Source organism: Cohnella phaseoli (genome assembly GCF_003386235.1).
In the GTDB taxonomy this organism is placed as follows: Bacteria; Bacillota; Bacilli; order Paenibacillales; family Paenibacillaceae; genus Cohnella; species Cohnella phaseoli.
This window is the reverse complement of the sequence record NZ_QRDZ01000034.1, coordinates 57,672-111,217: the sequence shown is the minus strand read 5'-3', so window position 1 is coordinate 111,217 and position 53,546 is coordinate 57,672. Positions and strand designations below refer to the sequence as shown.

36 protein-coding genes (1 of these 36 only partly in view) are annotated in these 53,546 nt (G+C 52.5%); 7 read left to right on the top strand and 29 right to left on the bottom strand.

Annotated elements, in window-relative coordinates:
- The 12 genes from DFP98_RS31395 to DFP98_RS31340 all read right to left on the bottom strand — a co-directional run.
- A partial coding sequence (locus DFP98_RS31395; protein WP_181918057.1) for an aminopeptidase P family N-terminal domain-containing protein occupies positions 1-299 on the bottom strand: 299 nt, incomplete at its 3' end.
- A gap of 40 nt (positions 300-339) precedes the next feature.
- On the bottom strand, positions 340-1,248 hold the full coding sequence (locus DFP98_RS31390; protein ID WP_116064593.1) for a polysaccharide deacetylase family protein: 909 nt from the start codon (positions 1,246-1,248) through the stop codon (positions 340-342).
- Positions 1,249-1,267: 19 nt separating this feature from the next.
- On the bottom strand, positions 1,268-1,651 hold the full coding sequence (locus tag DFP98_RS31385; RefSeq protein WP_116064592.1) for a sensory rhodopsin transducer: 384 nt from the start codon (positions 1,649-1,651) through the stop codon (positions 1,268-1,270).
- Positions 1,652-1,665: 14 nt separating this feature from the next.
- Positions 1,666-2,730 (bottom strand): LacI family DNA-binding transcriptional regulator, encoded by a 1,065-nt coding sequence (locus tag DFP98_RS31380; protein WP_116064591.1) that lies wholly within the window; start codon positions 2,728-2,730, stop codon positions 1,666-1,668.
- 33 nt (positions 2,731-2,763) lie between these two features.
- Positions 2,764-4,908, bottom strand: a complete 2,145-nt coding sequence (locus tag DFP98_RS31375; protein WP_116064590.1) for a hypothetical protein — start codon at positions 4,906-4,908, stop codon at positions 2,764-2,766.
- A 185-nt stretch (positions 4,909-5,093) separates the two neighbouring features.
- Positions 5,094-7,043, bottom strand: a complete 1,950-nt coding sequence (locus tag DFP98_RS31370) for an alpha-amylase family protein (RefSeq protein WP_116064589.1) — start codon at positions 7,041-7,043, stop codon at positions 5,094-5,096.
- Positions 7,044-7,661: 618 nt separating this feature from the next.
- Entirely contained in the window at positions 7,662-12,143 is a 4,482-nt protein-coding gene (locus DFP98_RS31365) for a DUF4838 domain-containing protein (protein ID WP_181918056.1), read from the bottom strand.
- 118 nt (positions 12,144-12,261) lie between these two features.
- On the bottom strand, positions 12,262-14,013 hold the full coding sequence (locus tag DFP98_RS31360) for an extracellular solute-binding protein (protein WP_181918055.1): 1,752 nt from the start codon (positions 14,011-14,013) through the stop codon (positions 12,262-12,264).
- 81 nt (positions 14,014-14,094) lie between these two features.
- Positions 14,095-14,985: a carbohydrate ABC transporter permease gene (locus DFP98_RS31355; protein WP_246016908.1), complete on the bottom strand. Its 891-nt coding sequence runs from the start codon at positions 14,983-14,985 to the stop codon at positions 14,095-14,097.
- An 18-nt stretch (positions 14,986-15,003) separates the two neighbouring features.
- Positions 15,004-15,942 (bottom strand): ABC transporter permease, encoded by a 939-nt coding sequence (locus DFP98_RS31350; protein WP_116064586.1) that lies wholly within the window; start codon positions 15,940-15,942, stop codon positions 15,004-15,006.
- Between the two features lie 151 nt (positions 15,943-16,093).
- On the bottom strand, positions 16,094-17,917 hold the full coding sequence (locus DFP98_RS31345) for a cache domain-containing sensor histidine kinase (protein WP_181918054.1): 1,824 nt from the start codon (positions 17,915-17,917) through the stop codon (positions 16,094-16,096).
- Positions 17,904-19,529: a response regulator transcription factor gene (locus DFP98_RS31340; protein WP_116064584.1), complete on the bottom strand. Its 1,626-nt coding sequence runs from the start codon at positions 19,527-19,529 to the stop codon at positions 17,904-17,906. Before DFP98_RS31340 ends, DFP98_RS31345 begins: the two co-directional genes overlap by 14 nt.
- Positions 19,530-19,705: 176 nt before the next feature.
- On the opposite strand from DFP98_RS31340, the gene DFP98_RS31335 reads away from it, so the two are divergent.
- Positions 19,706-20,569, top strand: a complete 864-nt coding sequence (locus DFP98_RS31335) for a sugar phosphate isomerase/epimerase family protein (RefSeq protein WP_116064583.1) — start codon at positions 19,706-19,708, stop codon at positions 20,567-20,569.
- Positions 20,570-20,742: 173 nt separating this feature from the next.
- Positions 20,743-21,345, top strand: coding sequence for a Uma2 family endonuclease (locus tag DFP98_RS31330; RefSeq protein WP_116064582.1), 603 nt, complete (start codon positions 20,743-20,745; stop codon positions 21,343-21,345).
- A gap of 10 nt (positions 21,346-21,355) precedes the next feature.
- On the opposite strand, the gene DFP98_RS31325 is transcribed toward DFP98_RS31330, so the two are convergent.
- From DFP98_RS31325 to DFP98_RS31305, 5 genes are all read right to left on the bottom strand, one after another.
- Positions 21,356-22,564 carry a Gfo/Idh/MocA family protein gene (locus DFP98_RS31325; RefSeq protein ID WP_116064581.1) on the bottom strand — a complete coding sequence of 403 codons (1,209 nt, stop codon included), beginning with the start codon at positions 22,562-22,564 and terminating at the stop codon, positions 21,356-21,358.
- Positions 22,565-22,683: 119 nt separating this feature from the next.
- Positions 22,684-23,505, bottom strand: coding sequence for an AraC family transcriptional regulator (locus DFP98_RS31320; RefSeq protein WP_116064580.1), 822 nt, complete (start codon positions 23,503-23,505; stop codon positions 22,684-22,686).
- Between the two features lie 6 nt (positions 23,506-23,511).
- On the bottom strand, positions 23,512-24,765 hold the full coding sequence (locus DFP98_RS31315; protein ID WP_181918053.1) for an alpha/beta hydrolase family protein: 1,254 nt from the start codon (positions 24,763-24,765) through the stop codon (positions 23,512-23,514).
- 441 nt (positions 24,766-25,206) lie between these two features.
- Complete coding sequence (locus DFP98_RS31310) at positions 25,207-26,031, bottom strand: sugar phosphate isomerase/epimerase family protein (RefSeq protein ID WP_116064578.1); 825 nt, start codon at positions 26,029-26,031, stop codon at positions 25,207-25,209.
- A gap of 15 nt (positions 26,032-26,046) precedes the next feature.
- Positions 26,047-27,057, bottom strand: coding sequence for a Gfo/Idh/MocA family protein (locus DFP98_RS31305; RefSeq protein WP_116064577.1), 1,011 nt, complete (start codon positions 27,055-27,057; stop codon positions 26,047-26,049).
- A gap of 154 nt (positions 27,058-27,211) precedes the next feature.
- Here DFP98_RS31305 and DFP98_RS31300 point away from each other — a divergent pair, with 154 nt between their 5' ends.
- Positions 27,212-28,141 (top strand): AraC family transcriptional regulator, encoded by a 930-nt coding sequence (locus tag DFP98_RS31300; RefSeq protein ID WP_116064576.1) that lies wholly within the window; start codon positions 27,212-27,214, stop codon positions 28,139-28,141.
- A 115-nt stretch (positions 28,142-28,256) separates the two neighbouring features.
- Here DFP98_RS31300 and DFP98_RS31295 read toward each other — a convergent pair whose 3' ends face one another.
- From DFP98_RS31295 to DFP98_RS31265, 7 genes are all read right to left on the bottom strand, one after another.
- On the bottom strand, positions 28,257-29,447 hold the full coding sequence (locus tag DFP98_RS31295) for a Gfo/Idh/MocA family protein (RefSeq protein ID WP_181918052.1): 1,191 nt from the start codon (positions 29,445-29,447) through the stop codon (positions 28,257-28,259).
- Between the two features lie 18 nt (positions 29,448-29,465).
- Positions 29,466-31,385, bottom strand: a complete 1,920-nt coding sequence (locus DFP98_RS31290) for an alpha-amylase family protein (protein WP_116064574.1) — start codon at positions 31,383-31,385, stop codon at positions 29,466-29,468.
- A gap of 81 nt (positions 31,386-31,466) precedes the next feature.
- Entirely contained in the window at positions 31,467-37,022 is a 5,556-nt protein-coding gene (locus tag DFP98_RS31285) for a DUF4838 domain-containing protein (protein ID WP_116064573.1), read from the bottom strand.
- A 74-nt stretch (positions 37,023-37,096) separates the two neighbouring features.
- Entirely contained in the window at positions 37,097-37,933 is an 837-nt protein-coding gene (locus DFP98_RS31280; RefSeq protein WP_116064572.1) for a carbohydrate ABC transporter permease, read from the bottom strand.
- Positions 37,934-37,947: 14 nt separating this feature from the next.
- On the bottom strand, positions 37,948-38,895 hold the full coding sequence (locus DFP98_RS31275; protein ID WP_116064571.1) for a carbohydrate ABC transporter permease: 948 nt from the start codon (positions 38,893-38,895) through the stop codon (positions 37,948-37,950).
- 89 nt (positions 38,896-38,984) lie between these two features.
- Positions 38,985-40,481 carry an ABC transporter substrate-binding protein gene (locus tag DFP98_RS31270; protein WP_181918051.1) on the bottom strand — a complete coding sequence of 499 codons (1,497 nt, stop codon included), beginning with the start codon at positions 40,479-40,481 and terminating at the stop codon, positions 38,985-38,987.
- 211 nt (positions 40,482-40,692) lie between these two features.
- Positions 40,693-42,927: a helix-turn-helix domain-containing protein gene (locus DFP98_RS31265; RefSeq protein ID WP_116064569.1), complete on the bottom strand. Its 2,235-nt coding sequence runs from the start codon at positions 42,925-42,927 to the stop codon at positions 40,693-40,695.
- A gap of 267 nt (positions 42,928-43,194) precedes the next feature.
- Between DFP98_RS31265 and DFP98_RS31260 the strand changes: the two genes are divergently transcribed.
- The gene (locus DFP98_RS31260) at positions 43,195-44,634 is read left to right on the top strand and encodes an extracellular solute-binding protein (protein WP_181918050.1); all 1,440 of its coding nucleotides are present in this window, start codon (positions 43,195-43,197) and stop codon (positions 44,632-44,634) included.
- A 96-nt stretch (positions 44,635-44,730) separates the two neighbouring features.
- Here the strand turns inward: DFP98_RS31260 and DFP98_RS31255 are convergent, their stop codons facing one another.
- Positions 44,731-45,237 carry a GNAT family N-acetyltransferase gene (locus DFP98_RS31255; RefSeq protein ID WP_116064567.1) on the bottom strand — a complete coding sequence of 169 codons (507 nt, stop codon included), beginning with the start codon at positions 45,235-45,237 and terminating at the stop codon, positions 44,731-44,733.
- Positions 45,238-45,472: 235 nt separating this feature from the next.
- On the opposite strand from DFP98_RS31255, the gene DFP98_RS31250 reads away from it, so the two are divergent.
- The 3 genes from DFP98_RS31250 to DFP98_RS31245 are packed head-to-tail and all read left to right on the top strand — an operon-like array spanning position 45,473 to position 46,602.
- Positions 45,473-46,069: a Uma2 family endonuclease gene (locus DFP98_RS31250; protein WP_116064566.1), complete on the top strand. Its 597-nt coding sequence runs from the start codon at positions 45,473-45,475 to the stop codon at positions 46,067-46,069.
- Between the two features lie 48 nt (positions 46,070-46,117).
- Positions 46,118-46,243: a hypothetical protein gene (locus DFP98_RS40060; protein ID WP_281275173.1), complete on the top strand. Its 126-nt coding sequence runs from the start codon at positions 46,118-46,120 to the stop codon at positions 46,241-46,243.
- Positions 46,186-46,602: a Uma2 family endonuclease gene (locus DFP98_RS31245; protein ID WP_342772523.1), complete on the top strand. Its 417-nt coding sequence runs from the start codon at positions 46,186-46,188 to the stop codon at positions 46,600-46,602. Before DFP98_RS40060 ends, DFP98_RS31245 begins: the two co-directional genes overlap by 58 nt.
- A gap of 74 nt (positions 46,603-46,676) precedes the next feature.
- Here the strand turns inward: DFP98_RS31245 and DFP98_RS31240 are convergent, their stop codons facing one another.
- The 4 genes from DFP98_RS31240 to DFP98_RS31225 form a co-directional block, all read right to left on the bottom strand.
- Positions 46,677-48,386 (bottom strand): glycoside hydrolase family 71/99 protein, encoded by a 1,710-nt coding sequence (locus DFP98_RS31240; RefSeq protein WP_116064565.1) that lies wholly within the window; start codon positions 48,384-48,386, stop codon positions 46,677-46,679.
- A gap of 34 nt (positions 48,387-48,420) precedes the next feature.
- Positions 48,421-50,412 carry an FG-GAP-like repeat-containing protein gene (locus tag DFP98_RS31235; RefSeq protein WP_116064564.1) on the bottom strand — a complete coding sequence of 664 codons (1,992 nt, stop codon included), beginning with the start codon at positions 50,410-50,412 and terminating at the stop codon, positions 48,421-48,423.
- A 28-nt stretch (positions 50,413-50,440) separates the two neighbouring features.
- Positions 50,441-51,691, bottom strand: a complete 1,251-nt coding sequence (locus tag DFP98_RS31230) for a Gfo/Idh/MocA family protein (RefSeq protein ID WP_116064563.1) — start codon at positions 51,689-51,691, stop codon at positions 50,441-50,443.
- Positions 51,692-51,777: 86 nt separating this feature from the next.
- A protein-coding gene (locus tag DFP98_RS31225; RefSeq protein ID WP_116064562.1) for a type 2 periplasmic-binding domain-containing protein crosses the window boundary here: on the bottom strand, positions 51,778-53,546 show its 3' portion. It continues 34 nt past the right edge of the window; the window shows 1,769 of its 1,803 coding nt (coding positions 35-1,803); its start codon lies off the right edge, out of view — the gene reads right to left on this strand; the stop codon is at positions 51,778-51,780.

Here is a 53,546-nt window from a genome sequence, read left to right as displayed (position 1 = left end):
CTCGGGTTGGCGGATTCGCGATACTCCATCAGCGTGAACTGCTTGTCGATTTTGCCGAAGTCGCGCGCATACACCGAGCTCTCCGGTCCGACCATGAGCGCCGCATCGCCTGCAGGCGTGATCGCTACGCCCGCACGTTCGAACAGCGGCCAGAAGCCGCTGAAGTAGCGCGCGTTCGCATAGTCCGCTTCGTTGGAGTTAACGATCAGGATGTCCAGCCCTTTGTCCGCTGCGAGCTTGGCCGCTCTCTGAATTCTTTCTTTGTATTCGTGGTCCGGTATTTTTACGTGGTTTGTCATGGGTTCATATCTCCTTATTGTCGTATTCAGCGAAAGCTGCTTATTTTACTAATCTCTGTTTGCTCCACAAGCCCGCAAAGTCGTCCGCGCGATGGAACGTCGAGCCCATATCTTTTAATCTATCGATCAAGATCGAGAACTCGCTCATTGCCTTCTCGCCGCAGCCAAGCGTCAGGAACCGGTCCGGCGTCACCGTTGCTTCGCCATAGTGGTAGCTCTCCTGGATCGGAATGAACTCCCACGGATGAAAGTAGAAGCAGAGCACGACGGGCAGGTTGCGATCCCGCAGAAACTTCACGAATCCGTCGATGCGCTTCATCAGCTCGTCCGCGCTCTGCGTCCGGAACAGCGGCCACTGGTCGCGGTCCCGCTCCAACCCCGGATCTTTGCTCTGCATAACCATGTCGGCGAAGTTCGGAATCTCGACGATGTTCATGTCGCCTTCCTTCGTCCAGTCGCTTCTGCTTGGGTGGTAAGGCACGAAACGCTCTCGGTAAAAATACATCGGATAGGACGCGTCTGACACGTAGTTCAGCCTCTCCAGCGAGTTCAGCAGCGCCGTCGAACCCCATAAACGAGGCGCGCGGAACGAAACCGGCTGATGCCCCAGCACTTGCTGTACCCATTCCGTCGCTTTCTCGATGCGCAGCGGCACCTCCTCCGGCAGCAACGGCACGACGCCCGGGATCGGGAACAGCTCGTCGCCGACCGTCTCGTGAAACAGCGAGTGGCAGCCGACCTCGTTGCCGCTTAGCTTGACCAACTCGACGCTCTCCGGATTTCGACGCGCCGCATCCCCCGTATAATAGAAGGTTCCTTTAATGCCTTTCTTGTCGAACAGCTCGACGAGCGGGCCGGTCGCATTCTTTACGCCGTCGTAATACGGCGTAAAGCTGCCGACGTCCGTCTCCATGTCGAAACCGAATATCACGTGCACGTTATCTTTCATCGTTGTCCCAGCTCCATTCTTATTCGCTAAATCCCATCGTCGTATAAAAGGCCATGTTGTCTTGCCGCGTATCGAGCCGTCCGTACTGCACGACGATCGGCGTGTCGCTCTCGACCTTCAGCGCGTACTGTTCCTCTCGCGGAACGACGTATCCGTTCATATCATCCGGGTTGTCGAGCCGCAAACAGCGTACTCTCTCCCCCTCGACCTTTACTTCGATCTCCCGAACCGGTTTGCGATCCGTAAAATACAGCGTTAACCTCACGTTTGCCTCGTCGTTCCCCAAGTTCAGCACAATGACTGATTCATGCCCCTTCAGCAGGGAATCCCCCGCCGGCGGCAGTTCGCAATCGGGAAAAATCCACTGCATGTTGCCCTGCGCTTTGCCCTGACCCTTTCCCATTTCGTCCTCTCCCTTCAAAGTTGTCTAAGACTCGATTCCCGCAAAACCACGTTCGGCTCCAGCACAATTTTCTCGAATCGTTTTACTTCCTTGTTCCGCTCTCTTCTCATGATGAGATCCGCGGCTAACGCTCCGATCTCGAACGCGGGCTGAACGACCGAAGTGATTCCCGGCCTCAACAGGCCCGTCTCGTCGCTCGCGTCGAAGCAAGCAACCGCGATGTCGCCGGGAATGGTCAGCCCTTTCTCGTAGATCGCCTGGATCGCGCCATAGAGCAGAAAGTCGCTTGCGGCGAACACCGCCGTCGGACATACTTCCCGCTCCAACCACTCCCGCATGATCCGGTAGCCGCTCTCGCGCTTGAATTCACCGACGCCGATCCATTCGTCCTCCAATGCGATGCCGGAATCCGCCAGTCCCTCCCGAAAGCCCCGCGTTCGCTCGGCAGCCGTCGATTGATGCAGCGGTCCCGTTAGCATCGCGATTTGGCGATGACCTTGGTCCGCCAGATGCTGGGCGATAGCCCGGCTCGCTTTGACATTGTCGATGGCCACCAGATTATAGCTGTCCGCCATGCTTGGCAGGTTGTCGATGAAGACGACCGGAATGCCGGCATCGAGATATGGCTGAAACAGCCTTGAATCCGCGCCGACGGTAGCGATGACCAGCCCGCCGACCTGGTTTTGCAGCAGCAGCCGAACGTAGTCCTCTTCTCTGCCGACATCCTCGTCCGTATTGCACACGAACACGCTGTATTCGTTCTCGCTGGCCACCTTCTCCACGCCCTTGATCACCTTGGAGCAGAAGCCGTTGGAGATGTCCGCCAGCACGACGCCAAGCGTGCGGGCGCTGCGGCGCTTCAGGCTGCGAGCGATCTCGTTCGGACGGTATCCCGTCCGCTCGATGGCCGCCAGTATCCGCTTTCGGGTCTCGGCGCTTACCCGGCCGGTACCGTTCACCGTCCGGGACACCGTGGATACCGACACGTTTAATTGCTTGGCGAGATCCTTCAGTTGAACGGCTCCCCGTTCCTGCCGCCCCATCGCAGGGACAACGTTTGCTCTCGGCTCTCGCTGCATGCCGCCCCCTCCCCTTCCTCCGCCAACGTTCGTTCAATTTACGGCATTTGTTAGCGCAAGCGATTTGCGATATTGCGCGAACTCGCTGTCCAACACGCTTCTCACTTGAGCGATCTTCCACCGCAAATGATCGGCGTCCGTCATATATTCCATGCTCGGCTCCCAGCCAAGCCGGGAATCGGCTTCCACGAGCGGAATTGTCGCTTCCGCGTTGGCGATTTCCCTGAAGGCCAACTCCTCCATTTGCTCCAGCAAAGTCGTCGCTTTGTCGGTATCCCCTTCGCTCAGCAGTTGCTTTTTCAGCTTCCACCACTCTTTGACATGAATCGTCGTCTGCAAGGACCTTGCGATAAACTGCCCAATGCCGAGCATAAACCTGCCATCGGCCCTTTTGTTCTCCGGCGTCAACGCCAGCACCCTCTCCAACAATCCGTTGCCTTCCTCCATCCGCTCCAGCATGCGGCCCAGACTGCGCAGCTCTACGTCGATGCGGGATACGCCGAGCGATTGCCGCGGATCTTCCAACGGTTCATAGTCCGTTAATACGATTTCATTCCCGAACATCGCATGCTTTGCTGCCGGCATTTGTACCGCCTTGCCAAACATGGGCTTGCGAAACACAAGCGGATAAGACGGCCCGACGCGGAACGGACCGTACTGGTCTTCGTTCGTCGGAACATAATGCCGAATCGCTTCGCTCCACGCGCTCCACGCTTCCTGCGCCAGAGGCGCCGCTTCCTCGCCGAAGTCCCGCTTGGCGATCATCGCCAACGCTTCCTCATAAGTCGGACTCGGACTCCAATAAGCCCATTTGGCCAACTCGCTCACGAACGAAGGCCACCAGCCGTAATGATGCGATTCCATCAGGCCGCTCAGTCCCCAGTCCTCGCGGGCTTTCAACAGCGCCGAATGTCTGCGATTCCATTGGCCGGGGAACGGCTCGTAAGGAATGACGCCGAAATCCCAAGTGAGCCCGCCGGTATTGCTCATGGCGTGCAGCTTAATGCCGCGTTCGCAGGCGACTTCCGCTTCGCTGCGGAAATACTCGCCCGGCCCGACGTTCGACAGCGTGTAATCGACGCATACGTGGGTCACATGCTCGTTGCGGATTTGCTCGAACATTTCGAACGTCACTTGCAGCGTAATATTTTCCGGAAGCGCGCGGATGAGCGCGAGGCGATCTTCCTTCGGCGTATACCCCCAGTTGTACGTCCAAAACACGATATCCGCATCCGGGTTATGGGCGCGAATCGTGCCCGACAGCAGACGAAGCCACTGAGGGAAGTCGCGGCACGGCCACCAGCCCGGGCTGGGCTTCGTTTGCGGCTGGTCGGCCGGCCACTCGAGACGCAGCTTGCCCGTCGTATTCGGGTCCTTGCTCGGGAATTCGCAAGATTCTCCTACCAGAATAACGCCCTTGAAACGGGGGCAAGCCCGAAACACCTTACCGTAAGTACTCTCGTAATAAGCCTGGGCATCCGGGTCGTCCGGATGAAGTCTGCTCGTTAAATAGCTGTACACATAAACGTCCAACCCATACAGCTCGGCGCGGTCAACCAGGTAGTTGAAATCCTGATAGCCTTCCGGAGTTTCGTCGACATCCTTCACGAACACCATGATCGCGTCGATGCCCGCATGGGCCATCGCGTTCAGATGAGCATCCGGATAGCGGTCCAACCCCCAGCCGGAATGCGCCATACGCGGCGAGAACAGCGGCTCTCGGGTAACGTCCATGACTTCTAATACCGGGGCTTCGCGTAAATTCATTTTGTCTTCGAGAAAATAGCTCCCCTGTGCGGCTCCTCTGTCGTCGAACCCGCATACAACGATACGGTCCGCATCTACAACAATCCGATAGCTTCTCGATTTCTCAAGCGCTCCGCCCAGCGCGGGCAGTTGTTCCTTCGTCGCTAGCACAATGACGCGATTTCCGCCAGCCTCTGCTTCCGCAACGTTCCGCGTCCGGATCAAGCGAACGGAGACGTTCATACTTGTAAACAGGTAATCCTGCAAGTCTTTGGCCGTGTTCAAGAGCAACGGCCCGGCCGCCTCATCGACGACGATGCGCCAATCTTCCGAAATTTCCGGCTCGCCTTCATCGGCACAAACAACCGGATCGCGGCGGTTCGGCTTGTGAACAACTTCGAGCCGTTTGCGAAAATCGTAATTGCGCTCCATTCTCCCCTGCTCCTTTGACGCTTGCTCCTCTAACGCAGCTTCACCTTCAAGCTACAAACATTTCCCGATCCCGTATATAGACGATATGGCGCAACATAGACGAAAGGTGGAGAAAACCGCGTTAACGTGCAATAGACAATTTATCGCCGATAGACGTTTTTCCCCAGCGCCGCTCCTCTTAACGCTTAATGCTCCACGACAACCATCGTGTATCCGACGACTTCAGGCAGCGGGATGCGAATATAACCGTCGACCATTTTGTAAGGGAGAGGTTGTTTCGTTGGCGCGACGTACACAGCCTTTGGGCTCTCGCCTCGAATGCTCACGACTCCGCCATGCAGAGTGGCATGTTCCTCGATGACGTTATATTTGTTGCGCATTTCCGGATAAGTGACCTTGACGTGAATCATTTGCATCTGATCCTTGGCCGTCACCGTTACGCGCGTTGTCGATGGAATATGCTCAACCTTGAGGATCGGATCCGGCAGCAGCTGCTCAAGACAGTGTTTCAGCATATATTTGTGCTCCGGCATCGCATATTCGCCGTATCCGGCGAAGAGCTGGAAGCAAATCTGGAACACATTCCCCGAACGCAGTACAGCCGGCCATCCCGCGTATTTTTCCGGCGGTGTATAGAAGGTGCCGTGAAAACCGTCCCATTTGCGGTTAAAATACGGCTGATAGTAGTCGGCAACCGTATGCGAGCCCGGTTTTCCGTTCATCTGAATGCCCTGGTTATAAATCGCGCACAAGCGGTCCGGGAGAAGCTGTCGGTCGCCCTCCAGCATTTTGAAGTACGAGGCATTCCACGGGTCGGGACCGTCGTAGCTCATGTTCCAGTCGTTCATGGCAAACGTCGTTTTCTCCGGATTGAGACCGGAGCTGCCGGTGCTAATGATGCCGCCGCCTTTGGCCAGGTGCGCTTCCAGCTTCTCCCGAAGCAAATTCGTGACCGGTATGACGTCAGGCAGAATAATCACTTTATACTTGGAGATATCCGCTCGCTCGTCCATAATGTCGAAAGAATATTTCAGCTCTCCGAGCATTCTCGCCGCCGCGTTCAAGATCGCCTGACCTTGCGGAAACGCCACATTGTTCGCGCCCATATCGCAGCCTTCCGGCATAATGATGGCGATGTCCGTCACTGCGCGGGCATAGTCCGTCCAAGGTTCATAGCGCTCGATATCGGCGTATACCTCCCCGACCATCCGGTATACATCCGGCTCCAAACCGTCGCGGGGATGCATATGGTCGCCAACCGATGTCGTAATGCCGTTGCTGATTGCATCCCAGCAGTCGTACTCAAGCGAGGCTTTGCTTTTTAATCCGCCGAAATCTCCCCAGCTGGCATGGAATCGACCGGTCATATACACGACTTGCTTGCCGAGGTTGCGCGCATAGGCCGCCTGGGCGGCAAAGTAATCGTAGCTCCACGCGCCCGGCAAGCATTCGATTTCGATGTGAGTGCCCAGTCCGTAGCAGTTGATGTGACCAAGTCCGTTCGGAAAGAAGAAGATGTCATCCCCGATCGCTTTCTTCACGTCCCAGAAAAAATCGATGGCCGTCTGTTTCATGAAGGCGGCAGCGTCCTGGTCCTTCAACGGATCCATGCCCCGCTCCAGCATGCTCTCGTTGCACTCGTTCCCATAGCAAGGGTTGATCAGGATGCAATCCAGAAAAATGCCGTCCACGGGATACAGATCAACGACTTCCTTGATCAAACTCAGCAAATAGTCGCGATACCCCGAGTTTAAGCACATGAGCCGGAAAAAGTTCGCCGTCCGATCTCCTTCAATGATTTGACCTTCCTTATTGACCAGACACCATTCACGATGCTTTCGGGCCATCTCGTGATCCAGGCCGACATTAAAATAAGCAACAACGCCGATGCCCAACTTGTGGCATTCTTCGACCATCTGTCCAAGCATATCGAATTTCATATGCGGGTGCGGCAAACCGATCTTCGTCGGATAGTAGGCAAAACCGATGTTGCACTTCGCAAACACATTAATAAAATCTACCTTGGCGTCTTTCAACGTCCTTGCGAATTGCTTCGCGTCAAAATTAGCGCCAAAATCAGGAATGTCGGGCAAAGTATGAAAATCCAGATGAACAGCCCGTTTTATCAATCTCATGATCGTGCCTCCAGTCCATGTTGAACACCTGTTGCCTAACAACTTTAATATTAATTAAATCTATGTCTCACAAGCAGAGTTGCTTGAGAGGATCGATGTATAAAGAAGGGGGTGTACCTCCCGGAGACCTATGATTGATCCACAACGTTTCCAATTTACTGGATAATCAACTTTTACGGCGGATTTAATTGCAACACTTGAATTTACTCAGGGAAGTTAGTCGGAAAATCGTACAACGTAGCTCGAATCAGGCTTAAACGGCGGACGTTTGTTCGAAAAATCGTACAAAGCCCCTCTGCTCAGACTCAAACGACGAACCTTTGTAGGAAAAACCGTATAAATCAACCAAGATCAGGGATTGTATGCCACTAAAGCGTCTTCGATAATTATACGAACAACTTCTGGAATCATTTGGAATTGTTGAGGGTCATGATTAGCCCGGAGACTGCCTCATACGCTCCTGAAATGACCTTGTAACGGGTTTACCTATTCCCATTTCAGGAGCGTATAGCATCGGAGGGAGGTACATCCCCCTTTTACCTTGTTCATCGATCAGCACTCAGAGCAACTTGGTTGGCTTAGAGGACAGCCCCGTTGTCGACTCATCATATCTACCGATCAGTCCGACAGCTTATACAAAGAGACATCGTCAATGTACAGCTTCTCTCCTAACTCGAACCCGGAATGGTTGATTTTCAGAATCAAGCTGTCAGGCACTTCACCGTTATAATCCGGTTCAACGTCGAACGTATACTCGAACTGCACCCATCTGCCCGGCAGCCATGAAACGGGCCTTTCGACCGATGCGATACTGTCGAGGTTGCCGTTTCCATTGCCGATCGTCGCTATCAATTGAATGCTGCCTGAAACGTTGGCGTTCATCGGCACGAAGTAATTCAACACGGCTTTGTATTTGCCGGGCGTAATCGACATCACTTTGAAAGGACTGCTATTAGCATTCGTCACGCTCGTCTCCAGGCTGAAACCGCCCGTGCGCTTGAATGCGCTGGTCCGCAATACCGTCGAATTCTGGTCCGTGTAGTACGAATACCATTCGGATGCCAGCCATGGCTCGGAGACCAGGCCTTCTTCGATGGACGGATTCGTGACCGAATTATTCCCCTCGACGAGATGTACGGGTCTGAAATCTTTTGCCGTCCAAGGCGCCCCGCCTCTCCAGCCCAGATATACGGATTGACCGTGGTAATTTCGGAAGAAAAATCCCATCAGCGTCTTTGTCGTGCTTGGATTAACCCCGATGCTGCTGAACGGAATCACCTGAATGACGTTCCAACGATCGGTTCCGATCTGCTCGCTTGCTTGCCAATTAGTGTCTACGCCTGGCACCGGGCCGGCCGAACTTGAGTTGTAAATGAATTTGACGGCCTTGGGATTGGTGAAGTATCCGGTATACCCTCCGGTCACGTCGCCTGTCACATACGTTTCAACCGAGTCGTCCGCTACTCGCCACCATCCGCCGGGCGCATCGTCGTTCATGATGATACCGGACATATTCGGATCAAAGTTCTCATAGCCGACATACAAATTGTCGTTATCCCACAACAGATACATCCTCGTCTCTGCCGGCGGGGCTTCCGTGGATGTCATATTTAGAAACTCGGTAACCGGTACGGCATCCGTCCAAGGCCCCTGGCTGAAATCAAGCGAGGACAGAATCGTCGCCTTGCTTGCCGTCGTCTTGACCGCGGTCGCCGAATACTCATGAATGCTGTCGAAATACGCTTGCACGCGCTGGAACTCCGCAAGGAATTCACTGTCAGGATCCGTAATCGTGTTCGCATAGCTTTGGAGCGCGGCAATCCATTCTGTCTGTATCCCATCCCACTTGCCGCTATATTGGGCATATGTCGTCAGATTAAGAATTGGATCTCCTTTGAACTGCTCCGTAAGCACCTGACGTTTCATCGCCATATCGAAGCTTTGTTTCACATCTGCCAGCATCGCCAAAGCATCCTGTTCGTTCGTTGGCGCATCGACATCCCCGCGCGGATAACTGAGTGCCGATGCTTCGAACAGCTCGAAGGCGCGCAGGAGCTTCTCGGCGCGAATTTTTTGCTTGCTTGTCGCTGCGTTGGCAACCGTCAGCTCCAGCAGGCTGCGACTCTCCGTCAAGTCGGCCTTCGTTACCGCGGATAAATAGCGGTGGTCCTGCAAAGGAAGGAAGTTTGCCCTGTCGGCCTTGTTCTTCCAATCAAGATACCAGTCGGTATTCAATACGCGTACGGTCCAGAAGTTCTCCCAGAGATCAAAGTACTGCTCCAAATAGGATGCCGCATCCTCGCCGACCGTTCGCTCATACCATTCGTCAAGCAGAAGGCCGACATCTTGATCGGGATCCCATTGAAGCTTGGCCGACAGCCACGGCTTCGGTCCTTCGCCGAAATTCGGATAGAGCTCCGCCACATGCGCGACTACATTGTGTTCCTTGGCATACTCGTAGTTGTCTGCCATTTGATTCATATACACGCGCGGCAGATTGTACGGCGTTCCGAACAAATATTCATAAAATCCTAAATTGTCCGCTTTCAATTGCCATTGCTCGGTAATATCGTTGCCGATTGCCGCCATATCCGGGTCGATCCAGGTCAAGCGATCATCCGTAATATAAGGAATGACGTGGGAATTGAGCATTACTGTCGAAGGCGGATCGTATACGTTCCAATAGGCCAGCAATCCGAATTTTTTATCAGGATAATCTTCCAGCACGCCTTCCACGACTTGGTTAACCCAGGCATAGTACACATCGGACATGTCTACGACGCCAATAGAGTTAATCTTGCCATTCGCAAGCGCCACGTCGGCCGCACAATAGTTATCGCTGTCATTGATCCCTAGCGAGAAAGACTTTTCGTTCGGGAAGTTATGGAAGTAGTCCTTGATCCGCCAAATGGCCGCAGCGGCAGTGTCATCGTTAAGGCATGGCTGCCATGCGTACGGATGCGAAGGCACGACGCCTCCCGGATAGTACTCGGGATGGGTTGCAAACACTTGCGGGTCGAACAGCACATTCAAATAATGATGGAACTTGATTGCGTCGTGCATGCGATTACGCTCGGCCCAATCCGCGGTCGTCTGTAAGGTGTACCAGGCTTCCGTGCCGAAGAAATGGCGGGATATTGCAGCGGGTTCATCAATGACCGACGTAAACGCAACAACCACATCGTCCTGCTGCGGCACGTCTTCTCCATCGGGTCCAGGCATTAGCCAACGCACGCCGACATAACGTTCAAGGAACTCATAAACGCCGAACTTCGTTCCCGATCCTGTCGGCCCGCTAATCGAAAGGTCATTCCCGTAAGGCATAATGACAAATCCGTCATCGTTCAGGTTTTGCGTTTTGACGGCGACGGCGGCTTCCGCCCCGGGTACGCTCTTGCCGATATAAATGCGGACGTCATCGTCGTACGTATTTCCCGACGCGGTCAGCTGTGCCGTAGTCAGAATCGGCAAAACCGCGCCCGTAGATTTCTGAACGTACTCGGCTAACGTATTTGCGGATGGGCTTAAGCTTGCATCGTCAACGACGATTACCGCCTGCGCCTGTCCGGTGACCACAACGCTCAAATCCGCTCCGGGTTCGATCGTTACATCAATGACGGAAGTCGCGCCGCTTGTCACATTAAATGGACTCGAAATGCCGTCGGAATAATGATCCTTCGATACGATGATCTTGTAGGTACCTATTGGCACATTGCTAAAGGCGAAAGCTCCGCTTGGTTCCGATGCGGCGGTCTTCGTTACAGGTCCGACCAGCGTGACTTCGGCGCCTTCGATACCGATAGGGTCGGGACCGAACACATGCCCGCTTACTGTGCCGTATTCCTGTGTCGGCTCCGGTGAGGTTGTCGGCCCGGGCGTACCAGGCGTACCGGACGAACCCGTCATCCCCGTCGTCGATCCGACAATGGCGCCTGTGCCTTCCTTCTTCAATGGCTGTCTTGCGAATGTCGATGATTTGGCGCCTTCATGAAGAATTGCTAGTTTTATTGTTCCTTGACCGAGCGCTTGTGTAACGGCCTCCAAAATTAGCGATTCGATTACGGCGTCATCAGCCAAGCTTAGGGTGGCCGGCGTTAATATCGTCAGCGAGGCGACAGTCGTCGACCCTTCCAGCAGTACGCGAACGTTGCCGCTCCTTTTGTCGACGATAACGGTCGCAAGCGTCGAATTCAGGAAATGGATGCTATTCGAGCCGCCGCCGTTCACTGTCGTCTTGCCGATCACCGTAACATTGTTCAAGGTCACATCGCCCTCGCCGATTCCTGCGGCGAGCAGCAAATTCCCTTCGATTTTCATATTGCGCAGCGTGACTCCTGGAACGTTGACGATAACGTCTTTTTTGACCGTTTGCACACTGCCCTCGGGGCCATAGACGCCGGCTTTGTCGTAGGTCATCCGCTGTCCGCCAAGCGACACGATGCTGCGATCCAGCACAACGACCGCTTCGGCGCGCGTCATGGACGCTTCCGGCCGGAAGCTTCGTTTGCCGTCCCCGATCATAATCCGCCCGGCAGCAACGGCTCCGACGGCAGCTTTGGCCCATTTCGCGATTCGCTCGGCATCGCTGAAGGTATTCGCGGTATCGCTGTCATCGCCCAGCTTTAGCAAACGGCTCAGCATGACCGCGGCTTCTTGCCGGCTGATCTGCCGGTTCGCTCCGATCGTGCCATCGGCATTGCCTTGGACGTATCCGGCTTTGACCGCTATGGCAACCTCCTTATAGGCCCAATCGGACGAACGCAAATCCGTGAAGCTGATCGGCGCCTCCTCCGTGAAACCTAAAGCCCGGTTCGTCAGCGCGATCAACTCGCCTCTTGTAATCGGCTGATTCGGCTTCAGGCTCCCGTCGGAGTAGCCTTTAATCAGCTCAATGCCTTGCCATTCGAGCAGCTGTTTTTTCGCCCAATGACCGCTTATATCCGAAATTGCAGCCTGTAACGAAGGAGATGCAGCATCATTGCCCGGAGTAGCGTCCCCCTCGCCGGCAGCAGCTCCGAACGCATTGCCATAGCCCAATCCGATTAAACTTGCGATCAAGAGAACTATCGTACATGCCCGACCGAATGATTTTATTGTCATCATCCATGCCTCCTCTTCAGGATCACTGAATCATGTAACCGGTTTAATGCGCATTCGAAAGAAGGGATAAGACGCTAATCCTTCTTATCCCCTACTCCGAGCTTCCCTTGATACTTCCCTATTGCTTAACGCGAGCGATCGATTGCGGCCACATCTCATCCCAATAGGCCTTGGACTTGTCGAGTCCCATCTTGTAAAGCTCGTCGATGACGTTCTTCTTCTGCGTCTCGTAATCCGCTTCGGATTTGGCCAGAATGACTTTCGGCATCGCTTTCCACATATAATCTTTAATCGAATCGTCGATCCGTTTAATATCATCCGGCGGCGTACCCAAAGCCACACTGCCCGACGTATCGAACACCATCAAGTCGACTTTGCCTTGCTCTGCCATTTTCTCGATGGCATCTCCCGGATAATCGCCGCCGTAATGCTTGGCATAGTCCAACTGATATTCTTTCCACTCAATACTTTGAATGAGAGATTCCGAGTTTAAATCAAATGCCACTCCCTCGTCGGAATTGACGGTATAATCGCTTAAACCGTAAATATACGCATACTTTGTAACGCCGATCCTTTCCGCCTCTTCGATATTCTCGCGAGCTTTGATGAAGCTTTCCAGAAATACCGGTTTATTGTCTACCTTATCCCACTGCTTCCCTTGAATGCCTCGGGTCAGTAAGTTCATCCCTTCATTGCTGTATAGATAATTCAATACTTCCATTGCTTTCTCCGGATTTTTGGAGTTTTTGGCAATCGCAAACGCTCTGCCCGCCTTCCCGATGACCGATACGTTTGTTTTGTAAATAGAGTGGTTTTCCATCGGAATCGTGACAAATCCGGCATCGGGTATCGTCGCGAGCGCTTCGTTCGCGCCTGCCTGCCACCAAGCTCCAATCCCCGATAAGACTTGCAGATTCGTCTGCTTGTTCTGGTATTGGTCCAAATTCTGAATAAACGATTCCGGATCCAGCAGCCCCATCTGATTCGCCTTGAAGAAAAACTTCATGCTATCCCAGAAAGCGCCGTCCTCTTGGGCCAGGAAGTTATAGAAGTTGCTGTCGGCATCGATCATATAGTTGCCAGGCCCGTCCATGTAACCTTGAGAGAGAGCCATTTGAACGTAGAACGGATATAAGCCCCAACCCGCTTTTTCCACGAAAGAAGATACGCCGTATACTTTTTTACCGTCTGCCGTCGTCGGATGCTTCTCTTGCATCGCTTTCAATACATCGAGAAAATCGTCAGGGCTTGTAATCGGCGGGAAGCCTAGTTCTTTGTAATAATCCCACCTTGTCAGGTAACCGGCGCCGTAATCGGTGAAAGGCACCTTGGCCACCATTTCCTTCGTTGCGCCTACCTGCATCGGAAGCAGGTACAGCTTTCCGGTGTCAGCGCTTACGTATTTACGATAATAGTCCAGCGCTTCCGTATTTTTCGCAATGTCCGGTCCCTTGCTCTGAACCAGATCGTCAAGCGGGAGAATGAGATCTCCTTCGATCAATTGCTTGTAATCTTCTTCGAAGGAGAAAATAATGTCCGGCAATTCCCGGCTCGCCATCATCAGCTTGAATCTGTCCGCATTCTGATTAATAAACTCGATTTCGACGCCCAATCTCTTCTCCAGCTCTTGCATGACTTCGTCTGTCTGACGCCCCTCGTTCTTCAAAGGAACATTTCCGTAATAAAAAGTAAGCTTCACAGGTTCTGTGTTCTGGCTTGCTTCCGGCGTCCCTTGTGATGCGCTGCTCCCGGCGGAGGCGCTTGGCGATGCATTGCTGCCCCCCTTGTTGCCGTTACTGCCGCTGCATCCTGCAACTACGAGTACCATGATCAAGGAAACGAATAGCCATGTTGCTTTTTTTCTGATCATTCCTAATCCTCCCATAGTGACGTAATCATCTATATTGAAAGCCTGTCTGCGGTGAGCAGCCAAGACCGTTCAATCGTTGCATTAGCCTTTTACGGCCCCTAACATAATTCCTTTGACAAAATAACGCTGCATGAACGGGTAAACAAACAGAATCGGCAACGTGACAATCATCGTCATCGTCATCTTGATCGACTCCGGCGTAAGTTTGTGCGCGGCGCTCTTATCCAGGAGGTCCGACGGATTCATATTCGCCATCGCGGCCGCGGAGTTCAAGTAATTATATAGCATGACTTGCAACGTCTGCAGACTGGGCTTTGAGACGAGAAAGTAATTGTCTTGCCAGGCGTTCCACTGCCCTACAGCGGCAAAGACGGCGATCGTGGCGATAATCGGCAGCGAGAGCGGCACGATAATTTTGTTAAAAACCGTCCAATACCCCGCGCCGTCCATCATCGCCGACTCTTCCAAAGCCGCCGGCAATTGTTCGATATACGTCTTGATCAGAACAATGTAGAAACCGCTGATCGCCGATGGCAGCACATACAGCAGGAAGTTGTTGTCGAGATGCATGAATCTCATCGTCAAGTACCACGGAATGAGACCGGCGTTGAAATAAAGCGTAATGACAACAAACCGATAAATGAATTTGCGGAAGTACAATTCCTGCTTGGTTACGATATAGGAGAAAAAAGTACAGCACGCTACCGTTACGATCGTTCCGATGACCGTACGAAAAATCGAGATGACTGCCGTCGAATACAATGCCGGCGTTTGCAGCAATTTCTCGTAATTGACGAAATTGAGCCCTTTGGGCAGCAGCAGCAGTCCGCCTGCCGCTTTCACGGGATCGCTGATCGTGTAGATCAATATATAATAGAAAGGATAGGTGCAGGCAAATGCAACGATTAGGAAAAAAGCGAGATTGCAGCTATGAAATAAAGCTTCCATGAAGTTTGTACGTTTCGTATTCAAGCGGGCACCTCCTTAAAGCTAGATGATCGATTGGCCGCGAAATTTCTTGGCCAACTGGTTTACGGCAAACAAGAGCACGATGCTGATTAACGTTTTCCACATGCCCACTGCGGTGGCGAACGGATAATCGTTGCCATGGAAGGCGACGCGATAGATATAGTAATCGAGCACCTCCAGCTTGTCTGCAACGAGCGGATTATAAAAGACGAAAAATTGGTCGAAGCCGTTGCTCAGCATATTGCTTACATTTAACAGCAGAAGTACGATAAACGTCGGCATCAATCCGGGCAGCGTGACGTGCCATATGCACCTGAACCGCCCCGCCCCGTCGATTTTGGCGGCGTCGAACAGCTGCGAATCCAGACCGGCAATCGCCGCAAAATAGATGATCGCGGACCAGCCCGTGTTTTTCCAGATGACGATCGCCGTCTGTACGTACCAAGCCGTATCCGGATTGCCCAGCACGTTAACCGGATTTTTAATCCAGCCTAGTTGCGTCAGCAGCGTATTGAAAATACCCTCGAACGAAAAGATGGAAAAAACGAGAGAGAACACGATGATCCAGCTAATGAAATAAGGCACTGTCGTTACCGTTTGAACAAACTTCTTTAACCTGCGGCCGCGAAGCTCGGATAGCAGAATGGCAAAAACAATCGGCAATGGAGATGACAGAATATTCAAAAAACTCATAACAAGCGTATTGATCAACACTTTCCCGATTTCGCTATTCGCGCCAAATAACAAGCGGAAGTATTCCAAACCGGCAAATGGCGTCTCCGACAGCGGAATGCCGGGTTTATACTTGAAGAACGCATAGACCCATCCGAATAACGGCACATAGCTGAATGCGATGACGAGCACCAGAAGCGGCAATATCATCAGAAACAACGACAATCGCCGCCATGTAATTTTCGGTTTCGGCTTCGGGATGGGGGAGATTGTAATCGGGGCTTGCATAGGCTGCTCCTCTCTAGTCGTCTTGGAGAAAGATCCGTTAAGATGAATTATAGAGAGCTGCAGCCGAATGTTAAATAAACGGAATTACGATTATAGGCACTCGCTTCCTGTCCGCCTATTTGTTTGGACAGAAAGCGAGTGCAATTATGTACTAGATTACGATTTTATGCGGAAGGGCTAACGTCACCCGAGTTTCCTCCCCGACAACGCTATGGATCGAGAGACCGTAGTTTTCTCCAAAATGAAGCCGTATTCGCTTCTGGACGTTTAATAAGCCGATGCCAAATCGCGGAACTTCCCCTGTTAACTGATCGCCGCTTGCAAGATAGGCCTGAAGATCGGCAAGCTCGCTGCTCGAGATGCCTCTGCCCCGATCCTCGATCTCGAGAACAAGCTTGTCCTCCTCTTCTCTGCCCTCCAATGCAATAGTGCCGATAACTTGATTGGCTTCCATGCCATGTACAATCGCGTTCTCGACGATCGGTTGAAGCGTGAAACGCAGTACGTCAGCGTTGAGCAGCCTTTCCGGCAAGCGATATTCCATGACGATATGCTCGCCGTAGCGAATATTCATTACTTTAATATAGCTGTTCAAATATTGGATTTCCTCCCGTAAAGTCCACACGAGCGCTGGATTGTTATAGATCGGCTTAAGCAGATTCGATAGAAATGTAATGCTGTCGGCGACGTTCTTCGCTTGAGCCGCAATCGCCATCCACTTGATCGTATTTAACGTGTTGTATAAGAAATGCGGCTGCAATTGCGATTGCAGCAAACTGATTTCAATCTGCCGCTTCTCCTGCTCCGCTCCTTTGTTCCGTTCTACCAGCTCGTATATGCTTTGCGACATCCGGTTAAATCCCCGGGTCAGCATCCCGATTTCATTATCGACATTCTCCAAGGTGACGCCTAACCGGCCTTTTTCCACCTCCCCCATCCCCTTCGTCAGACGCTTGAGCGGCATCGTGATTTTGCGAATGAAATAAAAGGATAAAATCAAGGCGATAACGACATTGCCGAGGACAATCCACATCATCTTGCTCCGCAGCGACCAGATGTCCCTGACCAAATCGCTGATTTGCACATATCGGACTAATGTCCAATCCGTGTCCGCCATACGGTAGTAGATAATTTGTTTATTTTGCTCGGTAAAGCTGCCGTACTCGCTATCGCCCCGCTCCAACAATTGCGGGGAGGCCATCGAGCCGATCGCCGATTTATTGGAGCTGGACACAATATTGCCGCTTCCATCATAGAGAAAGGTCTCGTCCTCGCTGAATTTGGACAAGTTGCCGTACAAATCTTCCAAGCGGCTTTCATTAACGCTAATCACGAACGCATTCCATCTTTTGCTGTAGATCGTGCTGAACCCGCGAACAACTGAAATCATCGGTTCGTTAAGCGGCCTGTAGCTCAAGTCGCGAAGCAGCCGCTGCGACACCTCGGGTCTCACCCATAGGATGTCGCCCAACGTTCGGCCGGCGTTTCCGTATGTAGCGGTGATTTCCTGCCAATGCTTCTGATCCTCGTCGCTCACCGCGATCGGTTCGTCATCGCGCAACCCGATAATCGAGCCATCGGACGAGAAAAAATAAATCGACGAAATAAAATCGTAGTTTTTGAGAATCAACGATAATTGATTGAGGAGGCCGTTGATCTGGATGACATCCTCCGCGTCGTAATTTGCCCCGTCCTTCTCCTTGTTCATATAGCTTTCGATTTCCGGATTAAGCAGCAGCAGCTTCGATACTTTGTCCATCTCGGCGCGAAACCCTTGAATGCGTTGTTCCGTCTGCTGGAATAGTCTTAACGTCGAGTCCTCGCTGCGCGTTTTCAGAATGTCCAGCACGCCGTAGTAGATCAGTATCGAGCTTAATACAAGGACGATGATGCTCATGATCATGAACGTAAGCACAAGCTGGGCGCGAATACTCTGCCACAATCTGCGGATGACGGTCCGGCTAATGCCCTTCATCGTTCGGCTCCCCTTCCGCATCCCGGTGCATCGTCCATTCTCTGCGATATTCTTTCGGCCCCATTCCTGTCAGCTTCTTGAACGCCCGGCTGAAATAGCTTTGATTGGCGAATCCGGTCTGTTCCGCAATCTCGTAAGTTTTGCTGAAGGTTCCCAGCAGCAGCTCTTTCGCTCTGTCAATCCGATATTGCAGCAAATAATCGGCGTAATTAATGCCTGCTTCCTTCTTGAACAAGCTGCTTAAGTAATTCGGACTGACATGAACAACCTCCGCCAACTCCGCCAGCGTAAGCTCCCTTTTATAGTTGTCATCGATATAACGAATGACATCGGATACCTCTTTGCTTAACGTTGTTTTATTGGACAAGAAATCCCCGATCGTTTGCAGATAGGTACGAAAAGTATCCGCCAGCTCCTGCAAAGTCCGCGCCCCGGCCATACGATCGCTATAATCCGCAACGAGCTCCGGCAAATTCGCCTGGGACAGCCGGACGGCGAGCGCAGCCATGAGCACCCAGACCTTAAAGGTACGCTTGACATCCGCCGCATTCACAGCGGTATCCTGGGTCAAAAACGTACGCATCGTGCGCTCGAGCGTTTTTTTGGCGGCATCGTTCGTTTGCCAATCCTGCACAAGCCGAAGAAGATCGCTGCCGATCTGTTCCGGGATACGCATAGGCTGCTGTCCGCCTACATAAGTGTTTGAGCCGACGCCGAGAAAAAATCGATCCTCCAGCTTTGCCAGGCATTCGCTATACTGCTTTTTCATCGATGGGTAGCCGATCTGCGGACGATTGATGACGAATGAAACGGAAATGTTGAAATACATGTTTAGGACACTTCGAATGTGCTCGACGATCGTGTTCACCGTATCGGTTATTGATTGTTCCCCACTGCATTCATCGAAGCCGAATACGAGCAAATAGCGGCTGTCCGCATCGGCGAACGCTTCTCCACAGCCGTAATTCGTCAACACTTCGCTTAGTACGTTCAATAGCGACATGCGGACGAGTTGTCCTTTCTGGTCTTTAAACCGCTTACATAACAGGTCGAACCTGTCGATTTCCATAAGCGTCACGACTAACCGATGCGGGTGCAGCCGCATGTTCAGGTTTGCCGCTTTGGCCGTAAATTCAGCTTCGCTATATCGCGTTCCCAGCAAGTATTCCTTCATGAGATTGTCTTTCAGAATATGGATATCCACATCGCTGCGGGTATGCGCCGATTTGTGCAGCCGATCGAGCCTGTCCCTGATATTGGCCAATACCGTTCCCATATCTTCTGTGGTCATTTCCAGCTTCAAAATATAGTCCTGCACATTGTGGGTCAACGCCTTGCGTACCGTCTCGAAATCTTCCACGCAAGTCAGAATGACAATCTGCGCATCCGGATTCAATTCACGCGCTTTGGCAATCAGCTCCATGCCGTCCATGATCGGCATCTTAATGTCCGTAATGAGCAGTTCCGGCATTTCCCGTCGATAGATTTCCAGCGCTTCCTGACCGTTCGCAACATCTGCGATTACAGTCATATGATATTCGCTCCAGTCGATCGAATGCTTGAGTCCCATTCTCACGAGCATCTCGTCCTCGGCAATCAATACCCGATACATATCCAGTCCCCCTCCATGATGTCGGAAGTTACAACCCTAATATAACAACAAAACGACACGTTTTCCTTAGGGTTCTGAATTATTTCCGGGTAAAGCTGACTAAATTCAATTTCTCTCCCGGCGTGCAATGGCTATAGTGAGGGTAGTCTTGTAAACAATGACAGGCGGTGCAGAAAATGAAATGGGGAATGAGCACTTACAGCTTAAGCAGAGCGATTATAGCGCAGGAAATGACTGTGCCGGACGTGATCGAATGGACGAAGGAAATCGGCGGCGAGCATGTTGAAATCGTACCGATCGGCTACGATTTGACGCAGCAGCCGGAGCTTGTTCCGACAATACGCCGCAAAGCCGAGCAAGTCGGCATCGACATCTCGAATTACACGGTCGCGGCCAACTTCGTATGCGAGGATGAATCTGCCTATCGGCAAGAGATCGAACGAGTCAAACGGGAAGTCGATATCGCGGTTGCGCTGGGCGTGAAGCTGTTCCGTCACGACGTCGCATCGAGACCGCCGGAACAAACGTCGATCGTTTATTTCCAGAACGATTTGCCAATGCTTGCCGAGGCGTGCAGACAGATTGCCGAATATGCGGCCGACTTCGGAATTACGACAAGCGTAGAAAATCACGGGTTTTACATGCAGGCAAGCGAACGGGTAGAAAGCCTGATCGCCGCGGTCGGACGGCCGAACTTCAAGACGACGCTGGACATCGGCAACTTCATGTGCGTCGACGAAAGTCCGGTCAGAGGCGTAAGAAATAATGTCGGTCTGGCCTCGATGATTCATCTGAAAGATTTCTACCTGCGTTCCAAGCATCTCAATCCCGGCAACGGATGGTTTCAGACTGCCAGCGGCGATTACCTTCGGGGCGCGATCGTTGGGCAGGGAGATATCGACATGCGGGAGGTGCTGCGCATCATTAAAGCTTCCGGTTACGACGGATATCTCTCAATCGAGTTCGAAGGATTGGAAGATTGCCGATTCGGGGCCCAAACAGGTCTGGAGAATGCGAAGCGCATGTGGGACGAAGTATAACCGGACGCAATCGGGTTTATTTGCGCACACGGTTCTGCCCCTCAAATTGACAGATCATGGAGACTCATGCATAATGGAGTAAATAAATGTCGGGGAAGCACCTCGCAAAGATAAACACACGATGTGTTTCTTTGCTGAGGTGCTTCTTTTTTCCGATAAGGAGGAGAACTGTCATGAGAGAGAAAAAGAAAACGTACGAAGAGGTCGTCAAGGAGTCGCCCGTTACTTACGAGTTGTACGCCAACATGATCGACGACGGCAACCGCTACGAAATTTCCGACGGCGTATTGGAACTGATGAGCCCTTCCCCGACGACTACGCATCAGATGATATGTTACAAGATGCTATTCCGTTTAGAAACCAGTTGCGAAAACGAGTTCATCATTGTTCCGTCGCCGATCGATGTCATCCTGTCCAACACGGAAGTTCGGCAGCCGGATATCGTCATGATCCATCGCAGCAGAATATCGATCATCAGCAACAGAGGCGTTAACGGCGCTCCCGATCTTGTCGTGGAAATTACATCTGTGCATTCGCGCAAGCGGGACAAGGTAAAGAAGCGCACCGTGTATGCGAAATACGGCGTCCCTGAATATTGGATCGTTGATCTTTCCAACTTTACGCTGGAGCAATACACTCTGGACGGAGATCGCTACGAACTGATCGAGGTTTACGCCGAAGACGACACGATCAGTTCGAAGACGGTTCCGTGCGCCTCGTTCAGCATGAACGAGATTGTGCAAAGCCTGCCTGTACATCCGGATATGCTAGAGTAAGAGCATTTTACTATAAATACTTATATCGGGATCGGTTCTTGGTAAAATCGGGGAAAGCAACCGGCTTGCCGTTCGCCGCCACAGACTGGACCGACAGCGGGAATACGCAGCTGATCGCAACGGAATCGTAAACGTCAACCGCCGGACGACGTCCTTCCTGAACGGCCGAGGCGAATTCCTCCATCACGAAATAGTCTCCGCCGAATCCGGCTTCTTCCGCCTTGGCCCGATCCTTCTTCCAGGACGGATGCTCGTACTCGTAGGCGAGATCCCAGATCGATTGCCATTGCACGGTCCCCTGATACGACCTGTCGGACGATTGGCTATCCAGCCATACGAGCGGATCTTCCCCATCGCGCCGAGCCGACAGGAAAGCTCCTTTCGTCCCTTGCAATCCGAAGTGCGCGTAATTGAACGGACGAGCGGAGGAAAAATCGTTCCGCAAATAAATGACGGCTCCCTGCTTCGTTCGAATCAGGGTTAAGGATGAATCTCCTTGCTTCCAATAATCCGGAGATGCTCCGGGATGATCGGTCCCGAACATTTCAGCAAAATAACCGCTTTGGGAAGAAGGCTTCGAGACGATCGTCGTCATGTAGTCGAACTCGTCTCCGCGGTGAATGCCCAGCCACTGGGATACTGGACCAAGCGAATGGGTCGGATAGTTGTTGCCGTTATAGTCTCTCAGCATCTCGCCTCTCCACGTCAAGTCGCCGTTTTCTTTGTGGGAAATTGCCCGCAAGTCGTGTATATAACCGCACTCGGCGTGGGTGAGCTCCCCGAACGCGCCTTGATCCGCCATGTTCTTGACCATCATGTTCAAGCGGAAATAATTGAAGTTCTCGGCCATCATGTAGATCATGCCGGTCTGCTCAGCCGTCTCGACGAGCTGCCAGCAATCTTCAATCGTATTGGCGGCGGCGACTTCGCTTAGCACATGCTTTCCGGCTTTCATCGCTTGCACGGCCTGCTTGGCATGCAGCATCATTGGCGTTGCCAACAGCACGGCATCGATCGACGAATCGTCCAGCAGCGCCTCGAAGCTCGTATACGTCTTGATTCCGGGATGTTTCGTCCGCCAATTGTTCAAAACGGCTTCATTCAGATCGCATACGGCTTCCAGTTGGACTTTATCAGGCATCATTGATACGGATTTGCTGTAACAGCCGCCGCGAACTCCGCCCACGACGGCCAATCGTACCGGTCCATTTGCTCCCATTGCTGCATTCTCTCCTTAGGCGTATACGCCAACTTGTTCAAAACTACATTTTTACTATAGTCTTGAACGGGCTCGGAGAGGTATTGAAATAAGTAAGGCGTATCCTGAAAATAATCAGGTCATTGCGGCCGCGCCCTGGAACGATTCCGATATTCCGTAGGCGTCATGCCGGAGTGATGCTTGAAAAATTTCGCGAAATAATCGGGCTCGATGCCGACCCGCTCGGCAATCCCGTTCACGCTCATCCCTGTCGAAGATAGGAATATGCACGTATGCTCAAACCTTAACTTCGTGATGTACTGAATTGGCGGGCAACCGACCATTGTTTTGAACACCTGAATAAAATAGTGCGGATGAAAATGAACGAGCCCGGCCAGCCTCTCCACCGACAGCTTCTCCGACAAATGGCTTTCGATATGCTGCAGCACCACGTTAATCGCTTCTAGCGAAGAATGTCCGGTATCGGTAAATTTGCAAAGCGGACTGCTCTCAATGTAGGTGCACAGAAGCTGGAGCAAAATCGTTTTGCAGCGCAAGGCCGACGTCATATTATGTCCTGACGCGTAATGAAGAAGCTCGCGGAACTGCTTCTCAATCGCCAAGCGATCTTTGGCATCGATCATAGTCGACAGCTTGATTAAGTCGAAAAGCCGAGTTTCTCCAAGCGAAGCCGTAAAATGGCAATAATACTTGGCAAAACGTTCGTCGTTCGAGGAAGTCGTAATCTTCGTTCCTTCAGGCAGCAGCACAAGCTGGCCTGCCGAAGGGCGAAGCTCTTCCTCATTGACGCGAATTGTGCAGCTGCCGTCCGTGATATAGTAGAGAAGATTATATTCGTAATTTACATTCGAGTAAGACCAGTTCGTACCGACATGCCGGTAGGAAACCGTAAATATGGACGTTTGGATGTTGGCCAGATAGTTTCCGAAGTTCTCTCGCATTTGAGCCTACTGCTGATCAACAAATACCGTTGAGATGACAAGCTCTTGCTTATTGAGCGTAAAGGCAATCTCGATATAATATGAAACGCAGGTGTCCGGAAAAACGCCGGAAATCAGGCGATTATCCTGTACGTCGCAGTCAATGGTCTGCCAGCTTTGCTTCATAAAGGAATATTCGCCATAACCGAATTTGTCAAAGTTTGAATACGCCATTGGTTCACAGATGTAATAGCCGGTAGCTCCCGTAATCCGCACGTCTTTGCCGCATTCAACCGGAAAGCTGAATTTTCTCCCGTTAGGCTGAACCGTTATTTGGGGAAACTGATCGCCGCCGTTAATCTGGGCGTCTGCAAACGCATAGATTTCCTCCGGCTTCCAGCCGTGCTCATGGCTGTGGTACATCAAGTTTTTAATACTTAGACGCGTATTGGCATGGTTTAGCGCGGTTGCTGAATAGGAAAGGGAATTGGGCTGTATGGAAAAAGCGCTGTCATCATTCCACGCAAGCCACAGCACGGGAAGCTTCACGTTGTCGAAATTTCTCTCCGCCAACCAGTTCATCTTAACTTCGGGTCTTGTGAAGATCTGATTCAGATCGCTTAATCCCTCTCCGAGAAAGCCGCTGCTGTACACGGGCACCGCAAATGCAAATCTCTGATCGTACCCGAGCAGCAGCGAACAGATGACGCCTCCCCAGGATATTCCCGTGACCCCGATCTTATCGCTGTCTATGCAGGGATGGTTACGCAAAATATTGCCTGCCAGAATCGCGCTCGATATAGCATGATACATCCACTGGTTTTCCATAGGCTGATCCGAGGTGCTCATTCCGTCGTTCAAAGGCGAGGGCACATATCCTTCTTCTGCGAAGACGCCCGTTAGTTCGTGTACCCATTCGTTTTCTTCCGATACCTCGCGACTGCCGGCATTCTTCTTGCCGGGCATATATCCGGTTGTATCCATTGCAATCGCAGCATAGCCGAGGTCATTCCACATTTTAACCCAACAGGCAAAAGCATGGCCGCCGCCACCGTGTATTAACACAACCGCCGGAAGCTTTTCTCCGGTTTTAACCTCTGGAACGCTTAAATAAGCAAAGACTTTTGTACGCCTGCCGTCGTTATAAGGAACACTTTCGTACGTAATGGCTTCAATTCCACTGAATTCACCGTCGGGATGATAATCAGCTATCGATTTTACCTTTGGCATAGTTCCTTTTAATTTTTCAAAACTTGCAGTAAGCTCTTCTGCTATTGGCATGCTCATAACCCCCGCTACGCTTTGTTTATTTGAACTATACCATCTGGTAAATATTCGTCAACAATTTTAAACTGCGCAAAGCTGAAGGGGGGCTTTCTCCTATGCGGAGTCGCATTACCAGTAGTTATCCGTATAATCATCGACGACGCTTAAGCAACATACAACCCTTGATTTTGGTCGACTTGTACGGTTTTTCATACAAAGGTCGACTTGTACGGTTTTCCCACAAAGGTCGACTTGTACGGTTTTTCATACAAACTTCCATCGTTTGAGCCCGATTCGAGTTGGTTTGTGCGATTTTTCGAACAAATATTCTCATTTCGAGCCTGATTCGAGCTGCTTTGTACGATTTTTCGACTAACTTCCCTCCGTAGACTTTTATAGATAGATCCGCAGTCAAAGTTCAATATCCAGACAATTGGAAACATTGCGACTCGACTATTAAACTCCTTGCAGCCACAGCTTCAGATCGGCGGTAGTGCTTAGAATGTCCTGCCGCTGCTCTTCGCCCGAGATTTCCCGTTCGATAATATATTCGCCCTTAAATCCGATATCGCCCAGCTTGCGCACGAACGCCGGGAAATCGACTTTGCCCGTGCCCGCCTTCACCTCTTCTCCCAGCCTTTCGCCGTCTGTCGGATACAATCCGTCTTTGACGTGAATATTGCGCACATAGGAGCCGATCGTATCGAGCGCGTCGATCGGGTTGCCTTTCCCGTACAGGATCAGGTTCGCGGGATCGAGGTTAATGCCCAAATTCGACGTGCCGATTCGTTGGATCGTGCGAAGCAGAACGATCGGCGTCTCCTGCCCGGTCTCAAACCAGAACCCTAATCCTTTGCTTTCGCAATACTCCGCGACCTCGCGGATCGCGGCGACGACGGCCGGATATTCCGGGTCCGTCAAATTCTCGGGAATGAATCCGCAGTGGGTAATGATTGCGGGCGCTCCGATCCATTCCGCGAAATCCGCCCACCTCTTCAGCGCCTCGACCCGCTCCGCGCGGTACGCTTCGGGGACAAGGCCGAGAGTGACCGGCCCTTCCGTGAAGTTCCACACCGCCGGTCCCGGTACGCCGGCCCACACCGCGCAGACGCGAACGTTCGCCTCGCTCGCTTCCCGAACGACCCGTCGGGCGACTTCGGGCGTACAAAGCTCCATATTCCAGCAGCTAAGCTGGCAGACGGGAAAACCGTAGTCGCTTACTGCCTGAAACATATTTTCCTTCGAACTGTTGTCGAGCATATGAATGACGCCGATATCCATTCTGATTCTCCTCTCTTATTGGCCTATCGTCACGAATTGCCCGCCTTGGCCCGACGAGACTCGCTCGGCTTCCACGATGCGCAGCGCCAACAGCGATTGCTCCGGGGGCGACGTTTCCACGGCTCCGCCGGAGAGCAGTCGCTCGGCGAAGTATTTGATTTCCCGGTAATGACCGAGGTTCCCGTCGTGCTCGTAGACCCAGGAAGGCCCGCCCGCCGGATAGACGGTTAACCGAAAATCCCGATAGACGAGGGTCGCTTGCTCCAGATGAACCTTAAAAGTCATCTCGAACCCGACCTCTCCCGGCAGCGACAGATCCGCTTGCGCGTGGATAATTTTACCGTCCGAATACCGGAAATGCGCGGAGACGATGTCATAGTGCTCGCTGCACAGCGCCGACACCGCCTCGGGTTTCCCGAACAGCCAGTTGATCATGTCTACGTCGTGAATGTGCAGGTCGACAAGCGCGCCGCCGCTCTTCTCCACTTGGAGCATCCAATTCTCGTAGGACCACTCCGGTGCGCCGCCGCCCCTGTAGAAGGTAGCCGTCTTGACTTTGCCGTATTTTCCGCCGTCCACGATGCTCTTTAATTGCTCGTATTCCGGCCAGAAACGAAGGCAGTGTCCGATCATCAAGTTTTTCCCTGTTTTCTCCGCCGCTTCGAGCATAACCGCCCCGCTACCCGAATCCAACGCGATCGGTTTCTCGCACAAAACCGGCAGCCCCTTGTTCAACGACCGGACCGTGTACTCTTCATGCAAATACGTGGGCAGCGTAATATCCACCATGTCCAGTTGTTCCTGGAAAAAGAGCTCCGCATCCGTATAAGCGTTGACGTTGGACAGATCGCTAGCTCCGCCCACATCGACGAGATTGCTCTCTCGTTCCGTCGTCTCGAATTTTCGCCCGTCGGTGTCCAATACAGCAACCAAACGGATCGGGAAGCCCTCTTCCTCCAGCTTCCTGTAGATGTCCAGATGTACGCGCCCCATCGAACCTAAGCCTACCAAGCCGACCTTGATCATCGCCCTATCCCCTCCTAATCGAAATTCCGCTTCGACAGCCCCATCATAACTTTTCGACAACCGAATTGATTTAGAAAATCCGTCGTTTTATTTGCACGTCTATTTGCAGAATCGAACGGTTATTTTATACTTTAATTCAAAGGGGGGCGGCGAGATGGAGTTCGTGCCTTACAGGCTGGACGAGCGAATTGTCGTTACGGAGATTTATACCTGCTATTATTTCGAGTTGTCCAATCGTGAGAGGTATAACGGGGAAAGCCACGATTTCTGGGAGATTGTCTACGTGGACAAAGGCGAGGTCAACGCGAACACCGGGTCGGGCTACTATCGCCTGAATCAAGGCAATATTCTCGTGCACAGCCCGAACGAATATCACCGATTGGAAAGCACCGGCAGCAAAGCTCCAAATCTGTTCATCGTTACGTTTAGCTGCAGCAACGAATCGATGGCCTTTTTCGACCGTAACAAGCTGTTCCGCATCGGACAAGCCGAGCACGCGGTACTGGCCAGATTGATGAAGGAGAGCAGTATCGCCTTCGGCCTGAACGAATATCCGATATCGCCCCGGCCGGACGCGCCGTTCGGAGCGGAGCAGCTGTTCAAGCTCTATCTGGAGGAATTGCTGATCCGGATCGTCCGCAACGAAGGCTCGGCTCCTTCGCGAGCTTCGCTCCTCTCGACAACGAAGGAAAACCAAGGCGAACGCCTTAGCCGGCTCATCGTCGACTATCTCGAACGCAACCTATCCGACAAGATCACGTTGGACGATCTGTGCGCGCAATTCAGCATAAGCCGGACGCAGATGAACATCCTGTTCAAGCGAACCGTCGGCGTCGGCATCATCGGCTACCTGAACAAGACGAAGATCGACCGCGCCAAAACGTACATTCGCGAGGACGTTTATAACCTGACGGAAATCTCCAACCTGCTCGGCTACAGCAGCGTCCATTATTTCTCGCGCCAGTTCAAAAGCACGGTCGGCATGTCCCCGTCGGAGTATGCGCGAACAATTAAAGCCCGAAGTGTAGCCCTTCCTGATTCCGCGTCGTCATCGCCGCTTGTCGGGCCGGCGTCTTCGGACTGAATGCCGGACAGCCGCGGCAATTCGCCGCGGCTTAAAGAAGATGACCCCTAACGAGTATAGGAGCCATCCACATTAAGGGTCACAAATCACCGCCTCGTTTATTGGCGATTATTTTTTACCATTCCAAAAATCTACGAATTGTCCTGCATGAGTTTGTATCGGCGATTCTGGAAGGAACCCAACCAACTGTCGATGTATACGATTCTGTCATGTGGAGTTCAGTATTCCCGCTATCCGTGCAATCGGTTGCAGCGGACGGGAAACCGGAGAAATCACCGCCTCCATGACCGGCTTGCTCGGCAACGCTGCCCCAGGATTGCCACAACGGATGTTCCCATTCATCGGCATAATTCCAGAGCGTCTCCCACTCGGCTGAACCATCCGACGAAATTCCCGGAGACCGTCCCTCCAACCAAATCAGAGGATCTTCATTATGATGACGGGGAGAAAGATACGCTCCTTTAGTACCTTGGAGAGCGTAATGCGTCATATTGTGCGGGCGTGCCGATTGTATATCATAACGTAAAGTAATTAACTTCCCCTTTTTCGTACGGATCAGTGTAACAGCAGAATCCCCCTGCTTCCAATGATCGGGCCCAGCTCCAGGGTGCTCCTTTCCGAAAAGCTCCTTGTAATAGATTTGCCCTGCTAAGCCTTCAGACACGAATGTAGTTAGACTCTCGAATTGATCTTCTCCATTACGATGAAGATCCAGCCACTTAGCCACAGGTCCAAGCGAATGTGTGGGATATGTATTGCCTCGGTAACTTTTCAACAGATTTCCGCGCCAAGTCAATTTTCCATCAGGATAATGAGTAAGGTTCCGAATATCGTGAATATAACCGCCCTCAACATGAACGAGATCACCAAAGAGACCGTGCTGCACCATATTTTCGATCATCATGTTTGGACGCATGAAACAGTAATTCTCCGCCATCATGTAGGTTAATCCGGTTTTCTCTACGGTTTCGATCAATTCCCAGCCTTCATCCAAAGTTGTTATTGCAATTACTTCGCTAATGACGTGCTTCCCAGCCTGCAAGGCTTGAATGGCTTGACGGGCATGAATGAATAACGGCGTTGCCAAAAACACCGCGTCTACCTGTCCGTCATCCAATAAGCGCTCGTAATTATCGTACGACCGAACTTCCGGAAACTCATCCTTCCATCGATCCAGCACCGCCTCATCATGATCACATACAGCAACCAATTGAGCTTTGTCGGCCAAATTGCTCAGCACTTTACTAAAGGTGCCTCCACGGCCTCCGCCTACGACAGCTAACCGAACAACTTTATTCTTATTCATATAAACACCCCTCTTCATTTAGGCCTCAACGACAACCATCGCATATCCATTTACCGTTGGTAGAGGAATACGGATATAGCCATCCGTAATTTCATAAGCCAATGGCTCTCTCCCGGGAGCCGAATAGACACTTGATGCCCTCTCGCCCTTCAGGTATACGATTCCGTCGACTAACGTCTGCATGTCTTCGATCACATTGTACTTGCCCCTCGGCTCCGGATGAGTTAGCTTGACGTGAACCATTCGCTTGTTTTCTTTCTCCGTTACCGTCACGCGTGCCGTCGTTGGAATGTTCTCGCACTTGATCAACGGCTCCGGGAGCAGTTGTTTCAGGCTGTAGCCCACCAAATACTTGTGAACGTTTGCGGCGTATTCGATATAAGCGCCGAAGATCGGAAAGCAGATCTGCATGACGTTGCCCGATCGCACGACCGCTGGCCATCCGGCGTATCGGTCCGGCGGCGTGTAGAACTTGCCGTGAAAGCCGTCCCACTCGCGGTTGAAGTAGGGCTGCCAGTATTCCGCGATCTCTCGTGCACCTTCCTTGAGCCCCATTCGAATCCCCTGCTTGTAGATGCCGCAAGGCATATTCGGTATTTCTCCGTCCGTATCCTCCAGCATGCGGAAGTAGGAGCTGTTCCATGGGTCTTCTCCGTCGTAGCTCAAGTTCCATTCATCGAGCGCGAACGCGGTGCCTTCCGGATTCAAGCCGGAATGTCCCGAGCTGATCGCGTTCCCGCCATCCGCGAGATAAGCTTTCAGCTTTGTCCCCAACACCGGCGAAATCCGAACATCGTCTGGCAAGATAACGACCTTGTACTTGGACAAGTCGTGATTCTCGTTAATGATGTCGTAGGTCATCTTGAGTTCGCCCAGCATGCGAACCGCTCCGTTGTGACATTCGTCGAGCTTGCCGCCCGCAAGCGTCAGAATTCCGATGTCCGCAACCGCGCACACATGATCCGTCCAAGGCTCGTAACGTTCCAGTTCCTCGTAGATTTCGCCGACGACCTTGTACACCGCCGGGTCGAGGCCGTCTCGCGGGTGCATATGGTCGCCGATCGACGTGGGCACACCGTTCATCAGCGCATCCCAGCAATCGTTCAGCAGCGACGCTTTGCTCTTCAGTCCGCCGAAATCCCCCCAGTTTACGTTGAACCGCCCGGTCATATAGAAGGTTTGCTGACCGAGATTGCGAGCGTATGCGACTTGGGCCGGGAAGAAGTCGTAGCTCCATCCGCTCGGCAAGCATTCGATCTCGTTATGCGTCCGCAGCCCTTCCGTGTCGGCCGATTCGAGGCCGTTCAAATACAGGAACTTGTCCGGACCGATGATCTCCTTCGCTTTCCGGGAGAATTCAATAAGCGATTCCTTCGAGTACGCCAAGACATGCTCGTCGTTTAACGGGTCTCCGCCGCTTGCCTTTATGCCTTCCAGGCATTCGTTCCCGTAACACGGGGTGACGGCCATGCAATCGAAGAAGAAACCTTCCACCGGATAACGTTCCGCTACCTCCCGAACCATGCCCAGCAGATGATCCAAATACCCCGAGCGAAAACACATATTACGGAAAAAATTCGCGGTCCGGTCTCCGTAGATGACTTGCCCTTCCTTGTTGACGACCGTCCATTCGCGATGCTTTCGGGCCATCTCGTGATCCAACCCTGCGTTGAAATAGGCGGTCACGCCAATGCCGACCTTGCGGCATTCCTCGACGATCTGCCCGAACATATCGAACTTCAAATGCGGATGCATTACGCCGATGTGCGTCGGGTAATAGGCGAAGCCGATGTTGCACTTGGCAAATACGTTGACGTATTCTACCCGCGCGTCCTTTAGCGTCTTGGCGAACGTTTTCGCATCGAAGTTGGCTCCGAAATCCGGAATGTCGGGCATCGTATGAAAGTCGATGTGAATCGCTCTTTTGATCGTTCTCATAGATTGTTTTCTCCAATACTTATCGAATTTTGAAGTGCGGGGCCAAGCGAACGTATCCGCCCAGCCCCGACCTATTGGATATTAATTCGTCTTGAATATTTCCACGTCGTCGAAGTAGATCGTATCGCCTTTATTAAAATCGTTCAGAACGATGTAATATCGTACGGATACTGTGCCCGGCGCCGCTTCGAACGAAAATTCGAACGGCGTCCAGGCGCCCGCCGAACGTTTGGCCGACCGTTGAGCGGAAGAAACGTTGCTCGTAACGTTCCCGGTACCGTCTATCTGATGAACGACTACGCTTAGTTTGCCGTTCGTAGGAACATTCGTGACGAAGCGAAATAAGCCAAAGTAGCTTCCTTCCTGCACGGATACGGTTTGCAGCGGTCCGCCGCCCCCGGCGGCGTTCTGCCCCGGCTGCAGCCCGTCGGCCACAAGACTGTAAGCTCCGGAACGAACAACCGCATTTGAACGGGTGAAACCTTCGCCCCAGAATGTCCAAGCCGATGCGTCGCTCTCTGTGTTCCAATCCTCGAAGCCTCCGTTCTGCGCGATCTGCGTCAGCCCGTTTACATTCCCGGGTATCTCTACAGGAAGCGCGTTGACGGCATCCTGCCCCTTATAGCTGACACTGTACACCACGCTCTGATCCCACGGCTTCTCCTGAAGTTCAGGCACCGTAAACGATACGGTTTTCGTGTCGGAGTTCCAAGACATGGACGTTGGAGCGACCGGTGCTTCATCCGAAGCGTTCACGCCGCTCGATAGAACGAAATCGGCGGCTACCGGTTCGACTACCGGGACGCTTGTCAACACGACGTCAAGATGTCCGTAAGTTGCGTTCACTACCGATACCTCGGCTTCGGCATTCGGGATTCGATAAATTTCCACATCGTCGAAGTAGATCGTATCGCCTTTCTTGAATTCGCTAAGGAGGACAAAAAATCTGGCCGAGGATTCTCCCGGCGCGATCTCGAATTCGAATTCAAATGGAACCCAATTTCCTCTGGAAGCGGCCGCCGGTCGCTTGTCGGAAGAGAGAGACCTCACGATCGCTCCGCTTCCGTTCATCGGCTGTACGTTCCAAGATAAGACTCCTTTCGTGTTCGCCGAAGTATTGTAGCGGAATACGCCCACGTAAGTTCCCGGTTCCAGCCCCGCCGTTTGGAACGGACCGCCGCCTCCCGCCTCGTTCTGTCCCGGCTGAAGTCCATCGGCCGCCAGACTGTAGCTGCCGGTACGCCGGACTGCGTTCGACCGCGAGAAACCCTCTCCCCAGAACGTCCAATTGTCCGCGTTTTCCTCCCCTTCTTCAAAGGAAGAATTTTGTACGAACTGTTCAAGATCGCCTACATTGCCTGAAACTTCAAACGGAACCGAACGGACGACGGCGGAGTCTCGGAATGCCACTCCGTAAACGACGCTTTGCTCCCACACGCGATCGGGCACCGCCGGGACGCTTAAGATCGCTTTCTTCTCCCCGGCAATCCAAGATAGGACAGTAGGCGTCACCGCTTCCGATTTGCCGTTTATGAAACTCGTCACCATGAACTCCTCATTCGAAGGCGTTTGCCCCGGATCGTCGTAGAAAGTGACCTCAATTTCCCCATTGCTCGCTTGAACTTGCGAGATCAACAGCGGAGCCGGCGGATCGCTCTCGACGGACTGATACACCTCGAAGTCGTCCATGTACAACTCTCCGCCTTCGAAGAAGCCGTTAACGGTCACCGATACTTTCACTTGCTTCACGGCCTTTCCGTTCACCGTTTCCGGTACTTTACCCATCACGGAGATCAGATTCCACTTCCCTCTGCCGGAGGAATACGCCTGTTGGTTGCTTTTAATCGTATCCAGTACGGCGCCCTGCTCGTCGAGAAAATCCAGTTGCAGCCAAGTATCGCCAACCGTTTGCGTCTGCTTCGTCACGAAATAGCTCAGCTTAGCCGTAATCAGCCCGGGTTTAACCGGCACGGTCTGGCTTAAATCGCCATAATAGAAATTATGAATATAGATGCTGGCATCCCCCGTAAGGGCGTGCGCGGGCTCTTCGAGCCGTTTGAATTCCCCGTAATTCATCACCCAGGTATCCCACGCTTGGGCTTGGGTCGTTCCGGTCTCGAATGAAGGATTGGCATTAACCGTAGTGCCAGCCAGTACGTTCAGCAACAGCTCGGCATATTCCTTTTCCGCGGCGTCTTCTCCCGAAGCCATCCTAGCGATGCGCTCCCGGACTGCTCCGCCGGTAGGCTCATGCCGTTTGACGTAATCCGTGACTCCCCATACCAGCGATGGACTCCATCCCGACCAGATCAACTTGTCCCAATAAGGATCTACTTGATGATGCAATAACGGATCATTCTTGTACGCGTCGACAAGCGCCAGTCTTTTCGCTGCATAATCGGCTTTCGCCTGGCTGCTGGCACCTAGTTCAAGCATCTGCAAAGCGGCTTGCTCGGTCTCGGGAGCCGTCTCTTTTTTCGGATAACTAAGCGCAGACGCTTCATAATACTCGAATTGTTTGAACAGCATTTCGGCTCGCGCTTTCTGCTGAGGAGTTACCGCTTTAGCCAATACGGATTCGAGCAGCGACCGACTATCCTCCATTTCCTGAGCAGTAACGGCTTCCAGGTAAGTGCCCCAATAATAAGAGAGATAGGTGATGCCTTTACGTTCCTCGAACCATTCTGTGTCCTTGATTCGGTCGGTCCAGAACGACTCCCAGTGATCGAAGTAAGCTTTCAGGTCGGGAGCCGCTTCCGCTCCTACCGCGCGAACGTACCAATCGTTCAACATGGCATCAACGTTGCGCTCCGGATCCCACAGCAGCTTCGTCAATAGCCAAGGCTTGGGGCCTTCGCCCCAATTGGGCAGCAGCTCCGCAAAGTAAGCGATAACGCCGTTCTCTTTGCCGAACCGCAAATACTCGGCCATCTGGTGCGGATATACTCTCGGTACCATGTAAGGCGTACCGTATACGTAATCGTAAAATGCCAAATTAGCCGATACTGCCGTCCATTGTTCCGTGGTACCCTGGTCTTTGGCGCGAATGCCGTCGTCTATCCAGGTCATTCTATCCTTCGTGAAATATGGAATTACCCGGTCGTTTAACTTGAAGGAAGGCGGATCGTTGACTTCCTGGTAGGCAAGCACCCCGAACCACTTATCCGGATGTACTTGCAGCACGCCTTCTACCACTTTGTTAACCCAGTCGTAGTAGATATCGGACATATCCGGCAAGCCGATTGAATTAAGCCTGTGCGGATTCGCCGGATGATCGGGTTCGGCCTCGCAGAAGCCGCCGCCGTCATTCACGGCCAGCGAGAAAGACGTAGCCTCCGGATTGGCGTTGAAATAAGCCACGATTGAAGAGACGGCTGCCGTTACGGTCCCTTCCTCGGTGAAACAAGGCTGCCATAACACATCCGATGTCGGTATGAACCGCTCCCCGTTACGCAGCGGGTAAAACTCGGGATGCGTAGTCGCGTAATTTTCCCCCGGATAGCCGGGCAACGGAACGAATAAGTACCATAAGTAATGGTTGTAGCCGATAATTCGATTGTTCGTCCGGTTGACGACGCCCCATTGATAGTTGTCCTCGTTGTCCGGGGAGAAGAAGAAACTATCCGTATGAACGCCGTAGAGTCCTCTGGATTTATAAGCCGGTTCTTCTTGGATCGTACCTGTCGGCACGTACAAATCGGAGCTGGCAGGCACGTCCTCCCCGTTCGGTCCGGGGAGCAACCATCTGACGCCGACGTAACGCTCCAAAAACTCATAAACTCCATATTGGGTTCCGCTGTCCGTGGGTCCTACAATCGTTAAGGTATCGTTCCTCGCGTCGATCACGTAGCCGTCGTCGTCCAAATCTTCCAATTTACCGTCTAGGTAAGCTGTATCTTCTTCGCGAGACAGACCGACATAGATAGCTGTATCCAGTCCGGCCGGCGAACCGTTCATCTCCAGTTCTTCGTCTGTCAGCTTCGTCAGCGCGGCGCCCGTCGACTTCATCACGTATTGAATCAAGGCGTCTGCTGCCCCGGAGACCTTCGGGTCGGCCTCGGCCGGTACAACGACGTAGCCCTGTGCCTGACCGTTTATGGCCACCGCAACCCCCGAATGAATCACAAAAGGAGCGGATTGCACTGTGGAAGTACTCTTATACGAAACTCTGTATACTACGGATTGCTCTACGCTAGCTGCGGGAATGACCGGAACGGTAAGCGTCGCTTGTTTATTCGCTTCGTTCCAAGAGACCAACGTCGGTGTAACCGGAACGGCGGCCCCGTTATTCACGATTGACACGATCGCAAAATCGCCGATAACCGGAATTGCGGACGGGATTTGGTTCAAGGTTGCGGTAAGCGTTCCGTTAACGGCGCTTAAGGCCGCAAGCTGAATTTGACTTCCCCCGCCGTTTCCGCCGTTACTGCCGCTTCCCCCGGTCGACGCGGAAGATCCTGCGTTTGCGAATTCCGCTCCTTCTTGAATATCCGGCTTAAGTTCAAAGGTCGAGCCTCTGCCTTTCTCGCCGACGACCGCTTTCTGAATCCTCCCTTGTCCGGTAACGTTGGCGCTGGCCTCTAGCCGCAGCAATACAATTTCACCATTGCTGCCGACTTCAAGATTAACGAGGGTGAGAATAACCAATTCGGCGATCGTCGTCGTTCCTTTCATGACGATGCGAATCTTTCCCGTTTTTTTGTTTACAATCACCTTGCCCAGAATGCTGTTCTCTAGATATACGCTGTTCTCGCCGCCGCCCTGGATGGATGTTTCGCCTTGCACGACGACGTTGCGCAAGCGGACATCGCCTTCGCCAATCCCTTCGGCCAGCAGCAAGTCCCCGCCGATCTTCATATTTTGCAGCGTCACCCCAGGAACGCTGACAATCACGTCACCCGGAATTTCGCGAATGCTTTGCTCGGAACCGTAGATGCCGGCCTTATCGTACTCGCTTGAAGTCAGTGACTTTAGCGCTCGGTCGAGAATCACGACAAGCTCTGCTCGAGTTAGGGAGGCCATCGGCATGAATCGGTTGCCGTTCCCGAGCATCATCCCCGCGGATACGGCGGCATTCACCGCTTTCTTGCTCCACGGAGCTATCTCCATCGCATCCCTAAATCGATCTGCCGCCCTATTATCCGTCTCTTCCAGCTTCAGCAGACGCGTTAGAATAACCGCCATTTCCTGCCTGCTGACAGGTTTCCCGGCTCCGATCGTGCCGTCTTCGTAGCCGGACAAATATCCAGCCTTCACCGCTTTGGCGGCATCTTCGTATGCCCAATCCGAAGTCTTAAGATCGGCGAAGCTGATCGGCGCGGACTCGACATACCCGAATGAACGATTGACGAGCGCCATCGTTTCGGCGCGGCTAACCGGCTCGTCCGGCCTAAAGGAGCCGTCCGAATAACCTTTGACGAGACCTTCTCTCCACCATTCCGACACCTGTTTTTGTGCCCAGTGGCCTTGTATATCCGTTAATTCGGTATTCGGAGGCTTTTCCTGGGCGACCGCAGCCGTCGACCCGAGAAGCTCCGATGCGCTTGCCCTTTGACCGAGAACCGAGCTTGAAAGGATTAAGCTTAAGGATAGTAATATTAAACCTGCTTTACGGAAAGTCTTCTTGAATAAATACATTCTACTGGCACCTCCAGAGTTGTATTCGTTTCCTTTCCCGCACGCCGCGAAACGATGTCCGCCTTTCCCCTCGCCTACCCCTTAACGGCGCCTAGCGTGGCCCCTTCCATAATATTGCGCTGCAAAAAGATGTACATAAGTACCAAGGGGATCATCGTAATCATCAACCCGGCGAACAACGTTACCCAATCGGCTTTGTACTGCATAATCTGGCTAGCCTGATACATGGCCACTCCGATCGTATATTTGTCCGGATCTCCCAAATAAATGAACGGGCCCAGGAAATTATTGTATAATGCCAGAAACTTGAAGATCGCCACCGTCACGATTCCGGCCGTGCACAGCGGCAAAATGATTTTAAAGAAGATCTGAAAAATCGAAGCCCCGTCTATGGCCCCGCTTTCCTCAAGCTCCTTGGGTAACGATTGCATAAACCCGCTCAGCATCAACAAATAAAAAGCGATTTCGCTAAAGCTGTCGAGCACGACGATACCCGTCAGGCTATTCGTGAGATGCAAATCGCGCATTAAAATGTATTGAGGCACGAGCGCATTAATCCCCGGTAAAAACAGCGATAACATAATGACGCCCCATAGCAGCTTTTTCCCCTTGAATTCCAACCGGGTTAGCACATAGGCGTTGATTGCCGTCAAAAATGTCCCGACGATCAGGCTTACGCCAACATAATAAACCGTATTCAACATCGAGCTGCCGATCCCGTATTCCGTCCAGGCGTCTCCGTAATTCATCCACTGCAAATCGGTCGGAAGCTTCCATACATCATGGAAAAACTCCTGATTCGTCTTAAGAGATTCATAGAATACCCAAAGCAGGGGGAACAGGATCGAAACGGACCAAATCAGCAGGAGGACGTACCATGACGCATCGACGAACGTTCTTCTCTCTTGCACCGTTTTCCCTCCCCTTAGAATTCCGAATCCCGATTGGCAGTAAAGCGGTCTATCGTCAACTTCGCCGCGACGAGAATAATGAACAATAGCATGCCAATGGCGGATGCGTACCCGTAATTGTGAATGCCGCTGCCGAACGCGATATTGAACATATATAACCCGAGCACTTCCGTCGAACCCGACGGCCCGCCATTCGTTAGAATCAATATATTTTCAAAGCCTTTAAAAACTCCAAGCATTAAAAACAGAACTGCAATACGGATAATCGGCATGATAAGCGGGACCGTTATGTTGAACAGCCTAATTCGGTGGCTAGCTCCTTCAAGAATGGCGGCTTCGTACAGGGACTTAGGAATCGTGCTCATCGCATTCACGAAGATCACGAAATAAAAGCCGGCGGCTCCCCACACGGATGGCGGAATAATGGCCCATATGGCCGTGCCCGTCTCTCCCAGCCAATAATAATTACCGATATCCACCCCGAACAGGCGCAATCCGGCATTCAACAGCCCAAAGGATCCGTCATAGACGAACGCCCACAACAAGGAAATGGCTACCGTAGAAAGAATATTCGGAAAGAAAAAAATAACTTTGAAAAGAGAACTGAAGCGGTACCCTTTATTTGCGATTAAATAGGCCAGAATCAAAGAAATGAGAATGACCGCCGGCGTTACCGTCCCCATAAGAATCAGATTGTGACGCAGAGCTCGCCACACAAATTCGTCCTTCAACAGGTTTCCGAAATTGTCCAGGCCGACGAATACCGGTTCCTTGATTCCGTCCCAGTTCAGCAATGAATAGTAGACCGACAACAGATTCGGATACAACGTGAATACGATGTAACCTGCGAACATCGGAACCGTCGCCAATAGAATGAACAGTCTTTTCTGAAACTTGGCCTTGCGATTCCAGTTAACGCCAGGAACGGCGGCATTCGCGACCGGATTGGAAAGCTCACTCATCTGGATGTCGCTCCTTCTAAGATTCACGGAGCGCCGGATTTTCCGGAGCTCCGTGACGTTTTACGGTTTATGGCGATTCCGCGCCGCTATTATTGCTGAGCGGCAATCGCTTTGACAAGCAAATCCTCGGCCTGCTGAAGCGTCGGCAGCGGTTCCTTCTTGCCGGAAGCGATTTCGTTCACGGATTCTTCCATGAGCTTCCTTGCTTTCTCCGCGTTCGTATCGGTCAAAGATTTATTGCGCGCTTCGCTGTTGCCTTTAACGGAGTTATTCGCCATGTATTCCAGAACGGCTTTCGGAGCATCCTGCAGCTTGTCAACGAGTGCCGCGTCGTTCATGAAATCGCTGCGAATCGGCAAACCTCCCGCTTTCTCGGCGTAAAGTTGCTGAACGTCCAAGTTCCATAGCCATGCTAGAAATTCTTTCGCCCACTTTTTGTTCAAATCCGGTTTGTTCGCCCAAATAAAATGACCGCCGCCCGCGAAAATCTGATAGTATTTCGTACTTTCCGGGTTGTCCCCCATAGGAGCGAGCATAAATCCCCATTTAAACCCGTCAGGGATGGAATCTTTCATTTCGTTCTGTACCCATTCCCCCGTCGAGGCCATCGCCGCCTGCCCTTGCAGCAGTTGCATTTGCGATTGCGTATGGGTTAATGCCGCGACCCCGTCCGGGAATGCTTTTTTCTTCGCGAGCTCGTACACCTTATCATATAAGCTCACGCTTTCCGGAGAAGCGTAGAAAGGCGCTTTGTAATTTCTGTAATCGTCATTGAACTTTTCCAAGTTACCGTTGATTTCGGCCAATTCGAACATTTGCGAAATACCGAACGTAAATCCTAAGTAAACTGGATATTTTCCGGGGTAGCTAATCGGAATAAGTCCGGCTGCCTTGATCTTATCTACGAGTTCGGTAAATTCGCCCCATGTTTTCGGATTCTGGTTCCAGCCGTTCTGCTCGAATAGCGTTTTGTTGTAAAACAAACCGGTAACGCTTTGCCCGTAAGGAAGCGCATACATTTTATCCAAAATAAGCGTTCTACCTTCATAAATGCCGGATTGTACCTCCTTTAACGTCTTGCCTTCATTATCGAACGCTTTGTGATCCCACAAGTCGTCCTGCGGTTCCAACTTGCCCGCTTCCGCCAAACTTGTCGCCATGGCAGGGCCGCCGCCGGGGAGAAGCGTAGAGAAAATATCGAACATATCCTCGTCATTCCCTGCCGATATTTTTGTGCCGATGATCGTATCGATCTTCGGCGAATAGGTCGTGTCGAAGCTGACATTCGGAAACCTCTTCGTAAACGTGTCGATGGCGTAATCGATCCATTCCCTGCCGCTTCCGTTTTCCCAATAAGCAAACTTCAGCGTTACCTTCTCGTCTTTAGGCAGTCCGTTCTCCGGGTATACATCGGACTCGCTTGCTTCCGAGCTTGCGCTTGGCTCTGTGCTTGCCGACGCACTTGTCGTAGCGCTTGCCTCCGGGCTGCCGCTGCCGTTCTCTTTATTGCCCGTGCAAGCTGCAAGCATGCTTACGATAATCAAACAAATCAATGCCGCGCTCCATCGTCTAGCTGTTTGAAACATGTGATGAACCCTCCCAGAAAATTGGTTTGTGCTGCCTTCACAAAGTAGCATCCCGTTTAACGCCCGGTATATAGATCATTGTTCTTCGGATAGACATAAAGGCACATAACGGCCGTTTTCCGCCGATAGACGATAAGTCTTCAATAGACAATTTGCCCGAAAACAACGGTCGAACAATGAAAAAAAGAAGCCTTGCGGCGCTTGCAGGGCTTCATTCGGAGCTTTTCTTGCGATATTGGCCAGGCGTTTCGCCGAACTGTTTCTTGAATACGCGAATAAAGGTAAGCGACTGATCGTAACCGACGGCGCGCCCGATATCCTGTATTGTATGGGGCGTCTCCTTCAACAGTCTCGCCGCATTCTCCATACGGATTTCGGTTACGAATTCAATGAACTTCGAGCCGAAGGCTTCCCGGAACAACCGACTTAAGTACTTCGGATTAAGTCCGAAAGCATCGCTCAGATGGGTAAGCGACAGCTCAGGATTTCCGTAATTTTCTTCAATGTAGCTCTTGATCTGATGAACGAGCTGATGCGAGGATTTGCTTTCGCGAAGCTTGCCGATTCTCTCGAAGGCTTGCCGAAGAATTTCCCGGAATGCCGAGTAAACCTCTTCCTGCGTTTCCTCTTCGATCGCCCTTGACAGGGACGGTTGGATATCCCTCATCCACAGATCGTTCAACTCTTCCGGCAGCTCGGCCATTTCCTTCTGCAAGTATCCGATCAACACCTGCATGAGGCTGTGTAGATCGTCCCGCGTATAGAGCTGCTTTTGGAGCGTTACGAACATCTCTTCGTAATACTCTTCCCACTTCTCGTCGCCTAGACGGAACGATTGACCGATCATTCGAAAATATTGCAGCTGCATGAACAATTCGCCCTTAGGCTTGGACGCCATATGCTCTTGCGCGATAATTCGGTTCATACCTAACGACGATTTGTATCCCACGGCGTTGACGGCTTCCCGGAAAGACTCCCCGGTCATCTCCAATTCTCTAGAGAGCTGTCCGACGCCTATCGTAATTGTGAAATCGAGATTGCCCTCCACCCATTCTCGCAGCTTCTCGCAAATATCGCGCACCTCCGGTTCTCCTTCATCCCCGTGAAACAGGAACAGGATCCCCATTTTCGAGCTTGAGATCCATTCCGTCCATACGGTGAACGGCTTGTTCTCTACCAGTTCTTTAACGGATGCGCCCAAAATGTATTTTAGTAAATGCTGATCTCTGCCGTACTGAGCGGTAAACTCGGCGTAATGATCGATCTCGACAATCGCGACAAGCGAAGAAGAGACGGGCTTCTCGATTCCCAAGCGGGTCATCTCTTCCTCGATATAGCGGCCGAAGTTGGCCGTCGCATTGGCATTCTCGATTAGGCTCAGAAATAGATGCCGTTTGTGGTACACGGACATCTCCTTATGCTGCTCCTGCAGCGCATTCGATTCGTCGAACAGGTCCTCTATCGTCGATTCAATCAGCTTGAATTCGTCTGCTTGCTCGGCTGCTGCGGCCGGCAGGGGAGCCGCCCGTTTCCCTGAGATCAGACTGATCAACGTCTGAATCGGTTTATAGTGACGCCTGGAGACATAGATGATCCAGGCAAATCCGGCAATTACGATGAGGGATGCTATCGCCATCCATAGGTAGAACAAAGACGACACGAATTCCAACATACCGCCGTTCCGATTGCCGCTTGAGACAATCCACCCCGTCTTCTCGGAGACGGCGGTAGACAGCACCTTGCCGGGGTTAACGTCCGAGGACGCGCTTCCTTCCTCATCGTCTAGCGAAACGATGGGGCGATGATCGGCGTCGTTCAACCGTACGAACGTCGTCCGTTTGTCGGCCATGCTTGCAATCCATTCGCCGAGGGCGTCGATGCGAACGTTAACGATCAGGAAGCTGAGATTTTGCAGATTTGTATTTTTAGCTAGGCTGACGACTCTTGTCGCTTCGTTCTCGCCATTCGTCGAAGGCAACGTTCTGGCCGTCCACGAGTAAGCAGCGCGACTATTAAAAATGAGTCCAATGTATTGCTTGTCCGGAAACTGATCAAGCAGGGTCAGCGTAGAGGTGGTCAGCACGGTTTGATCCGGCGCGCGGTACAAATAGATCGAATCGATAACCGGGTTGTTTTGCAGCAATTCTTTTAACGTCGAAACGGCCTGGATATCGGTATACTTCCGATGCTCCCGGGAATTGTCCGAGAAGAACTGCTTCAGCCTGTCGTTGTTCTGAATCTCGTAGAATAGCAAGGAATCGATAGCCTCCAGCCGGTTATCGATCAGCTTGACGATATTCTGAGAGAGCGCTTGGCTCGCTTTAACGGAGGCCTTCTTGGACATTTCGCTCAGCGTTAAGTAAGTCATCAGCAGCAAGCTTAAGCTAATGATAAAGAAAACGGGCAAATAAGAGAGCAGCAGTCTATTAAACCAGTTCGTCTTCATAGGCTCTCCTCGTATCGGCAGCCGGTGCAGCCAAAATAAATGCGTGGCGGGGCGTTTCTTTTACGCTAGAAATCAATTAACATTATTAAAGCACATCTCATGCACGACCATCAATCATCCGTTGGAGGGGACTACATGACTCGAGGCCGTCCCTTGTTGGTCTTAATGTTATTTATGGTCGCTGGCCTGTCCGTCCTAGTTTGGATCCTATTGGGGCAGAGCAGGCAATCGGACGATTCGGTTTTCGCTCGTTCGGATGACGGAAGAATGAGTATTCATATTTTTGTACCCTCGCCGCTAAGCATGAAATCTCCCGATGCGAATGACGATTTCATCCTCAAGACGATAGAAGACAAATTCAATGTTCGCCTTCGGGTCGAGTCCCGAATTCCCGGCAACGACTATAACGCAGCCATCGAGGAAATGCTGCTCGCCAACAATCCGCCCGATATGTGGATCGATCGTTCCAGTGACGGTGCCTCCAAGCTGGCGCTAGACGGAGTACTCGCCGATATGACCTCTTTCGTTTCCCCGCTGACTATGCCGAATTATTTTAAATACTGGGCAAACGAGAAGGAACTAAGGCAATATACGATTCATAACCGCTTCTATCGCGCCCCCGTGCCTTACGACAAAAACGTCTATCGGAGCTATTACATTCGCCGGGACTGGCTCGAACGTCTCGAATTGGAGATTCCTCGAACCTACGACAACTATTTGAACGTGCTTCGCGCCTTCACATTCGACGATCCGGACGGCAACGGCAAGGACGATACCTACGGCTTCACAACCTCAGGCAACAATTCGAGCCTGTCGACCGATTGGCCCGAATACGTCAAGAACGGCCTGATCTACCCCGCCTACATGGAAAATAACAAGCTCGTCGACATGACTTCGGATTTGCGGATCGGACAAGTCGTTGACGATATTCTTAAGGTCATTAACGAGGGAGTTGTCGATCCGGATTGGTTTTTCAACTCCGGGACGGATCACATCGACAAAGCCGTGCAAGGAATAGCCGGTATCGTGCTGGGCGAGAGCGTCGATTTCGCTCTGGACGCCAATCCGGCTAGTCTTCAATCGCGAACGCGCCAGTCCAATCCGGAGGCCGACTGGGTACCGTTTAATCCTTTGGGCGATCAACCCTTAAGAGCCGGCGTCTCGCCCGAGTATCCCTTTGTATTCTCCAAGATGACGGCGGACAAGCATCCGGAGAAAATGAAAAAGATCGTGGAAATACTTGACTGGTTGGCCGGCGAAGAAGGCTTTCTCCTGACGCATTATGGCATCGAAGGCGAGCATTACGCTCGTAGCGGGAACGCGATCACGCTGCTTTCGCGGAATGAGGAAGGGCTGCAACGCTCGCTCGGCGACATGAATATATGGACCTTCTTCACACCGGAGACGCCCAGCGTTCTCAATCTCCAGGTCATCGACCCCGCGCTGACGAATCGGGATAAGGAGATCAAGAGCTATCTTGCCCGAATGCCGGTCAAACAGAAGCTCGGCACTGCCCTGACTCCGCCTGTCGGCATCGACGTGGCCGCTTTTCGCTCCCGTCAGAACGAGCTGCAGGTCAAGATGCTGTTTTCTGATCAATCGGGGGCTCAATGGCCCGCATATTACGAAGAGCTTATGAGCCAACATGACGGGTACCAGATCATCCGAAACTTCGAGAAGCAGGTTAAGGATGCTGCTAAAGAATAGAGATGAATACAACTTGCCGACATCCCAAAAACACCTCCGCAAAGCTGAACACGATCACGCGTTCCTTTTCGAGGTGTTTTTGGCTCCGTCCCCCATTTATTCGATCCCGATTTCTTTCTCCATAATATAATCATCCATTACGTAGCCTCCGCCAATATCCGCCACTTGCTCGCGAACGGTTCGAAAGCCTTTTTTCTCGTAGACGGCAATGGTGGAGGCGTTGTGCCGATTCACGGTAAGCCAGATCGCGCCCAGCTTGCGCTGCCTGCATAGCTCCTCCAGGAAGCTCATCGCTTGGCTCGCATACCCTTGGCCCCTGTGCGCCTTGAGAAGGTAAAACTTGCTCAGCAGCAGCTTCGTCCCCTCCGGCTTGATCCCTATATACCCGACGTTGCGTCCGTCCGCCTGCATGAAGTTATACTCATAGCCTTGGCGCTCGATTTGGTCTGTCATGGCATGAACGGATTGAAACTTGTCCAGCATATATTCGATCTGCTCAGTCGTAATGATGCTAATGAAGTACTCGTGCCAAATTTCGGAGGCTAGCTCCGCTGCAGCCTCAATATTCTCTCTTGTTTCTACTTGCCGAAATGAAAGCTTCATGGCGCTCCATCCTTCCTCTTGCTTTCTCTTTATCCTACCTTCTCGGTCGATCTGTCGCAAATCGCAAAATGCATAAGCACCACGGCAAGCATTACCGCTACCGCTACCAATTGACAGCCCCTGATGAATTCGGCATAATAAAGGAAATAAAGTCGAGGAAGCACCTCCCAAAGCCGGACACGTTCACGTGTTTCTTTGCGGGGTGCTTTTTGATTAGGAGACGGAGGTGGGGAAAATGAAGAAGAAAACTTACGAGGAATTGGTGAAGGAGTCGCCCGTGACCTACGAGATGTACGCGAACATGGAGGATGACGGCAACCGTTACGAGATTTCGGACGGGGTGCTGGAGCTGATGAGTCCTTCTCCTCTATTTATTCATCAGCTGTTGCTCGGAGAAATTCTGTTCAGGCTGAATGCAAGCTGCCGAAATGAGTTTATTGTTGCAGTTGCGCCGCTCGATGTGATTCTCTCGGATACCGAGGTTCGACAGCCCGATCTCGTTATGGTACACATGAGCCGAACGCACATTATCAGTAACCGTGGCATTAACGGCGCTCCCGACCTCGTCGTCGAAATTACGTCCAAGCACTCTCTTAAACGGGACAAGCTGACAAAGCGCAACGTATACGCCAAGTACGGGGTGCGCGAGTATTGGATCGTCGACCCGTCCAACTTTACTTTGGAGCAATATGAATTACACGGCGACTATTATGAGCTGGTCGATGTCTATTCCGGAGAGGAAACAATTCAGTCCCAAACCGCTCCCTGCGTTTCTTTCAGCATGGACGAGCTTGTTCGCAATCTGCCCGTTCCGCCGGATCAGTTGACATAGCCGACTGGCAGCGCCGACTCCGAGTTTCCCAAAAAAGGAAGGTTTGGAATGGAGAAAAGCAAAAAAGCCACAGACAAAGTGAAGGAGCAGCCGGCAACTTACGAGACTTATGCGGCATTGCTCGACGACGGGAACCGTTACGAGGTCATCGACGGGGTGCTGGAGCGCCGCTAGATGTTATCTTGAGCAACACGAACGTCGTGCAGCCCGACGCGCTCATGATCCATCGCAGCCGAAAGCACATCGTCACTTCCCGAGGAATAGAAGGTCCGCCGGATCTGGCCGTGGAGGTTCTCTCCCCAAGCTCTCAGAAACGGGACAGGCTGAAGAAGAGAGCCGTATACGAGAAACACGGCGTCCCGGAATATTGGATCGTCGATCCCGAGTCTCGGACGTTAGAGCAGTTTCGCTTGGATGAGCGCGGGAAGTATGAACTAATCCAGCTATACGAAAATGACGAGCAGGTCGTCTCAAGCAAGCTCCCTTGCGTCTCCTTCACGGTCAGCCGGCTATTCGAGGATGTGCTGCAATGAACTCGAGAAGCCTCCGCCCGTACAACAAAACCAAGCCGGTTCGTCGTAACAGCCCCGAACCGGCTTGCCTCATTTTACAGCTTCGTTACGATCAGCGGGTCTCCGATCAAGAAAGCATCGTAGGCCGTCGTGGCCTCGTCGCCCAGCTTCTCCTGTCCCCAGCCGACCTTAAAAGCCAATTCAATCGATTGGCCGGCGTACTTGGACAAATCGATGACAACCTTGCTCTTCCATCCCGCTTCTCCTGTGACCCACTGGGTATCCGTCGTTCGACCATTCACGATTACTGACGATACGATCCCATCGCTGAGTGTGTTGACTTTACCGGGGTAATACGTGAGGTAAAGCTTTTTCGCTTTCGGAAGCTTCACTGCAACCTTCCCCAAGCTCCAGCCCTTCGAATCCAGCCATGCAGGGTGAGCCTTGAATCCTTTGCGTACGATACGCTGCTTCGGATCGACGATCTGGGTGAACATCGGATCGAGTCCCGATTTTTTAATGTCGTAAAATTCTGCCCCGTTGGACATGCCCTGTACTGTATTCCCATTTTCCAATAGCGTCTCGTAGCCCCAGCTTTTCTTTATTCCTTTGAAATCGTCTACCCAAGTTTGAAAGACATCTACTGCGACGTTTTTATCGGGCTTCTTCGCCTCGTCCTTCAAAAACTTCCCTGTGAAATAAGCTTCGGGGACAACGATTACGGGTTTGCCGTGAGGAGCCGCGGATTGCTCGATCATCCTCCCATTCTCGTACTTATAGATTTGCTTGCCGTTCTCCGGCTTGTAATAGAAATCTTCCAGGAAGCCCTGTCTCAAGCTGGCATAGCCTTTCGTAATTTGCTCGTACCAATCGGGCGTTGGCGTCCCGTAAGCGTCTACCCATGGCTTCACGTCCGTACTGCGGGGAGTAATTGCTTCAATGCCGATTTCTTCCGCATGGTCGTTAAAGGACGCGATCACGATCATTTCCGGACTTCGTTTAACCGCCTCCGTCCATAGATCGGTATACAGCTTGCCGTCTTCGCGGTCGATCGGAGTCGTCGGCCTTCCTTGATGCGCCGTTCCCCAGCCAGGCATGACCCCGAACACTTCCTTGTTTGGAACGTATTCGTTGAACACCCAACCCCATAATCCCGTATCCGGAGCGACGCTGGCCGCATCCCCCGTCGATCCGGTCGCCCAGCGGACGGTAAATCGTTCGTCATCCCATTTGTAGAACCAGTCCGGGGTCGTGTAATCGACAAGCAGCGGCTTGCCTTTCCAGTAATAATAGGAAGGCCGGTTCGCGTACTGCTCGTAAATCAAATCGACTTCCTTCATGTGAGCTTCTTCGCTATTGCCGGCGTATTGCCCTGCTCCAATCGCAAAAGCAAGCTTAGGCGCAGTCCCCTCCGGCATGCTCTCGACCACGTCAAAAATAGTCTCGATGTTGTTCGCGATGTTCCCTCCGTCGGCAAAGTGGCTGTTCGTATCGTCCAGAATGACATAGTCGATGCCCGCTTGCTTGATCCACTGCATATGCGTGCGGATAATGTGCGGATCGTCGGATGCATAATCGCCCAGCACCGGACGATAACGCGTCCAATCCTGCCAATGATCCGAATAAGGCTTCTCGTCGTCCCACCAAACGGTATACCAGATTCCAATCTGTGGATGAAAACCGGCATTCGTCAACTTTTTCGGAAACTTATCCGTTTCCTTAATCGGCTTCGCATTGGCCGCACCTGCGCCAATAGATACAAGGATGCTTAGCAACAGCAATACGCCTCCAAATTTTCTTCTCATCCTGTTCGTCCCCTTCGCATCGGTTTATTCCTTTCTACTGGGCCAGCAAATCCTCGATCGCCTGCTTCGTCATATTCCAATACATATCCGGATCCTGCTGTCCTGCGCCGTTCAGCCATTTCTCGCTCGGAGCTTCTAGCATGCTCGTGTCGGCTGGTTGAACGGCGGTTTCCTCGGCAAATTCATTAAACGAGTTGATGACGACTATTTTAGGATCTTGGATGAGTACCCGATTCCAGCCCAATTCGGTATAAAAGCCGCCTCGAACTCCATTGTAGGTTCGTGATATCCAATCGCCCACGTTATTGTTATGACCGGGCATGACCACCATTGTATCGGCATTGGCCTGTGCTCCCAGCGGATAGCTCCATCCGAAGTACAAGCCGTAATCAGAGACCGGCGGAGTTCCCCCGAAAACCGCCCCGGGCTCCCATGGTACCTTGCCCTGTATCCAGCGGACGGTAAAGCGATTGGATTCCGTTTTGTCTCCGCTCCACCCCTCCCACTGGAGTCGGTCGGCATATTCCGCATAGGATACGATCAACGGCTTTCCGTTTAAATAATAGTAGTTGTCGGAACCGCCATATACGGGGTGATTGGCGAACTCGTCCCATACGATCTCGCTCTCGTCCTCCATTGTTTGCGGAAGATGCGTGCTCTGCATCGCTCCTACTGCAATCGCGTATTTGATCGGCCGATGGGACGGATTCGCGTTCCAGATAGCGATTCTGCCTGCCAGCGCAGCAGCCCGTTGCTTAATATAGCCGTTATCTACGTTGATTCCGTTCGTCTCATCCAGGATCACGAAGTCTATTTTGGCGTCAGCGAGCATAGCCAGGTGCTCATCGATCACCGCAGAGTCTCCGCTATCGTAAGTCGAGAAAACCCCGTTCGTTCTGGGAACGTACTTGATCGGTCGGCTGTTCGGCAGAAGCCCCCCTTCCCATGTATTCCATAGGTTCGGTTTGAAATAATAGAGATCGGCGGGAAGCGCTTTCCATTGTCCCGATGCCGGAAAGAAGGCAACCGGAGCTTCCGTTCCGTCGCCGAACACGTCAGCTAGCCATTGCTTGCCTGATCCGTTGCCATGCCGTATCTTCCAATCCTGAGCGCTGCCAAACGAGGCTCCGCTTGATAATGCCCGGTACCAGTTGCCATTCGGGTTGCTGTCGGATTTATAGACAACGGCATCCGCTTTCCCGTCGCCATCCGTGTCCCCGACGAACTGGGCGGATGAACCGCTTCCGAATCCGTTCTTCCAGCGGGTATAGCCCTGAAAGGCATTCGCGCCGTTCGATAACGCCGTCCACCAGCTTCCGTCCTGATCGAAAAAGACGATGGAATCGGCCTTGCCGTCTCCATTAACGTCCGCCAGCATTTGATTGCCGGAGCCGACGCCATGCCCGGAGATCCAGCGGCTTTCTGCGCCGAAAGCGTTGCCCGTCGACGGAGCGACCCACCAGTCTCCCGCATTCCCGTAATACGCGATGGCATCCGCTTTCCCGTCTCCGTTCACATCGGACAGCATGCGTTTGTTAGCCCCGATTCCGAAGCTTTGCTTCCATTTGGAGTAGCTCCCAAAGCCGGAGCCGGTAGACAACGATACCCACCAGCTTCCGTCCTGCTCGAAATAGACGACTGCATCCGCCTTGCCGTCCCCATTGACATCTGCAAGAAATTGATCCGCCGAGCCATAGCCGTGCCCCGTTACCCACATACTCGCGGCGGAAAACCCGTTGCCGTTCGAGAGCGCCACCGTCCACTTCCCGTTCGAGCTGTCATACAGGACGGCATCCGCTTTGCCGTCTCCATTCGCGTCGCCGAGCAGTTGGTTTGTAGATGCCGTCCCCAAATTTTCCGCCCATACGTATGCGCCTTCTTTGGCATACCACGTGCTATACCAGATCCCGATTTGAGGAGGAACGTCCGCGGCCGATGCCCGAACGTCCCCCAACATTCCTGCTGCAATCGCTGCCGCGAGCGATATAACCGCAAGACGTCTAAATCCCCTAAGCTTAATTCGCATGCATGCCCATCCCCCACCCGTTATGAAGTTAAGCGTTCGAATGAATCTCTAAAGAATACTTGCCGTCGTAGTCTGAAGATGTACCGGAAGAACCGCCGATCCAGCCGCCGTTCGTAAAATCGGGGAAGCTGACCGCATTCCCTCCAAGCGCCACCGATTGCTCCGACAAACAGGTCACGGCCATCCATGCCGCCGTATCGTAAACGTCGATCGGCGTCGGTCCACGGCTAGCTACGCTTTCAATAAAGGCGCGCAGGCAGAGATAGTCCATTCCCCCGTGACCGCCGCGCACGCCTTCCTGCCGATACCACTGCCACAGTGGATGATCGTATTCCTCCATGTACTTCCCAAAGGCTTCCCATTCGTGAGGTCGGCTGCGCCCTTCGATATGGATCGATCCGTTATCCTCCATCCAGATTCCGCGAGTGCCCTGCACTCTGCCCGCTCTGGAATATGGACGGGGTAGTGTCGTGTCATGGGTGAGCAGAATCGTCTCCCCGCGAGCGCAGCGAATCATCGTCGTCACAACGTCTCCTTGAGCGAAGTCGGCCTTTGCCGCCGGATGATCCGGTCCGAGATTCTCCCGCGCCCACAAATTAATTCCGCGAGCCTTGGAGGACATCGATGATAGAGTCATAAAGCGATTGCCCCGGTGGATATCCAAATATTTCGCGATCGGGCCGATTCCGTGCGTCGGGTAGATCTCCCCGTTCCGCCGCAAATAATTGCGGAGACGATAATGCCGTTTCTCTTCGCCGCTGGCAACCTCGTCCCTCAGATCGTGCTCGTAGCCGCCTTGGCAGTGAATTAGCTCTCCGAAAAGGCCTTGCTTGGCCATATTTAGAAGCGCCATTTCCTCGCGGCCGTAGCAGCAATTTTCCAGCAGCATACAAGGCGTTCCGGTCTCCTCGAAGGTTCGGACCAACTGCCAGCATTCTTCGAGAGAGGATGCTCCCCCAGCTTCCATGCCGGCATATTTGCCCGCCTTCATCGCTGCCACGGCAATCTCCGCATGACTGGTCCAAGAGGAGGCGATAATGACGCCTTCCGCGTCGCTCTCATTCAACAGGTCTTGATAGCGCAAGTAAAGGCCGGGAGCCGATCTCCCCGTTTCTTCGATTAAGGCCGCCGCCTCGCGCATCCGGTCCTCGTACAGATCGGAGACGGCCGCGATTTCCACATCCTCCATGGCCAGCAGTTCCTGAAGCAGTCCCGTTCCCCGGCTTCCGACGCCGACGATGCCGAGCTTGATTTTGCGAATGTCTTGAGTTCGATTCATGATGCTCCTCCAATGCGTTCAGGGCTGTCCCCATTACAGGGGACAGCTCCGTTCTCTAATCGCGCCGCTGTATTGCCGCTCCTCGGTTACTTGACGCCCAGCGACACCTGGAACTTCGGCTTCATCTCCTCGATGCCCGCCTCGTATCCGCCTTTGTCGTTAAACTCGGCCACAAGCTTATCCCAAGCCTGGTTAAATTCATCCTCGTTCTTCGACATTATCAGTTGAGCCGTCTTCGTCGTACGGAAAGTATTCCAGTAGTATTGCGAGGTTTCGTTCGATTTCAGCCCGCTAGCCGGAAGCACCGTTCCGTCTAGACTTAGCTTCGAGGCGCCCGCTACGACGCGCAAATCTCCCCAAGCGTCGAATTTCGTAGGCTCCGTATGATAGGTCTTATTGTTATAGAAGGTGGCCGGAGCGGTCAGGAAGGCTTTGCTCGTATTGTTGATGCCGTAATACTCCGCCGTCTTGCCGCCGACCCCCGTCTCCGTACCGTCCAGGGAAGCTATCAACTCCTTGTCCTTGAACACCCGACGACCGTCGACTTTTTCATACAAGCCTGCGCTCTCGGGTCCCCACGCCGTAATCTCCATCGCTTCCTCCGACTGGAACCAGTCGAAATATTTCAACAGCCGAGGGATATCCTTAAAGCCTTTTTTAACTAAAATATTGGTGAAGCCTGCCGGATAATCCGCGTCGATATAGGAAGGGTTGCCTGTCTCAAGCTCGTATTGCGACTTCGGCCAAGCGATCGGACGCATGTCGTAATCCGGATTCAGCTGCGCCAGGTTTTGGCGGACGGCATTGAAGTCAGGAGCGAAGAACGTGACGGCCACCCTGCCGGACGCCGTTTTCTCCTGTAATTGCTCCGGCTTCTGGATCAGATAGTCCTTATCCAGAATTCCGTCGCTGAACCATTTGTACAGATGCGAATAATACTCCTTCATGAACGGATTGTTGATCCACCCTGTCACCTCTTGGGTCGTCGGATTCGCATAATAACCGCCCGACGGCGCATAAATCTGGCTCAGATGGTAAGCCCCCCAATCGGGCAGCTCTAGCGGAATAACCGACTTCCCGTTTTCTTTCAGATCGAGCGCTTTAATGTCGTAGAGCAGCTTTTCGAACTTCTCGGGCGTATCGATCGCCGGCTCTACGGCCAAATCCGCCTCCGTCAATCGCCGAGGGTTCGCATCCAGCTCGGCCTGCAGCTCCTTCACCTTCTTGAACTTATAGCCCAGCTTCTCCAAAATATCCTCGCGTACGAACAAGTTCTGAGCGTAATGAGGGCGATAGTGGATGTCGGCATCGGTAAGAGCTTTCACATCCGGGTTGGACTGATCCGGCGTCGCGTTTGTCGGCAGCGCGATCAGCTTGCCGTCCTGCATCAGCATATTCCAGCCGGTATCGGACACAAACTTGTCCGTATTGACCAGCAAGTCCTTGTACGGCGTCAGATCCTCGAATGCTCCCGTTGCGTACAGCACCGAAAGGTTCGGATTGTCGGCCAGGACGACGTCAGGCAGATTCCCTGCCGCGATCAGCATGTTGATTCGTTCGACCGGACTCGTTCCCGCGGAAAAAATAATATCTTTGACCTTGATGTTGAACTTATCTTCCACGTAAGGAGTGACCACGTCGTTCGGATTGTTGTATCCGAACGGCGCCGTCGGATGGACCGTGTCCAGGAAGGTGTATTCGAGAAGCTCTTCCTTCACCGGCGTCTCCGCAGCTGCGGAAGGCGACGAGTCGGTAGAAGCGATCGGACTTGGACTTGCTTCCAAAGACGCGGCTCCGTTGCTTCCTCCGTTCGAACAAGCCGATAGAAGAGAAAGAGACAAAGCGGATGCTAGAG

Bases quoted from the DNA above. Each gene is read 5' to 3' on its own strand.
- DFP98_RS31295 (WP_181918052.1), bottom strand. From the start codon at position 29,447: ATGAATAAGAATAAAGTTGTTCGGTTAGCTGTCGTAGGCGGAGGCCGT.
- DFP98_RS31230 (WP_116064563.1), bottom strand. From the start codon at position 51,691: ATGAATCGAACTCAAGACATTCGCAAAATCAAGCTCGGCATCGTCGGC.
- DFP98_RS31345 (WP_181918054.1), bottom strand. From the start codon at position 17,917: ATGAAGGGCATTAGCCGGACCGTCATCCGCAGATTGTGGCAGAGTATT.
- DFP98_RS31335 (WP_116064583.1), top strand. From the start codon at position 19,706: ATGAAATGGGGAATGAGCACTTACAGCTTAAGCAGAGCGATTATAGCG.
- DFP98_RS31340 (WP_116064584.1), bottom strand. From the start codon at position 19,529: ATGTATCGGGTATTGATTGCCGAGGACGAGATGCTCGTGAGAATGGGA.
- DFP98_RS31380 (WP_116064591.1), bottom strand. From the start codon at position 2,730: ATGCAGCGAGAGCCGAGAGCAAACGTTGTCCCTGCGATGGGGCGGCAG.
- DFP98_RS31320 (WP_116064580.1), bottom strand. From the start codon at position 23,505: ATGCGAGAGAACTTCGGAAACTATCTGGCCAACATCCAAACGTCCATA.
- DFP98_RS40060 (WP_281275173.1), top strand. From the start codon at position 46,118: ATGGAGAAAAGCAAAAAAGCCACAGACAAAGTGAAGGAGCAGCCGGCA.
- DFP98_RS31300 (WP_116064576.1), top strand. From the start codon at position 27,212: ATGGAGTTCGTGCCTTACAGGCTGGACGAGCGAATTGTCGTTACGGAG.
- DFP98_RS31350 (WP_116064586.1), bottom strand. From the start codon at position 15,942: ATGCAAGCCCCGATTACAATCTCCCCCATCCCGAAGCCGAAACCGAAA.
- DFP98_RS31270 (WP_181918051.1), bottom strand. From the start codon at position 40,481: ATGTTTCAAACAGCTAGACGATGGAGCGCGGCATTGATTTGTTTGATT.
- DFP98_RS31375 (WP_116064590.1), bottom strand. From the start codon at position 4,908: ATGGAGCGCAATTACGATTTTCGCAAACGGCTCGAAGTTGTTCACAAG.
- DFP98_RS31305 (WP_116064577.1), bottom strand. From the start codon at position 27,057: ATGATCAAGGTCGGCTTGGTAGGCTTAGGTTCGATGGGGCGCGTACAT.
- DFP98_RS31275 (WP_116064571.1), bottom strand. From the start codon at position 38,895: ATGAGTGAGCTTTCCAATCCGGTCGCGAATGCCGCCGTTCCTGGCGTT.
- DFP98_RS31315 (WP_181918053.1), bottom strand. From the start codon at position 24,765: ATGCCAATAGCAGAAGAGCTTACTGCAAGTTTTGAAAAATTAAAAGGA.
- DFP98_RS31260 (WP_181918050.1), top strand. From the start codon at position 43,195: ATGAGTATTCATATTTTTGTACCCTCGCCGCTAAGCATGAAATCTCCC.
- DFP98_RS31240 (WP_116064565.1), bottom strand. From the start codon at position 48,386: ATGAGAAGAAAATTTGGAGGCGTATTGCTGTTGCTAAGCATCCTTGTA.
- DFP98_RS31255 (WP_116064567.1), bottom strand. From the start codon at position 45,237: ATGAAGCTTTCATTTCGGCAAGTAGAAACAAGAGAGAATATTGAGGCT.
- DFP98_RS31235 (WP_116064564.1), bottom strand. From the start codon at position 50,412: ATGCGAATTAAGCTTAGGGGATTTAGACGTCTTGCGGTTATATCGCTC.
- DFP98_RS31365 (WP_181918056.1), bottom strand. From the start codon at position 12,143: ATGACAATAAAATCATTCGGTCGGGCATGTACGATAGTTCTCTTGATC.
- DFP98_RS31390 (WP_116064593.1), bottom strand. From the start codon at position 1,248: ATGAAAGATAACGTGCACGTGATATTCGGTTTCGACATGGAGACGGAC.
- DFP98_RS31325 (WP_116064581.1), bottom strand. From the start codon at position 22,564: ATGGGAGCAAATGGACCGGTACGATTGGCCGTCGTGGGCGGAGTTCGC.
- DFP98_RS31285 (WP_116064573.1), bottom strand. From the start codon at position 37,022: ATGTATTTATTCAAGAAGACTTTCCGTAAAGCAGGTTTAATATTACTA.
- DFP98_RS31360 (WP_181918055.1), bottom strand. From the start codon at position 14,013: ATGATCAGAAAAAAAGCAACATGGCTATTCGTTTCCTTGATCATGGTA.
- DFP98_RS31265 (WP_116064569.1), bottom strand. From the start codon at position 42,927: ATGAAGACGAACTGGTTTAATAGACTGCTGCTCTCTTATTTGCCCGTT.
- DFP98_RS31330 (WP_116064582.1), top strand. From the start codon at position 20,743: ATGAGAGAGAAAAAGAAAACGTACGAAGAGGTCGTCAAGGAGTCGCCC.
- DFP98_RS31385 (WP_116064592.1), bottom strand. From the start codon at position 1,651: ATGGGAAAGGGTCAGGGCAAAGCGCAGGGCAACATGCAGTGGATTTTT.
- DFP98_RS31250 (WP_116064566.1), top strand. From the start codon at position 45,473: ATGAAGAAGAAAACTTACGAGGAATTGGTGAAGGAGTCGCCCGTGACC.
- DFP98_RS31310 (WP_116064578.1), bottom strand. From the start codon at position 26,031: ATGGATATCGGCGTCATTCATATGCTCGACAACAGTTCGAAGGAAAAT.
- DFP98_RS31370 (WP_116064589.1), bottom strand. From the start codon at position 7,043: ATGAGATTGATAAAACGGGCTGTTCATCTGGATTTTCATACTTTGCCC.
- DFP98_RS31290 (WP_116064574.1), bottom strand. From the start codon at position 31,385: ATGAGAACGATCAAAAGAGCGATTCACATCGACTTTCATACGATGCCC.